This window comes from Phaeobacter sp. JH20_02 (assembly GCF_048056915.1).
Lineage (GTDB): Bacteria > Pseudomonadota > Alphaproteobacteria > Rhodobacterales > Rhodobacteraceae > Phaeobacter > Phaeobacter bryozoorum.
In genome coordinates, this window is record NZ_JAYMVP010000021.1 from 56313 (window position 1) to 111886 (window position 55574).

Genomic DNA, 55574 nt, shown 5'->3' on the forward strand with positions numbered 1-55574 from the left:
GCGCGGCCAGCTTTCGGCGCCTGCATCGGAGATCAGGATCACCGCGTTCTCACGGCCGCCCATGATACCGGTTGCCGGGGAGACGTCATTGGCGACAATCCAGTCGCAGCCCTTGCGCAGGCGTTTGGCGGTGGCATTGTCAACCACATCATTGGTCTCCGCCGCAAAGCCGACGACAAGTCCCGGTCGCCCCTGCTCCAGCCGCGACACGGTCTTGAGAATGTCGGGGTTCTCGGCAAATTCCATCACCGGCAGCCCATCCTTGGATTTCTTCAGCTTGCGATCCGATGCGCTGGTCACACGCCAGTCGGCGACCGCCGCGGCAAAGACACCGGCATCTGCGGGCAGCGCCGCTGACACCGCCTCGGCCATCTCCCGCGCGGTCTCAACGGCCACCACTTCGACGCCATCGGGCGGCGCAACGCTGGCCGGGCCCGTGATGAAGACCACTTCAGCACCCAGATCGCGCAGAGCACGGGCCAGCGCTGTCCCCTGCGCGCCCGACGATCGGTTGGCGATGTAGCGCACCGGGTCGATCGGCTCATGCGTCGGGCCGGAGGTCACGACGATGCGCCGCCCCTTGAGCGGTCCATCGGACAGTTTCGCGGCAATGGCGGCAACAATGGCGTCCGGTTCCGCCAGACGGCCGGGACCAAATTCGCCGCAGGCCATGCCGCCCTCATCCGGGCCGACGCAGGACACTCCATCCGCCATCAGGCTTGCCAGATTGCGCTGGGTCGCGGGGTGCTGCCACATGCGCACATTCATCGCAGGAGCCAGCAGCACCGGAGTATCTGTGGCCAGCAGCAGGGTTGAGGCCAGGTCATTGGCGTGACCATGGGCCATCTTCGCCATCAGATCCGCCGTGGCCGGGGCCACCACCAGTAGATCCGCACTGCGCGACAGCTGGATATGACCCATCTCCGCCTCGGCGGTGAGGTCAAAGAGATCGCGGTGCACCGCCTGCCCGGCCAGCGCCGAAACGGACAGCGGAGTTACAAATTCCTCGCCCGCCCTGGTCAGGACCGGCACCACCTCGGCGCCCTGATCCTGCAGGCGGCGGATCAGCTCCAGCGATTTATAGGCGGCAATCCCGCCACCGATGATCAGGAGAATACGTTTGTTCGCCAGCATTTGCCTATCCTTGCCGCAGATCCCGGCAAACTCTACTGCGCCCTGTCGCCAGTGTGAAACGGTTTTCCGCAGGGCGTCTGCCGCAGCGCGCGCGTGCCCCTCACTGGAACGCCAGACAGGGATCGGCGCGCGGGACTGGATCTGCCTCCATCACCACATCAAACGTCCCCTCGATCTGCCCGCCTTCGGACTGGCCCAGAGCGGTGATCTTCAGCGCCGGGCGCGCCTGCCGCAAGGCCAGCGGCGCGCCACGATCCAGCCGAGCATGGCCATTGCCGGTCACCACCACGACCGGCCCCGGATTCTGGCCGCCAGATTGCCTGACCGGGTCTGCGGCGGCGTGATCCAGCGCCGCAACAACAGCGCGTGCCAGCACCGCATCGCGCAGCCGCTGAAGCTCAACCAGAACCGGCAGCATCTCGCCCGGCATCGCATTGCAATGGCTAGCCAGCTGATCGGCTTCACGCGCCGCCTGCTCTGCCTCATCCAGCGGGGTGGAGAGCCCAAAGGCCACCGCATCAGGACCAAAGACCCCCGCCACGCCCTGTTCCATCGCGCGGCGGGTTTCCGTTCGCGGGACCAGCGCGCCGAACTGCGCCGCCCCGTGACTGGCGGCAAAGACCGGTTGATAAAGCGCGAACTCAGGCCAGCCGGACTGCGTCCAGTCGAGCGTCTCTGCCAGTGCCGGACCGTCCTGCAACAGATCCGGTGTCAGCGCTGCTGCCTGCGTCGCCGTGATCATCTCCCAGACCACGGCGGCGGGCTGGAGCGCGGTGATGATCTCTGCCTGCACCGCGTGATGGGCGGGGTTGTCGTGGATCTCGCCCAGAAACACCACGTCAGCCCCGGCCAGAACCGGCAGCACCTCCGCCACCGAGCTGGCCAGCACCGCAGGCGGGCGGGCCTGTCCACTGTGTTCGTCCGCGCGGGCCGTGCCGGTCATGACGGCAGCCGCGACAAGAACGCCGACGGCGATCGGTCGCCATGCCGCCGCGCAGATGCAAAAGGCGCGCCCGAAGTCGGACACGCCTTTGATCATGATAGGTATGTGAGATGTCATAGGAGGAAGTTCTGAACTTCCCGTGAGCAGGTTTCAAGCGATTTGCGCATCTTCTGAAAGGCGCCCGCCTCCAGCTGGCGGACACGCTCCTTGGACAGGCCCAGCTCCGTGCCGAGGCTCTCCAACGTGCGCGGCTTGTCCCGCAGCTTGCGTTCGGTGATGATGAAGCGTTCGCGGTCGTTCAGCGCCTGCATCGCCTCCACCAGCCAGATCCTGAGCTGCCTGGTGTCATGGCTCTCCTCGACCAGCTCGGCGGCCTGGGCGCTGTCGTCCTCCAGCGCTTCGATCCATTCGCGGCCCTCTTCCTCGGCCGATTGCACCGCATTCAGCGAGAAATCCGCCCCGGCCAGCCGCCCGTCCATCATCTGCACATCGCGCAGCGGCACACCGATTTCGGTGGCGATCTTCTGATGCAGCTGGTGCTGATCCAGCTGGATGCCCTCGGACTGGGCCTGACGCTCCAGCTGGGCCTGCACCCGACGCATATTGAAAAACAGCGACTTCTGCGCCGAGGTCGACCCGGTCCGCACCATCGACCAGTTGCGCATCACATAGTCCTGAATCGACGCCTTGATCCACCAGACCGCATAGGTCGAAAAGCGCACCCCACGGTCAGGGTCGAACTTATCGGCCGCCTTCATCAGGCCCAGCCCGGCCTCCTGAATGAGATCATTCATCGGCGCGCCGTAGCGGCGGAATTTGGAGGCCATGGAGATCGCCAGTCGCATATAGGCATTGATCAGCCGATGCAGCGCCTGCACGTCCCGCTCATCCCGCCAGGCGTAGGCCAGTCGCAATTCGGTCTCTGCGTCCAGCAATTCCGCCTTCATTGCCCGCTTGGGCAACGGGTTTTCGATCATGGTATCAAGAGCCATTTTTCTTCCCCGTAGATGAATTTTGGTCTGAATACGGGCGATGCGCCCTCTTGGATCACTTCAGTCTTGGTAAATTCCCGAAAATCAGGCTCGGGACTGTCGTCTCGGCCCCCAGCGTGGTTGGACAGGCGCGAAATGCGCCGCCACAGCGGGCCGGTCCGGGTGCAATCAACCTCTGAAATCAGCGTCATCTCTGCGGGCCTGACGCGCGCCCGTGGTCAACACATCTTGTGTTGCGCCGCACCCGTGGCTACCCAGTCACACAACACTCGATAGCTTCAGGGTAATAAAAGTGCCGACTAAAGTCACATTCATTCTGGGCGGTGCGGCATCGGGCAAATCGGCCTATGCCGAGGAAATCTGCCTAAACTCAGGGAAAGACAGGGTTTATCTGGCCACTTCACAAGTGTTTGACGAGGAGATGCGGGCCAAGGTGGACCGCCATCTGCATCAGCGCGGCGCCGGCTGGACCACCCATGAGGCGCCACGGGACCTCGCGCCGGTGCTCGACTCGCTGCGCGCCGACCAGATCTGCCTGCTGGACTGCGCCACCATGTGGCTCAGCAATCAGATGCTGGCGGAGGCGGATCTGATTGCTGAGCAGGCAGCGCTGACGGCCGCCTTGCAGCGCTGCGCCGCCGAGGTGGTGGTGGTGTCAAACGAGGTGGGCCATGGCATCGTCCCCGACAATGCGCTGGCCCGGCAGTTCCGCGAGGCGCAGGGCCGGCTGAATATCGCATTGGCCGGGGTGGCCGACCGGGCTGTGCTGGTCACCGCCGGGCTGCCGCAGGTGCTGAAAGGAACGCTATGAGCAACGATGCGATCACGAGACTGTTTCTGGTCCGTCACGGCCCGACCCATGCCAAATCCATGGTTGGCTGGTCCGATCTGCCCGCCGATCTGTCCGATACCGCCGCGCTGGACCGGCTGCACGGGTATCTGCCCCCCGAGGCGCTGGTGGTGTCCTCCGACCTCAGCCGGGCGCGCGATACGGCGACGGCCATCGGGCGCGACCGGCAGCGGCTGGCGGACCAGCCGGCGCTGCGCGAAATCCATTTCGGCGCCTGGGAGCTGCGCAGCTGGCGCGAGATTGATGCCGAAGACCCCGAGCGTATCCGCGCCTATTGGGAAACCCCCGGCGATGTGACCCCGCCCGGCGGCGAGAGCTGGAATCAGGTCTGCGCGCGGGTAAACGCAGCCATCGATGGTCTGATCGAGGCGCATCGCGGCCGGGATCTGGTGGTGGTTGGCCATTTCGGCCAGATCCTGACGCAGATCCAGCGCGCCGAGCAGCTGACCGCCGAGGAGGCCTTTTCGCATCGGATCGACAACCTGTCGGTCACCGAGATCACCCATCAGGGCAGCAGCCGGGATCGCGGCTGGGGGCGTGGTAGAATAAATCACATTCCGTGATGGGTTAGCGCACAAATATTCCGTTTGAGAATGACTTGAGGCGCGCTAACCTCGCGACATGACATATCAACTCTATATCGGTGATCGCAAGTATTCCAGCTGGTCGTTGCGCGGCTGGCTGATGCTGGAAAAATTCAACCTGCCTCATGAGGTCTCGCTGGTCGAGATGTTCTCGGGCACCATGGCGGAGAAGATGGCGGCACTGGCCCCGGCACGGCTGCTGCCGACGCTGCAATTGCCGGATGGCACGGTGATTGGTGAAACCGTCGCCATCGCCGAAACGCTGGCGGAACGGCACCCGGAGGCTGGCATGTGGCCGCAGGATCCGCGCCAGCGGGCAACGGCACGCTGGCTGGTGGCCGAGATGGCCTCGGGCTTTGGTGCGCTGCGCAGCGCCTGCCCGATGCAATTGGCACATATCTATCAGGGGTTTGAACCCTCTGACGCGGTGCTGGCAGATCTCAAGCGGATTGAAACACTGTTCGCCCATGCACGCGATGTGTCCGGCAGCAAGGATGGTTGGCTGTTTGGCAGCTATTCCATCGTGGATGCGTTCTATGCGCCGGTGGCGGCTCGCATCGTCGGCTTTGATCTGCCTGTTTCGGACGAGATGCGTGCCTATTGCCGCGTCACCCTGTCCGATCCAGTGCTGCGCCGCTGGCAGGACCGCATTGACGAGGTGAGCTATGCAACCGATCCCTACCCGATTGATCTGCCGCGCAAACCCTGGCAGCTGAGCTGACCTCACTGTCCCCGGCATCGCCCCGGCGCCCCCTGGCATCAGGGTGAATAAAACGTAAAACCGCAGCGGCATCGCCGGTGCGTTAACGACTCCGAAACCACGTTGGCCAAGCATCTCTCCCCACCCAAAGCGGAAAGGGGAGAGATGATTTCGCGCGCCTATACCGTTGCGTTTCAAGGCGTCGAGGCCCGCCCGGTAGAGGTGCAATGTGCGGTCGCACCCGGCTTGCCTGCCTTCTCCATCGTCGGCCTGCCGGACAAGGCAGTCAGCGAGGCCCGCGAGCGGGTCCGATCGGCGCTGGCGACGATGTCGATTGCCCTGCCCTCGCGCCGGATCACAGTAAACCTGTCGCCTGCCGATCTGCCCAAGGAGGGCAGCCATTTTGATCTGCCGATCGCGCTGGCGCTGCTGGCGGCGATTGGGATCATCCCGCCCGAGGCGGCCTCTGAGACCATTGCCCTGGGCGAGCTGTCGCTGGATGGCAATCTGGTGCCGGTGGTGGGTGCCCTGCCTGCCGCCATGGCCGCCGCCAGCGAAGGACGGCGGCTGCTCTGCCCGAAAGCCTCGGGTGCGGAGGCGGCCTGGGTCAGCGATGCGACGGTGATCGCGGCGGGCGGTCTGGCGGATGTGGTGGCGCATTTCACCGGGCAGATGGTGATCCCCCCCGCCGCCCCCGGCGAGGTGATTGATCCCCCTGCGGGGAAGGATCTGCGCGATGTGAAGGGGCAGGAACGGGCCAAGCGCGCGCTGGAGATTGCCGCGGCCGGTCGACATCATCTCTATATGGTCGGCGCGCCGGGATCGGGGAAATCCATGCTGGCGGCGCGGCTGCCCTCGATCCTGCCGCCGCTAAGCGCGGCCGAAGCACTGGAGACCTCAATGATCCAGTCGCTTTGCGGGTTGATCGACGAAGGCGGCATTCGGCGCAGCCGCCCCTACCGCGAGCCGCATCACACCGCCTCGATGGCGGCCATTGTCGGGGGCGGGCGCAGGGCGCAGCCGGGCGAGATCAGCCTGGCGCATAATGGTGTGCTGTTTCTTGATGAGCTGCCGGAATTCAGCCGGGCAGTGCTGGAGACGCTGCGCCAGCCGTTGGAAACCGGCCATGTGAATGTGGCACGTGCAAATGCCCATGTCAGCTACCCGAGTCGGTTCATGCTGGTGGCGGCGGCCAACCCCTGCAAATGTGGCGCGCTCAGCGATGCCAATCGCGCCTGTGCAAGGGCGCCGCAGTGTTCGGCGGATTATCTCGGCCGTATCTCCGGGCCGCTGATGGACCGGTTCGATCTGCGGGTGGATGTGCCGCCGGTCGGCTTTGCCGATCTGGACCTGCCGGGTGATGGCGAGACCTCGGCGGAGGTGGCCGTGCGGGTTGCCATCGCGCGGGAGGTCCAGGCCAGCCGCTACCGCCAACATCCCCAGCTGCGGCAGAATGCCGATGCCGAGGGCCAGCTGCTGGAGGAGGTGGCGACGCCCGACAGCGAAGGTCGGGCCCTGCTGTTGCAGGCGGCGGACCGGTTCGGGCTGACCGCGCGTGGCTATCACCGGGTGCTGCGCATCGCCCGCACCATCGCCGATCTGGATGGGGCGCCGGATGTCCGCCGCCCCCATATCGCCGAAGCGATCAGTTTTCGGATTGCCGCCTGAGGCGTGTTCTCACGCGAGAGCTCAGAGCTTGGCTTCGATCGCCTGCCAGATCTTCTCGGCGATATTGACGCCGTCGAAGCGTTCCAGCTCCTGAATGCCGGTCGGCGAGGTCACGTTGATCTCGGTCAGGTAGTCGCCGATCACGTCGATGCCGACAAAGACCTGCCCTTTTTCGCGCAGCAATGGCCCGATGGCGGCGCAGATTTCGCGGTCGCGGTCGGTCAGGCCGATTTTCTCCGGCCGGCCGCCGACATGCATGTTGGAACGGGTTTCCCCCGCCGCAGGCACCCGGTTGATTGCGCCGACGGCTTCGCCATCGACCAGGATCACCCGTTTGTCGCCATTGCTCACATCCGGCAGGAATTTCTGCACGATCAGCGGCTCGCGGCTGAAGCCGGTGAACAGCTCATGCAGCGAGGTCAGGTTGCGGTCGTCGCGGTCCAGCCGGAACACGCCGGCACCGCCGTTGCCGTAGAGCGGCTTCAGAATGATATCGCCATGTTTTTCCTTGAACGCCTTGATCGTCTCAAGATCGCGGGCAATGGCGGTGGGCGGCGTCAGCTCCGGGAAATCCAGAACCAGCAGTTTCTCCGGGTAGTTACGCACCCAGAAGGGATCATTGACCACCAGCGTCTGACCCTTCAGCCGGTCCAACAGATGGGTCGAGGTGATATAGTGCATGTCAAAGGGCGGATCCTGCCGCAGCCAGACCACGTCGAAGTCGCTCAGGTCGACTTCGCGACGCGGACCCAGCTCCGCCGGGTGTCCGGCCACGCGCTGAACGGTCATATCATGACCGCGCGCGGTGATGCGGCCCTCCTGATAGGCCAGCTGGTCGGGGCCATAGAAAAACAGGCTATGCCCGCGCGCCTGCGCTTCCTCAGCTAGGCGAAAACTGCTGTCGGCATTGATATCAACGTCGGTGATCGGGTCCATTTGAAAGGCGATTTTCATAATGTCAGTCCCTCATGACATGGGCAAAATGACATGGGCAAACCGCCCACGCCGAATACATGACCCAGCTTGGCGACAGGTTCAATGGCAGAGACGCTCAACCCTGACCGTAGGCGTTTTCCATCACCTCAACCCTGCCGGTGCCATCAACCACCGCCACATCCAGCCGCGACTCGGTCAGCTGCCCGGCGGGCTCGCCGGCCAGAAACCCGGCGGCGCTGGTCATCATGCGCTGCATCTGGGTGCTGTTGATGCGGGCGATCGCCTCATCGCGGCTGACGCTGTGCTTGACCTCGACAAAGACCACCATCGCCCCAAGCCGCAGGATCAGGTCGATTTCGGCGCCACCGCCGCGCCAGCGGCGCGCCGCGACCGTGTATCCCCCGCGTTCATAAAACCGGGCGACCAGCTCTTCCGCGGCGTATCCGGCGTGATGGGATCTAGATCCACGCAGCCCGCGCGCAGAGGGCCGTCCGGGCGGGGTATCTGCCCGCCCAGCCATGCTCAGCCTGCGTCCTTGGCCATGTCGAGCGCCAATTGATAGATCTTGCGGCGCGGCAGATTGTGCATTTCGGCAACGATGGAGGCGGCGTCTTTCACGGAGTTGTCCTTTAGGGCGGCGCGCAGATCGCTGTCGAGATCGCCATCGCTGACACTGGCGCCGCGCGCACGGTCCACCAGAACCACAATTTCGCCTTTCACCGGGGATTGTTCCAGCCCTTCGGCGAGGGTCAGCAGGGTATCGCGGCGCACCTCCTCGAATTTCTTGGTGATTTCACGGCAGAGCGCCGCCGGCCGATCGCCCAATACGCCCGCCATGTCGCGCAGCGAGGCTGCAATCCGCTTGGGCGATTCGTAAAACACCAGCGTGCCGGGGACGGCGGCCAGCTCCTCCAGCCGTTTGCATCTTGCGCCACTGGCGTTGGGCAGAAAGCCTGCAAAGAAAAACGCATCCGTTGGCAGTCCGGCCAATGTCAGCGCCGCCAGCGCCGCAGAGGCGCCGGGCGCAACCGTGACCATATGCCCGGCCTCGGCGGCGGCGCGGCTGAGATCATAGCCCGGATCGGCAATAAGCGGCATACCCGCCTCGGAGGCATAGGCCACGGACTGCCCCGCCTCCAGCGCCGCCAGAAGCCGTCCTCGCGCGCCAGCGCCGCTGTGATCGTGATAGGCCACGATCTGCCGCCCATTGAGCGGAACACCGTGGATTTCCATCAGCTTACGCAGAGAACGGGTGTCCTCGGCGGCGATCATGTCGGCGGAGGCCAGCACGTCAAGCGCCCGCAAAGTGATGTCGCGCGCGGTGCCGATGGGCGTCGCGACGAAGTAGAGCCCGCATGGCAAATGGACGATCTTGTGATTCACGCTGGACCCGCCTTGTTGGTCGTTTATGATCCCTCAGGTACCAACACGGCGTACGCCGCCGGACAAGGGAGTTTCAAGTCCATTATGTTTGCTGTTTTTCAACACGCCCGCAAGGCGGCACTGGCCGCTGCAACCGTTGTTTCGACGCTGGCACTGGCCGCCTGTGACACCTTGCCGACTGGCAGCGGGCCGTCGATCAACACGACCAAACCCGTTCCGGTCGCCCTGTTGGTTCCGCGTGGCTCGGCGCAGCCCGGTGACGCGCTGCTGGCCAAGAGCCTTGAAAACGCTGCCCGCATGGCGATCGCCGATCTCAACGGGGCGCAGATCGACCTGCGGATCTATGACACCGCCGGCGTACCGCAGCAGGCCGCAACCGCAGCAACCACCGCGATCAACGATGGCGCGCGGATCATCCTGGGGCCGGTCTATGCCGAGGCCGCAAATGCCGCAGGTCTGGTCGCCGCACAACGCAACGTCAATGTGCTGGCGTTTTCCAACAACACCGCCATTGCCGGCGGCAATGTCTTCATCCTCGGGCCGACCTTTGACAATACCGCGCGACGCCTGACCAGCTATGCCAGCCGTCAGGGCAAGGGCAATATGGTGATCGTCAGCGGCAGTGACCCCGCAGGTCAGGCCGGCCGCGTGGCCATCGAACGTGCCGCCGCCGGGACCGGAGCAAATATCAACGGCTCCGTCAGCTATGAACTGTCGCAGCAGGGCGTGATCAACGCGATCCCGACGATCCGGTCAACCGTCGCCAGCAGCGGCGCGCAGTCGGTGTTCCTGACGGCAAATACCGCAGGCGCCCTGCCCCTGCTGACGCAGCTGATGCCCGAAGCCGGTGTCGATCCTGCGGTAACGCAGTATATCGGCCTCACCCGCTGGGATATCCCGGCGCAGACGCTGGCCCTGCCGGGTGTGCAGGGTGGCTGGTTCGCAATGCCCGACACCAACCGGTCGCAGCAGTTCCGCAGCCGCTATCAGGCCAGCTATGGCGCCGCGCCGCATCCGATCGGTGGTCTGGCCTATGATGGGATTGCCGCAATCGGTGCGCTGGTGAGTGCCGGCAAATCCGACGCGCTGACCGGCGCGGCACTGACCCGTGGCAATGGGTTCCAGGGCACCGGCGGCATCTTCCGCCTGCGCCCCGATGGCACCAATGAACGCGGCCTTGCGGTTGCGACAATCCAAGAACAGAAGGTTGTGGTTATTGACCCAGCTCCCAGCAGCTTCGCCGGTGCCGGATTCTGATCCAGCGCTGCCGGACACCGTCCATCTGCCACCCTTGCTGGGGCCGCTGATCTGCGACCCCGGCAAAATTTTTGACGCCGTTGCCGTGCGCGCCGCCATCACCGCCCTGTCGCGGGATTGCTCAGCGGCGGAGCTGCGCGCTGGCGTTGTGAAAATCCTGCGCGAGGCCAATCTGGCCGGGCGCGCCGCCATCGCCGAGGCCTTTGCCGAGGAGCCCTTTGCGGCGCGGGCGCTGACCCGGTCTTATGTCTATCTGACCGATGGGCTGGTTACTGCCGCCTATTTCACCGCCACCAGCCTGCTGCATCCGCTGGCCAACCCGACCCAGGGCGAGCGGATCGCGGTGATTGCCGTTGGCGGCTATGGCCGTGGTGAAATGGCACCGCAGTCCGATGTGGATCTGCTGTTCCTCACCCCCTACAAGATCACCGCCTGGGCCGAGAGCGCGATTGAATCGATGCTCTATATCCTGTGGGATCTGCGCCTGAAGGTGGGCCATTCGAGCCGCACCATCCGTGACTGCATCCGTCTGGGGGGCGAGGATTTCACCATTCGCACCGCCATGCTGGAACAGCGGTTTCTGGATGGCGATGCCGGGCTTGCGGCTGATCTGGATCGGCGGCTCAATGCGGAGCTGTTTTCCAAGGACGCCCGCGATTTCGTCGAGGCCAAGCTGGCCGAGCGCGATGCGCGCCACCTGAAACAGGGCGAACGCTATGTGGTGGAACCCAACGTCAAGGAAGGCAAAGGTGGGCTGCGCGACCTGCAATCGCTCTATTGGATCGCCAAATACCTGTACCAGGTGCAGGATGTCGCCGAACTGGTGCCGATGGGGCTGTTCAGCCCGGAAGAGCTGGATTCCTTTGCCAAGGCGGAAAATTTCCTCTGGGCAGTGCGGGCGCATCTGCATCTGCTGACCAAACGCGCCACCGAGCAGCTGAGTTTCGACCTACAGGTCGAGGTCGCCGCCCGTATGGGCTATGAGGATCGGGCTGGTCGCCGCGCCGTCGAGGTCTTCATGCAGGAGTATTTCCGCCACGCCACCAAGGTGGGTGACGTGACCCGGATCTTTCTCACCAAACTGGAAGCCACCCATCAGAAGAGCGAGCCGCTGCTGGAGCGGATTTTCCGCCGTCGCCCGAGGGTCAAACCCGGCTATGTGGTGGTGCACAACCGGCTGGATGTCTCTGATCCCGAAGCCTTCTGCGCGGATAAGCTGAACCTGTTGCGGATCTTTGAGGAGGCGCTGCGGACGGGGATGCTGATCCACCCGGATGCCATGCGGCTGGTCACTGCCAGCCTGCATCTGGTCGACGACGAGATGCGCAACGACAAGGAAGCGCGGCGGATTTTTCTGGATCTGCTGCTGAAACACGGCAACCCGGAACGCGCGCTGCGGCGGATGAACGAACTGGGGGTGCTCAGCGCCTTTGTGCCCGAATTCGAGCCGATCGTGGCTATGATGCAGTTCAATATGTATCACTCCTACACAGTGGATGAGCACACCATTCAGGTGATCTCCAACTTTGCCGCCATCGAGCGGGGCGAGCTGGAGGACGAGCTGCCGCTGTCCTCAACCGTGATCCGCAAGGGGGTCAATCGCAAGGTGCTGATGGTCGCCATGCTGCTGCATGATATCGGCAAGGGGCGCGAGCAGGATCATTCGATCCTGGGGGCACAGATTGCCCGGCGTGTGGCGCCCCGACTTGGTCTCAACAAAAGCGAAAGCGAAACCGTTGAATGGCTGGTGCGCTATCACCTGCTGATGTCGGATATGGCGCAGAAACGCGATATTGCCGATCCGCGCACGGTGCGCGGCTTTGCCAAAGCGGTAAAGACGATCAAGCGGCTGGACCTGCTGCTGCTGCTGACGGTCTGCGACATTCGCGGCGTCGGGCCGGATACATGGAACAACTGGAAGGCCGCGCTGCTGCGGGCGCTTTATAACCAGACCCGCGAGGCGCTGGAGAATGGCGTGGAGGCGCTGAACCGCGCCCATCGCGGCACCGAGGCCAAGAAGGCCCTGCGCGCCGCCCTGCCCGACTGGCCCAAGGCCGATCTGAAGATCGAGACCGCCCGCCACTATGACCCCTACTGGCAGGGGCTGCATGTGACGGCCCATATTGATTTTGCCGAGATGCTGCGCGAACTGACCGATCTGGACGACCCGGGAGGGGTGATCATCCGCCTGCACCCCGATGAGGATCGCGACGCCACCCGCGCCTGTTTCTCGATGGCCGATCACCCCGGCATCTTTGCCCGGATTGCCGGCGCGCTGGCACTGGTGGGCGCGAATGTGGTGGATGCGCGGTCCTATACCACCAAGGACGGCTATGTGACGGATGCCTTCTGGATCCAGGATTCCGAAGGTCACCCCTATGAGGCCGCCCGGCTGCCGCGTCTGCGCGAGATGATCCACAAGACCCTGAAGGGCGAGGTGATCACCGGCGAGGCGCTGAAATCGCGCGACAAGATCAAGAAGCGCGAGCGGGCGTTTAACGTGCCGACGCATATCACCTTTGATAATGATGGCTCGGAGATCTACACGATCATCGAGGTCGACACCCGCGACCGCCCCGGTCTGCTCTATGATCTGGCGCGCACACTGGCGGGGGCCAATATCTATATCGCCAATGCGATCATCGCGACCTATGGTGAGCAGGTAGTCGATGCGTTTTATGTGAAGGATATGTTCGGGTTGAAATACTACTCCGAATCCAAACAGAAATCGCTGGAGGCCAAGCTGCGCAACGCCATCGCCGAAGGGGCAAAGCGGGCCGGATCATGAAGCCGATCAAACTGCTGTCGGGCTTTCTCACCGTCGGATTCTGGACGCTGGCAAGCCGCATCCTGGGGTTTCTGCGTGAAATCCTGATCACCGCCTATATCGGGCCGGGTCCGTTGATGGATGCCTTTGTGGCCGCTTTCCGGCTGCCGAACATGTTCCGCCGCTTCTTTGCCGAGGGCGCGTTCAACGCGGCTTTTGTGCCGATGTTTGCCAAGCGACTGGAGAGCGGCGAGGATCCGCAGGGGTTTGCGCAGGAGGCGTTTAACCTGCTGGCGGTGACCGTGCTGCTGCTGGTGGGGATTGGCATGGTGTTCATGCCGGCCCTGGTCTGGGCCACCGCGGGCGGTTTTGTTGGCGATGCGCGGTTTGATCTGGCGGTGGGCTACGGGCAGATCGTCTTTCCCTATATTCTGTTCATGTCGCTGGCGGCGCTGTTTTCCGGCGTACTGAATGCCACCGGTCGGTTTGCGGCGGCGGCGGCGGCGCCTGTCTTGCTCAATATCTTTGCCTGCGCGGCCATGGTGGCGGGCGCGGTGCTGGGGGGCGAGGTGATCACCTGGCTGGTCTGGACCATTCCGGTTGCAGGGGGTGCACAGCTGGCGCTGGTGTGGATCGCCGCCAGCCGGACCGGTATCCGCCTGCGCCCCGGCCTGCCGCGCTGGACCCCGCGCATGAAGAAGCTCGTCCGTGTGGCGCTGCCGGCAGCACTGGCGATGGGGGTCACGCAGATCAATCTGGTGGTCGGCCAGCAGGTGGCCTCTGACATTGAAAACGCGGTGAGCTGGCTGTTTGTCGCCGATCGCCTCTATCAGCTGCCGCTGGGGGTGGTGGGGATTGCGATTGGCATCGTGCTGCTGCCGGATCTGTCGCGCCGTCTGCGGGCGGGGGACGATGCGGGCGGGCGCGATGCGTTTTCCCGTGCCGGGGAATTTTCGCTATTGCTGACCCTGCCCTCGACTGCGGCGTTTCTGGCGGTGCCTGTTGTGCTGGTGTCGGTCCTTTATGAGCGTGGCGCCACCGGGGCCGAGGATGTGGCCGCCATTGCGCTGGCGGTGGCGATCTACGGCGCGGGCCTGCCGGCATTTGTGCTGCAAAAGGTGCTACAACCGCTGTTCTTTGCCCGCGAGGACACCCGTTCGCCATTTCGCTATGCGCTGGTGGCGATGGTCATCAATGCCGCTCTTGCCTTTGGTCTGAAACCCTATCTGGGCTGGATCGCCCCCGCCATCGCGGCGACGGTGGCGGGCTGGGCGATGGTCGCCTGCCTGTGGCTGGGGGCCCGCCGTATGGGAGAGGTCGCGCGGTTCGATCAGCGCTTCTACGACCGGAGCCTGCGCATCCTGGCGGCCTCCGCCATCATGGGGCTGGCGCTATTCGGCGTGGTACAGAGCTTTGGCTGGCTGTTCTACCTGCCCAGCTGGCGCTACCTCGCACTGCTGGGCCTGATCGTGCTGGGCGCGGTGGTCTATTTCGGCGTCGGCCAGATCATCGGGGCGGTGCGCCTCGGCGACCTGAAACGCTCCGTCCGCCGGGGCGGCGACACGGGGTGACGGGGGTGCGGCCGGTGCGTCGGTAGCCCCCGCCAAGTTGGGTTCTGGCAGAGGTTCGTGTTGCTGCGCATCGCGCTGGTTGGTGAGATGCGCGGCAAGAGAGCTGGGCAGAGAGCCCATCGCAACCGGCGCTGCACTCATCCGGATCAGATCTGCTCCGGGATAACCCCACCGCTCCTGAGGGTAATTTCGGCGGCGGCCTTGGAGACCGCTGCGCCGAACTGTGCAACATGCGCGTCATCAAACCTGATGCTTGGGCCTGAAATTGACACACCGGCACAGGGTTTGCCGAATTCATCAAAGATCGCGCTGCCTATGCACGACATGCCTTCGTAGCGCTCTTCGCTGTCAAAGGACCAGCCACGCGCGCGGATCTGCGCAAGATCCTCGAACAGGGATTTCGGGCCGGTATGGGTATTGGCCGTGAATTGCTGCAGGCCCGCTTTTGTCAGCAACTGGGTGACTTTCTCTTCTGACAGCTGTGACAGAATGGCCTTACCGGTGCCGGAGGCATGCATGGCCGTGCGCGTGCTCGGCGGGAAGAACGCGCGGATCGGATTATGTGTTTCTACCTGCCCGATAAAGACAACCTCCGCGGCGGCGGGCACCGCCAGATTCGCAGTCTCGCCGGTCTGCTCCATAAGCAGCTGCATGACGGGGCGCCCGATCTCGGCAAGGTTTCTGCGTTTCAGAAAGGACGAGCCGGTGCGAAAGGCCTCGATCCCTATGAGCCAGTCCTGGCGGTCTTCATCGAAGGTGACGAAGTTGTGCTTTTGCAGGGTCATCAGAATGCGATGGGTCGTGGCTGTGGGAACGCCGACGGTCAACGACAAATCCGTCAGCGTCAGACGATCCGCGCGTGCAATGGCTGTCAGCACACCAAGGGCACGATCCAAAGACTGAAGCGTGCCTGCACTGCTTTCGGTGAATTGTGACTTCGGTCTGCCACGGGACCGTTTCTGTTTTTGCATCGTCATTCCTGGCTCATACCTCGCGATGTCTCAAAGGTATCGAAGTGAAAAATATTTTCAAGACGAACAGGGGTCGGGATATGAAAAATGTAAAATTCATCAATATCAGTGGTTAAGTGAATATTCTCCAATACTGGAAATCTTTTTCAAGAAAATTGCAGCAAGTCTTCGAACTGGTAATATTAACTTACCAAAGCGGAGAATCGAGTGATGTCAGATCAAAATCCAGTCTTTATTCCAGGCCCCACCAACATTCCCGGGAGGCTCTTGTCGGCGATGCATGTTCAGACGCGGGACCACCGCGCTCCGGATTTTGTCAGCACGTTTGCACCGGTTCTGGAGGGCACAAAGAAAGTGTTTGGTTCGACGAATGGCAAGATCATCACCTTTCCCGCAAGCGGGACCGGTGGCTGGGAGGCCTCTGTCACAAATACCCTCAGCCCCGGCGATACGGTTCTCGTGGCGCGCTACGGCATGTTCAGCCACCGCTGGATCGACCTGTGCCAGCGTCATGGCCTGGATGTTCAGATCATCGAATGCGCCTGGGGTACCGGTGCGCCCGCCGAGAAATTCGAAGCCGTGCTGAGCGCAGACAAGGACCATAAGATCAAGGCCGTTCTGGTCACCCACAACGAGACAGCGACCGGCGTGCGGTCGGACATCGCGCGCGTTCGCAAGGCGATGGACGCCGCCAGCCACCCGGCGATGCTGTTTGTGGATTGCGTCAGCTCGCTGGCGTCGATGGAGTTCCGCTTTGACGATTGGGGCGTGGATATCGCGGTATCCGGGTCGCAGAAGGGCTTCATGCTGGCCACCGGCATGGCCATCCTGTGTGTCAGCCCAAAAGCGCTGGCTGCAATGGCAACCGCCACATTGCCCCGTACCTTCTTTGATTTCCGCGACATGATGGCGGCCAACGCCTCAGGCGGATTTCCCTATACGCCGCCGTTGCAGCTGATTTACGGCATGGGCGAAAGCCTGAAGATGCTTTTTGAAGAAGGGCTGGAGAATGTTTACGCCCGCCACTTCCGGCTGGCGGAAGGCGTGCGCCGCGCGGTTCAGGCATGGGGGCTGAAGCTGGTCGCCCAATCGCCCGAGCTCTACTCGGACACGGTGAGCGCGATCTATGTGCCAGAGGGGTTCGACAGCAATGCGCTGACCGAGCACGCCTTTGACGCCTACGGCGTGTCCTTCGGGATTGGGCTGGGCGAGATGAACGGCAAGGCCTTTCGCATCGGCCATCTGGGCAGCCTGACCGACGTCATGGTTCTGTCCGGTCTTGCCACCATAGAGATGGCGATGGCCGATCTCGATTATCCGGTCCAACTCGGCAGCGGGGTGACTGCCGCACAGGAGTATTTCCGCAGCACCCATGCAACCGCAGCCAAAGCGGCCGCGTGATGAAGGATATCCAACCCATGTATATCCCCACCTACGAGGACATGCTGGCCGCGCATGAGCGGATCAAGCCACATATCCGCCGTACACCGGTTCGGACGTCGGATTACCTGAACGAGATCGCCGGGTGCGACCTGTTTTTCAAGTGCGAGAACTTTCAGGAGCCGGGTGCTTTCAAAGTGCGCGGTGCCTCGAACGCCGTATTCGGCCTTGATGATGACCAGGCGGCAAAGGGTGTTGCGACGCATTCCTCGGGCAACCATGCTTCCTGCCTGAGCTATGCGGCGATGTTGCGGGGCATCCCGTGCAATGTGGTCATGCCGCACACCGCGCCACAGGCCAAGAAAGACACGGTGCGCCGCTACGGCGGCAAGATCACCGAATGTGAGCCCTCTACCACCTCGCGCGAGGAGACCTTTGCCAAAGTGCAAAGCGAAACTGGCGGTGACTTCGTGCACCCCTATAACGACCCGCGCGTCATCGCTGGCCAGGGGACCTGCTCGAAAGAATTCATGGAACAGACCGGTGGTCTCGATATGGTTGTGGCCCCGATCGGTGGCGGCGGCATGATTTCGGGAACCTGCCTGACCCTGTCGACACTTGCGCCGGAAACCAAGGTGATCGCGGCCGAACCCGAACAGGCCGACGATGCGTTTCGCAGCTTCAAGGCCGGATATATCATTGCCGATGACGCACCCAAGACCATTGCGGACGGGCTGCTGGTGCCGCTCAAGGACCTGACCTGGCACTTCGTTTCGACCCATGTGTCCGAGATTTACACAGCCTCCGAGCACGACATCATTGATGCGATGAAGCTGGCCTGGAAGCACCTGCGGGTGGTCATGGAGCCATCATCGGCGGTTTCGCTCGCAACGGTTCTCAAGAACCCGGAGGCCTTCAGGGGCAAGCGCGTCGGCCTGATCATAACCGGTGGCAATGTCGACCTCGACAAGCTGCCCTGGCTGACCGCCGCCTGATCTCAATCATCTTACTGAAATCCCGACAGAGGAGCACGGACATGAAGGACATGACCAATCTCGACGCATTCGAAGTGGGCTACGACATCCCGGCCAAACCGGGCATGGATGAGGCTGACATACAGACCCCATGCCTTGTGCTGGATCTGGACGCGCTGGAGCGCAACATCAAGAAGATGGGCGACTATGCCAAGGATCACGGTATGCGTCACCGCACCCACGGCAAGATGCACAAGTCGGTCGACGTGCAGAAGCTTCAGGAAGAGCTCGGCGGCGCCTGCGGTGTCTGCTGTCAGAAGGTCTCTGAAGCTGAGGTCTTCGCCCGGGGTGGTATCAAGGATATTCTGGTATCGAACCAGGTGCGCGACGCCGCCAAGATCGACCGTCTTGCGCGTCTGCCGAAGCTGGGCGCCCGCGCGATCTGTTGTGTCGATGATATCGACAATGTGGCTGACCTTTCGGCTGCGGCCAGGACGCATGGCACCCAGATCGAATGCCTCGTCGAAATTGACTGTGGCGCAGGACGCTGTGGCGTGTCGAGCACGCGCGATGTCGTGGAAATCGCCAAGGCCATCGACGCCGCAGAAGGTCTGAAATTTGCCGGCATCCAGGCCTATCAGGGCGCGATGCAGCATCTTGACGACTATAACGAGCGCAAGGCGAAGATCGACGTTGCGGTGGCCATGGTCAGGGATGCGGTCGACACGCTGAAAACCGAAGGCCTGGAGTGTGACATCGTCGGTGGCGGCGGCACCGGATCTTATTACTTCGAGTCGAACTCGGGTGTTTACAACGAATTGCAATGTGGCTCCTACGCCTTCATGGATGCCGACTATGGCCGCATCCTCGGCAAGGACGGCAAGCGCATCGACGCTGGGGAATGGGAGAACGCCTTGTTCATCCTGACCACGGTCATGAGCCACTCCAAGGCCGACAAGGCCATCGTGGATGCAGGCCTTAAGACCCAGTCCGTGGACAGTGGGTTGCCCTTTATCTACGGCCGCGACGATGTCGAATATCTCAAATGTTCGGATGAGCATGGCGTTGTCGCAGATCCCGGTGGAGCCCTGAAGGTCAACGACAAGCTCCGGCTCGTGCCAGGTCATTGTGACCCGACCTGCAACGTCCATGATTGGTATGTCGGCGTGCGGGGCGGCAAGGTCGAAACCCTCTGGCCCGTCTCAGCCCGCGGCAAAGCCTATTAACGCCAGCCCTCCTCCCACTGGCGCGCGGGGTGCGGCGTGGTGCTAGACGCCGCCCCCGCAAAATGAACTCACAAAGGAACAAGACGATGACCAACCCGACTGACACCGATGGATTGCTGATTGTCAGCGAGGAGATCTGCGCAAAAACCGTCAGCCGTGCTGATGCTTTTGACGCGGTAGAGGCTGTTTTTGGCGCCATGGCGCGCGGAGACGCTTACAATTTCCCGGTGATCCGCGAGGCGATCGGATACGCCGATGCGCTCTATGGGTTCAAATCGGGTTTTGACCGGGCGGGGAAATCTCTGGGTGTGAAATCCGGTGGCTTCTGGCCCGGCAACATGGACAAGGGGCTGACCAACCACCAGTCCACCATCTTTCTGTTTGATCCAGATACCGGTCGTCTTCAGGCGCTGGTCGGTGGCAACTACCTGACAGCAGTCCGTACCGCGGCCTCGTCATCCGTCTCAATTGCTCATCTGGCGCGACAGGACGCCAGAGTCCTTGGCATGGTGGGCGCAGGTCATCAATCCACCTTTCAGCTTCGTGCCGCTGCCGAACAGCGCGATTTCGAGAAGGTCGTTGCCTGGAACCCGCATCCCGACATGCTGCCGCGTCTGGGCGCCGTGGCTGAAGAGCTGGGTCTGGAGTTCGAAGCCGTAACGCAAGAAGAGCTGGGCGCGCAGGCGGATGTGATCATCACCATTACATCGGCGTTTGAACCGCTGTTGATGGCCGACTGGATCAAGCCCGGCACCCATATTGCCTGCATGGGCACAGACACCAAGGGCAAGATGGAAGTGGACGCGGCGCTCTTTGGCAAGGCCACCGTCTTTGCGGATGAGATCGCCCAGTCGATCACCATTGGCGAGGCGCAACATGCAATCGCATCCGGGCTGATCGACGAAGCTGAGATCACACCCATCGGTGCCGTGATCAACGGCGACCATCCGGGCCGCAGCAGTGACAGTGAAATCACTGTGTTTGATGGCACCGGTGTGGGCCTTCAGGATCTGGCCGTCGCCTCGGTCGCGGCGCGGATCGCTGATGAAAGAAATCTGGCGACACGCGTCGCTTTGTAAAAGCGGCCCTCCGGTGAAGAGATCGGAGGCTCGGACGCGGAGGGTGCGGCCCAACCGGACCACGCTGTCGAAATCGCCGGGGATGTCGGGGCCGGCAGACCGCTGGATCCGGGAAAGTCAGATGCGGGTCAAAAATATGTTTGATCGCCGTTGCCTGCTGACCCTGACCAGAGTGTTCCCTTTGGAAGCACCCGCAAAACCACGCGCACCCGGTCGGGTGCGCGCCCAATCTCGACAGGTTTCAAGATGCCTTGCGAGGCGCACATGGCCGGGACGTGATCCCCGGCTTACCCAACCGGGTCTGCAAAAAGATCCGGACACATGTCATCAAGGAGGAAAACGACATGAAGAAAGTAGCAACAGCTCTCGCCGCAGCGGCTCTGGCCGCGGCACCGGCCTTTGCCTCAGACAAAATTCTGCTGAAAACGCCGGTCGCCTTTTCAACTGAACTGCCTGGGCTTGGCACACCGATCGTTCGCGTGTCGGAGGATCTTGCGGCTATCTCAGGTGGAGCCATCAAGATGAAGGTCTACGAGCCCGGCAAGCTGGTTCCGGCGTTTGAGATTCTTGATGCGGTGTCATCCGGCAAGATCAACTCGGGCTTTGCCACCGCTGGCTACTGGGCCGGCAAGATTCCGGCAGCGCCGTTGTTCTCGGCTGTCCCATTCGGCCCCGAAGCAGGCGAATACATGGCCTGGCTCTACTACGGCAATGGCATGGATCTGTATCAGGAGATGTACGATCAGGCCGGTTTCAACGTCAAAGTTCTTCCCTGCACCATTATTGCACCGGAAACCTCGGGGTGGTTCGCTGAAGAAATCACATCGGTTGAACAGCTGAACGGCCTGAAGATGCGCTTCTTCGGTCTGGGCGGCAAAGTCATGCAGAAACTGGGCGTTGCCACATCCCTGCTGCCCGGCGGTGAGATCTTCCCGGCCCTGGAAAAAGGGGCAATCGACGCCACCGAGTTCTCGATGCCCGCCATCGACCAGCGTCTCGGTTTCCACAAACTGGCGAAGTACAATTACTTCCCCGGCTGGCATCAGCAGGCCACCATCTTTGAACTGATCATCAACAAGGATGAATGGAACGAGCTGAACCCGACCTTGCAGGCCCAGATTGAGCTGACCTGCCGTGCGCAGATGACCGAGAGCTTTGCCGAAGGTGAGGCGATCCAGTTTGCAGCGATGCAGAAGAACGTCGATGAAAACGGCGTGACCATTGTCGACTGGACACCCGAGATGCTGGACGTCTTCCGCGCGACCTGGACCGAGGTGGCCGAGGAAGAAGCCGCAAACGATGAGTTCTTTGCAAAGGTATACGCCGACCTGAATGAGTTCAGCGAAGGCTACGCCCTGTGGAAAGCCCACGCATTCCTGCCACGCCAGTAACACATCTAACCCGGACCGGCTTTGCGGTCCGGGTTTTTGATCTGATCGGGGGAGGCCCGGTTCAGGGGAGGAAAAGAAATGACATCGACATCTCACGATCACCAAGACGCCCACTATGACCCGCTTTGGGAAGAAATCGAAAACGACGACCGGAAAGACCCGAAATTCGCAGCCACGCTGCACCGGCTGGTCAAGGGCGTCGGACACGTCGTTATGTGGGCAAATGTGCTCCTGATCCTTGCTATCATAGTGCAGGTTGGGATGCGCTATACGCTGGATCTGAATTTTCCAAAGCTGGATGAATTGCAGTGGCATCTCTATGCGCTGACAACCATGGTCGGCGTGTCCTATGCGCTGAGCACCGACGCCCATGTCCGCGTCGACGTTTTGCGTGCCGGCTTTTCCTTCCGCGCCCGGCGGGTGATCGAAATTGTCGGGATCGTGGTTCTGATCTTGCCGTTCTGCTACCTGATGATTGATCAGGGTCTCGATTATTTTCAGGACAGTTACCGGGTCAACGAACGGTCCGACAGCCCCACCGGCCTACCGGCGCGCTGGCTGCTGAAGGCTGTTATCCCGGCCAGCTTTGTTCTGATTGCCATGGCTGCTGTCGCACGCTTGATTCATGACCTCTACATGCTGGTGACCCGCGCCGATCCATCGTCGGATCGTGCTGGTCTGAAACCCCTCATGTGGATGATGGTTGGCTTCGCCATCGTGACGTTCACCCTGATGCAGCTGGTGGACGCGCCTGAGGAAAAGCTCGTCATCGCAATGTTCATGTCCTTCGTCGGTGTCCTGTTCACCGGCATTCCGGTCGCCTGGGTCCTGTCGGGCATCGGCGTTCTTTACTGTGGTATTGCTTACCTCGGTGACAATGACATGCTGCTCTGGACGGGCATGGAGGCCACGTTTACGGGGCTCGATTACCTGACACTTGGCGCGGTTGTGAACCGTGTTTACGCGACGATGTCCAACGCCGTTCTTGTTGCCCTTCCCATGTTTATCTTCATGGGGCTGATGCTGGACGAAAGCGGCGTGGCACAGCGGCTGATGACCTCGATGCAGAGATTGTTCGGCACCATGCGTGGGGGCCTGGCCATCACCGTGACTGCGATCGGGATCATCTTGGCCGCCTCGACCGGTATCGTCGGGGCGTCCGTCGTGCTGTTGGGTCTTTTGTCGATGCCCGTGATGATGGAACAGAAATATTCCAAGACTTTGGCAGCGGGCGTGATTGCCTCGTCCGGCACGCTTGGCATTCTGATCCCGCCGTCGATCATGCTGGTCATCATGGCCGACCAGATGGCGCTGTCAGTGGGTGATCTGTTTATGGCGGCGCTGTTTCCCGGCCTGATCATCGGGGGCCTTTACATCCTCTACATCGTGGTGATTTCAACCCTGCGCGCTGATGTGGCTCCATTGCCTGAGGGTGCCAAGAAGGTGGACTGGGCGGCGATCTGGGATGTGTTCAAGGCGGTTCTGCCGCCGGTAGCGCTGATCTTTGCCGTGTTGGGGTCGATCTTTGCCGGTCTGGCGACACCGACGGAAGCGTCAGGTGTTGGCGCCGCCGGGGCCACGCTGCTGGCAATAGGCTATCGCAAGCTGACAATCGCGAAACTGGTCGAAGTGACACGGAACACGTTCAAGACAACGGCCTATATCTTTGCGATCTTCGTTGGTGCCACCTGCTTTGCCTTTGTTCTGCGCGAATTGGGCGGCGATGAGCTGATCACCCACACCATCGAAGGCATGGGCCTGGGAGAAATGGGCACGATCCTGTTCATTCTGTTCATCGTATTTCTGCTTGGTTTTGTGTTGGACTGGATCGAGATCACGCTCATCATCCTGCCGCTTGTCGCTCCGATCATTGCGGCAATGAGTTTGTCGGTACCTGGCTATGGGCTGGATAACCCGGAGCTTGTCTGGTTCGTGATCCTCGTCGCTGTAACGCTGCAAACGAGCTTCCTGACACCGCCGGTGGGGTTTTCGCTGTTCTACCTGAAGGGCGTCTGCCCGCCCGAGGTCACGCTGACGGATATCTACAAGGGCGTCGTTCCCTTCATCCTGCTGCAATTGACCGGACTCGCCCTGGTGATCTGGTTCCCGTCGATCGCGACCTGGCTGCCATCGGTGGCCTATTGAGGCCAGGCTGGTGGCGTCCAGAGTGGCGCCGCCAGCCCGTTCCGCTGCCAGTATCGAACTGAGAACGCCCTGTCCGATCCTGCGGCCTTCGCGCCCTTACTCCCGGCGGATGCGGTTGCGGATACGGGCCCAGCCACCGGGGGCGAGGAAGAAGGAGAGACCAAAGCCGGTGGCAAAGCCGCAGAGATCGGCGACCCAGTCAAGCGTGCCGCCAAACAGCAGGCCAAACAGCAGCTGGATCCCCATCAGAAAGGCAATCAGTGTGAAGGCGCGGCTTTGCTGGGCGCCGACAAGCGACAATTGCCGCCACAGGATATAGGTAAAGGCCCCGATCAGCCCGTAGACGGCGGGGAAACCGCCGATCAGCGGCACCGGCGATTGAGTGAGCAGCGCATAGCCAAAGGCGCCGCCAATGCCGGATATCAGAAACACCAGAACCATGGCCAGATCGCCAAATATCTCGCCCACCATCTTGCCCATGGCGAGCACGAAAACGCAGACAAACAGCGTCTGGGTAAAGGCCACATGCACAAAGGGATAGGAGACAAAGCGGATCAGATGCTCCACCTGCCATTGCCCGGTCTCCCACATCCACCAGAAGATGTCGGACGAGAACGAATAGGTCTGGATCGCCTGCAGCCGCCAGCCAATCGCCTCGGGGCCGCCGATGATGCCGCGCGCGCCGAGGGAAAATCCGACCTCGATGGCAAAGAGGATCAGCACCAGCGCCACCACCACGGGCGGCAGCGGGTTCACCGGCGACGGCTCTTTTTGATATTCCATCGTGTTCTTGCTCCTGCTTGCCTGCTCTGCTGTTCTGCCCGGCCGCCCGGTTGATCCGCGCGCGGTTGACGAGGGTTGCCGCCATGGTTAAGCCAGCGAGGATCCTAATTCCAGACGGGAGTTTCTTGATGACCGAGACCACATTCACGCCCCGCGTGTTTTCCGGCATCCAGCCATCGGGCAATCTGCACCTTGGCAACTATCTTGGCGCGCTGAAGCGGTTCGTGGACTGGCAGGCCAAGGACGTGGAGAGCATCTACTGCATGGTGGATCTGCACGCGATCACCGTCTGGCAGGATCCGGCGGATCTGAAGAAATCCACGCGTGAGCTTTGCGCGGGCTTCATTGCTGCGGGTCTGGACCCCGAGCAGTCGATCCTGATCAACCAGAGCCAGGTGCCTGAACATGCGCAGCTGGCCTGGATCTTCAACTGCGTCGCCCGCATGGGCTGGATGCAGCGGATGACCCAGTGGAAGGACAAGGCCGGCAAAAATGCGCAGAACGCCTCGCTTGGGCTCTTTGCCTATCCGGCGCTGATGGCGGCGGACATTCTGGTCTATCACGCCACCCATGTGCCGGTGGGCGAGGACCAGAAGCAGCATCTGGAGCTGACCCGCGACATCGCGATGAAGTTCAATCACGACTACGGTGTCAACTTCTTCCCGGAGACCGAGCCGGTGATCGAAGGGGCGGCCACCCGCGTCATGTCCCTGCGCGACGGATCGAAAAAGATGTCGAAGTCCGACCCCTCGGATGCCAGCCGCATCAATCTGACGGATGATGCCGACACCATCGCCAAGAAGATCCGCAAGGCCAAGACCGACCCTGACGCCCTGCCCTCCGAGGTTGAGGGGCTTGAGGGGCGGCCCGAGGCGCGCAACCTGGTCAATATCTATGCCGCCATGGCCGAACTGTCGGTGGAACAGGTGCTGGCCGAAGTCGGCGGCAAGCCGTTTTCCGAGTTCAAGCCGATGCTGGCCGACCTGTCGGTTTCGAAAATGGCGCCGATCACCACGGAAATGGCCCGGCTGATGCAGCATCAGGACGAAATCGACAAGATCCTTGCCCGGGGATCAGAGCGTGCCCGAGAAATCACAGCCCCCATTCTTCGCAAAACTTATGACATTGTGGGCATGGTCGCGCCGGTTACTCTGTGATATCAGGCCTTACGATCCCGCACCCTGCGGGGAGATAGATACTGGAGAATTCGGATGGCCAATGGCACCGTGAAATGGTTCAACGCAACAAAAGGCTACGGCTTTATCGAGCCTGAGTCTGGCGGCAAGGACGTGTTTGTACACATCTCTGCGGTTGAACGCTCGGGCCTTAATGGTTTGAACGACAACCAAAAAGTTTCCTACGAGCTGGAAACTGGTCGTGACGGCAAGCAGTCCGCAGGTTCGCTGGAACTGCTGTAAGGATCGCGGCGCGGAGTTTCCGCGCCCATCCATCTAAAGACATTCTGACCACAGTGACCTGTGGATAGAATCACCTAAGGCCGCCCGTTTCAGGCGGCCTTTTGCGTATTCGGGTCTTTTGCCTGTTCCGGGGCCTATTCAGGGCCTGTTCTGGTCGTGGCGCTGGATGACAAGCGGCGGCGATGGTCGCCTGCTAGAGCGCGCGAATGCCGTTCATCGTCAGATCCGCCACCATCTGCGCGTAATCCTCGCGTGCCTCCGGGCCTGCGCCGGAATTCCACATATAGTACCAGTTCAACATGCCAAAGACGGACATGGTCACGGCGCGCAGCCTGGCCGGATCCCTGGCAATTGTTGGCGCGGCCACCCCGGCAAGGGCATCGCTGACCAGCTGCACCAGCTCGCGCTGGTAGGCGCGCAGGAGTTTCTGCTGCGCTTCTGGCAGGGCGCCCATGGCGCTGATCTGAACCTGATGCTCATGATCGGCGCCCTGATAGGCCAGCAGGATTTCCGACACGATGCGCCGCAGACGCTGCTCGGGCGACAAGCCCGTCACATCGACCGTGCAGACCCGGTCGCGCAGCGCGCTGAGATAGGTATCAAGGAGGCCGAACAACACGGCATCCTTGCTGTCGTAGTAATGGTAGATATTCGCCTTGGAGATTCCGCATTCGCGCGCGAGCTGGGTCATCGACGCACGGTCGAACCCCTCCTCGGCAAAGACTTTCGCCGCGGATTTCAGGATCTGGGCGCGCTTGTGGTCGTGGTCTTTTGCGATGGTGCGGGCCAAGCCGGGTTACTCCTTGCTGCGGTTGTCGACAACGCGCTTGGCCTTGCCCTGGCTGCGCTCGACGGATCCGGGCTCGCCTACAATGATCTCGGTGGAAACGCCAACCATATCCTTGATCCGCTTGGTCAGCATCCGCGCCGCGGCGGTTTTGCTCAGCTCATCCGTGGCATCCGGGTTGGCCTCCACGTAGACCCGCATCGCGTCCATGCGGCCGGATTTATAGAGCTCGATCTGGTAATGCGGCGCCAGCCCGCCGGTTGCCATCAGCTGCTCCTCCACCTGGCTGGGGAAGACGTTGACGCCGCGCAGGATAATCATGTCGTCGCTGCGCCCGGTGATCTTCTCCATCCGCCGCATCGTGCGCGCGGTGCCCGGCAGCAGCCGGGTCAGATCGCGCGTGCGGTAGCGGATCATCGGCAGGCCTTCCTTGGTCAGCGTGGTGAACACCAGCTCACCCATCTCGCCATCCGGCAGCACCTCGCCGGTCTTCGGGTCGATGATCTCCGGCAGGAAGTGGTCCTCCCAGATGACCGGGCCGTCCTTGGTCTCGACGCATTCATTGGCGACACCCGGCCCCATGATTTCGCTGAGGCCGTAGATATCGACCGCGTGCATATCAAACGCTTCCTCAACCTCCCTGCGCATCGCGTCGGTCCAGGGTTCGGCTCCGAACACGCCCACCTTGAGCGAGCACTCGCGCGGGTCCATGCCGACCTTGTGATACTGCTCCAGAATGTTGAGCATGTAAGAGGGCGTCACCATGATGCCGTCGGGTTTGAAATCGGTGATCAGCCCGACCTGCTTTTCGGTCTGCCCGCCCGACATCGGAACGACAGTGGCGCCCAGCCGTTCGATCCCGTAATGCGCGCCCAGGCCGCCGGTGAACAGGCCGTAGCCATAGGCGTTATGCACCATGTCGCCCTTGCGCAGGCCGGAGGCACGCAAGCTGCGTGCCACCAGATCCGCCCAGTTGCTGATATCATTGGCGGTATAGCCGACCACGGTCGGCTTGCCTGTGGTGCCGGAGGACGCATGCAGGCGCATGATCTCACTGCGCGGCACCGCAAACAGGCCGAACGGGTAATTGTCGCGCAGGTCGTTCTTGTAGGTGAAGGGGAACTTGGCCAGATCCTTCAGCTCCTGCAGGTCGTCCGGATGCACGCCCGCCTCGTCGAAGCGCTGCTTGTACATCGCCACGTTGTCATAGGCATGGCGCACCGACCATTTCAGCCGCTCCAGCTGCAGGTTGCGGATTTCGTCGATCGAGGCGATCTCGATCGGGTCAAGATCGCTCTTGTTCGGGGTCAGGTCTTCCATGGCGTCCTCCACACCTATTCGTCAAACAACTGGCCTTTGACCGCCCGGGAAAAGCCCCGGAACTCGGCGATCTGCTGGCCGTCCTGGTTGGTCACTGTCACGTCATAGATGCCGCTGCGTCCGGTCAGGGAAATCTCGCGCGCGGTGGCGATCAGCGTGTCGCCCAGCCGTCCCGGCGCGGTGAAGCTGATCACGTTATGCTGCGCCACCGTGGACTGGTTGCGGCTGTTGCAGGCAAAGGCAAAGGCGCTGTCAGCCAGCATGAAGGTCACGCCGCCGTGGCAGATGCCATGGCCGTTGCAGTGATGCCGGGCGATGGTCAGCTCCAGCGTCGCCTCGCCCTCGTCCACATGGGTGATCTCCATCCCCGCCCATTTGGACGCATGGTCTTCGGCCCACATGGCAGCGGCGGATTTCTCGGCACGTTCTTTCGGGGTCATGGTCATTTGCCCTTGAACACGGGCGCGCGTTTTTCCAGGAAGCTGGCGACGCCTTCCGCATAATCGGCGCTTTCGCCGCAGGTCTTCATCGCGTCCGCCTCGATCTCCAGCTGGTCAGACAGCGTGTTGACCGCCGCCGCCTGAATGCACTGTTTGGTCAGGCCCAGGCCCAGCGTCGGGCCATTTGCGAATTTCTCTGCCATCGCGCGGGCCTCTGCCATCAGCGCGTCATCCGGCAGCGCCTTCCAGATCAGGCCCCAGTCCTCGGCCTTTTTCGCGGGCAGCGGTTCGGCGGTCAGTGCCAGCCCCTTGGCGCGGGCCTCGCCCAGCAGCCGCGGCAGATGCCAGCTGCCGCCGGTATCCGGGATCAGGCCAACCTTGGAGAACGACTGGATGAACTTGGCGCTTTCCGCCGCCAGCACCACGTCGCAGGCCAGCGCCAGATTGGCCCCTGCCCCGGCCGCCACGCCATTGACGGCACAGATCACCGGGACGTCCAGCGAGCGGATGAGGTTCACAAGTGGCGCGTAAAAGGTCCGCACCGTGTGCCCGAGATCGGGGGGACCATCCATCTTGCGCGGGTCGCGGTCGCCAAGATCCTGACCTGCACAAAAGCCACGGCCAGCGCCGGTCAGCAGCACTGCACGGGCGCCGCTGTCACGCGCGGCTTCAAGGGTGGCGCGCAAGGCGTGGTGCATCTCTTCGTTGAAAGAGTTCAGCCGGTCCGGGCGGTTCAGGGTGATTTCCACCCAGTTTTCGTGGTCCTTCACCAGCAGCGTCTCAGACATCACAGCGCCTCCCTCGTACATGTGTTAACAAAGACCTTGCATAAACCGACCGGTTGGTCAATATATTTGGAGCTTCTCACCTCAGACCGAACCACATTGGTTCAGATGCAAAGGATCGCGCTCATGAGCCTTCTTGATGTTTCCAGCTTTGTTGCGGGCCAATGGGTTGCACCGGGGGCTGGCGCGCGCAACATCGCCAGCGCCATTACCGGCGCACCTCTCGCCCAGGCCGGCAATGATGCGCTGGATGTGCAGGCAATGCTCGACCATGCCCGCACGGTGGGCGGTCCCTCTTTACGCAAGCTGACATTCCACGACCGCGCCCGGATGCTGAAGGCGCTGGCAGGCCACCTGAACCAGCACAAGCAGGCGCTCTATGATCTCAGCTTTGACACCGGTGCCACCCAGTCCGACCACATGATCGACATCGACGGCGGCATCGGCACCATGTTCGTCTTCGCCTCCAAGGGGCGCCGCGAAATGCCGGACGGGCATGTTTATCTGGACGGCGATGTGGAGCAGCTCTCCCGCAACGGCACCTTCCTCGGTCAGCATATCTGCACGCCATTGCAAGGGGTTGCAGTGCATATCAACGCCTTCAACTTCCCGGTCTGGGGGATGCTGGAGAAGCTGGCGCCGACCCTGCTCGCGGGGGTTCCGGCCATCGTGAAACCGGCGACCGCCACCTGCTATGTCACCGAGCTGGCGGTGCGGCTGATGCTGGACTCGGGCCTCCTGCCCGACGGGGCACTACAGCTGGTGTCCGGCGGCCTCGGCGACATGCTGGACCATCTGACCATGCAGGATGTGGTCAGTTTCACCGGCTCGGCGCAGACCGCGCTGAAGCTGCGGGCGAACCCGGTGATCCTGGAAAACTCGGTCCGTTTTGTGGCCGAACAGGACAGCCTCAACGCGTCGATCCTGGGCCCGGACGCGCAGCCCGGAACGCCGGAGTTTGACCTGTTCGTCAAGGAGGTCAGCCGTGAGATGACCACCAAGGCAGGTCAGAAATGCACCGCCATCCGCCGCATCATCGCGCCGCAGGCGCAGGTGGACGCGGTGATCGAGGCGCTCTCTGCCCGCCTGGCCAAAACCCAGATCGGCGACCCGCGTCTGGAAACCACCCGCATGGGCGCGCTGGTCTCCAACAGCCAGAAGCGTGACGTGCTGGAAAAGGCGGAAATCATCGGCCAGGAAGCTGAGCGCGTCTTTGGCGATCCCGAGAACTTCACCGTCGATGGTGCAGACGCCGAGAAAGGCGCCTTTGTGCCGCCGATGCTGTTCCACTGCGCCGACCCGGACCATGCCCAGCGGATCCATGACACCGAGGCCTTCGGCCCCGTCTCCACCATCATGGGCTACCGCGATCTGAGCCATGCGATTGCTCTCGCCAATCGCGGTGAAGGCTCGCTGGTCGCCTCGGTCATCACCCATGATACTGAGGTGGCCCGAGAGGTCGCGCTGGGGGCTGGCGCCTACCACGGGCGGCTTTATTTCAACAACCGCGACTCGATGAAGGAATCGACCGGCCATGGTTCCCCCCTGCCCCACATGGTGCATGGCGGCCCGGGCCGTGCCGGCGGTGGCGAGGAGCTGGGCGGCGTGCGCGGCGTCAAGCATTACATGCAGCGCACCGCCATTCAGGGCTCACCCGATATCCTGTCTGCGATTGGCAAGACATGGGTCCCCGGCGGCACCGAGATCAAGGGCCCGGCACATCCGTTCACCCGCAAATTCGGCGAGCTGGCGATTGGCGAGACCCTGCACACCGCGCCGCGCACCGTGACGCTGGAGGATATCGAGACCTTCGCCCATTTCACCGGCGACACCTTCTATGCGCACATGGACGACGCCGCCGCCAAGCGGAACCCGTTCTTCCCGGGCCGCGTGGCGCATGGCTACCTGCTGTTGTCGTTTGCGGCGGGCATGTTCGTGCAGCCGGACGAAGGCCCAGTTCTGGCCAACACCGGCCTCGACTCCCTGCGCTTCATGAAGCCGGTTTCGGCAGGTGACAGCATCAGGGTGCGCCTGACGGTGAAGAAAAAAACTCCCCGCAACGAGGACTACGGCGAAGTGCGCTGGCATGTCACCCTGACCAATCAGGACGACGAGATTGCCGCCGAATATGAGCTGCTGACGATGAATGCCTTCTGACAGGTGTTTGCAGTGAAACACTCGCCCGGTCTGGCCTAACCGGCCCGGGCGATTTATCTATTCTATATGACCGACACGCAGACCCTCTGGTTTGACACCGCCGTAACCGCCCTCAGCGATCCGCAGAACCAGCGGGTGTGGTCGATTATTGTCTCGCTGTTTGGCGATCTGGCGCAGCGCGAGGGGGATCAGATCGGCGGCAGCGCCCTCACCCGGATCATCACACCGATGGGTATCAAGCCCGAGGCGATCCGCGTGGCGCTGCACCGGCTGCGCAAGGATGGCTGGATCGACAGCACACGCTCGGGCCGGGCGTCGGTCCATTTCCTGACGCCGATGGGGCGCAGCCAGTCCGCCGCCGTCACCCCGCGCATCTATGCGCCAACCACCGTGCCCCCCGCCGACTGGCACCTGCTGGTGGCTGCGGATGGACAGAACAGCGCGCTGGATGCGCTGGTGCAGCAGCCCAATTATGTCGCGATCAACCGTTCGACCCTGCTGGGTCACGGTCCGCTGCCGCAGGGTCGGGACAATTTCCTTGTGGTGGAACAGCCGGAATTGACGGTGCCCGATTGGCTGCGGGACCGGCTGTTTCCCGATGACCTGAGACAGGCCTGCGCCCGGCTCGACACCACGTTGAGCGGTCTGACACCGCCAAAGATGACCGAGCCAGGCGCGCTTGATCCGGCGCAGATTGCCACGCTGCGGACCCTGATCGTGCACCGCTGGCGGCGTGTGGTGCTGCGCCACCCCGACCTGCCGCCACGGTTTCACCCCGCGGACTGGACCGGGGAGCATTGCCGCCAGCGCGTGGCAACCCTGTTGCAGCACCTGCCGCGCCCCCGGCTTGGCGCCGGTGGTGAACTGCTTCAGCCCGAAGAGCCCTGAGGCGCGCATTTGCGCCACCGCCGCCCTGGCGGCACACGCATTGGCAGACGGTTTCCCCTTTACAAACCCCGGCGAGAAATCTACCCAAAACCGGAGATGGTTCCCAAGACCCAAAAGCGGTCACGGGATGAAAAGGGAACGCGGTGTGGTGTAGCCATCAGGCGCCGAATCCGCGACTGCCCCCGCAACTGTGAGCGGTGAGCGACCTCGATTGACCACTGGCGCTGGCGCCGGGAAGGCCGAGGCCCGCAGCAACCCGCAAGTCAGGAGACCTGCCATCGACTGGAAACCTATTGACCGGGCGGGGTGTTCCGGCGGGCAGGACGATTTTGCGTGGCGCTGAGGCATTGCTGATCCCCTTCCCCCTCTTCACCTGACCGGATTGCGCGGAGGGCGCTATGGACGGGACAGCACGGCACCGTATTCTGGTGTGCACATCCTGCAAGGGCGCGACCCCGGGCAGCCGTCCGGGGCCGGAGCTGATTGCGGCCCTGCGCCGTGAACTCGACCGGCGTGGCAGCGCGGCGATCGAGGTTGCCGGCGTGGCCTGTATGGCCGGATGCAGCCATCCCTGTACCGTCGGATTTCAGGCGGATGGCAAGGCAAGCTATGTCTTTGGCGATCTCAGCCCCGAGGAGGATCTCGCCGATCTCCTGAGTTTCACCGATCTCTACCAGATGCTGGCTGACGGCTGGTGCAGTTCGGTTGACCGCCCCGGAAAACTGCGCCGTTGCACATTGTCGCGCATCCCGGCCCTGGTACCGGCCGCTGCGATCCCGGCGCCCGCCATCGCCCCCCCTGCGGCGCTGCAACAGGTGGAGCCTGCCGAATGACTGCTGCTGCCGTAACCGTGACCGATGTCAGCTGGGGGCCGGGCCGCATGGCTCCGCTGATCCTGCATCCGACCAGTTTTCATCTGGACGCGGGCCGGGTGCTGGGCGTGGTGGGGCCGAATGGGGCCGGCAAATCCAGCCTGCTGCGGGTGATCTACCGGTTCAACCAGCCGCGCAGCGGCAGGGTTGAGGTCGGCGACAGCGACATCTGGGCCCTTCCGCCCAAGGCCGCAGCGCAGCGCGTTGCCGCTGTCTTGCAGGAACAACCCACCGATTTTGCCCTGACCGTGGCCGAGATTGTCGCGCTGGGGCGCGCGCCCTACCGGTCCGGTTTTGCCACGCCGGGCGCCCGCGATGCGGCGATTGTCGACCGGATGCTCCATCGTCTGGAACTGGGCGAGATGGCCGATCGTGCCTTTGGCACCCTGTCGGGCGGCGAACGTCAGCGGGTCATGGTGGCGCGTGCGCTGGCGCAGGAGCCGGCCCTGCTGGTGCTGGACGAACCTACCAACCATCTGGACATTCGCCATCAGCTTGATGTGCTGGAGCTGATCCGGGATCTCGACGTGACCATCATCACCAGCCTGCATGATCTGAACATAGCAGCCGGGGTCTGCGACGACATCCTGCTGATGGCGCAGGGCCGCACGCTGGCCTTTGGCGCACCGCGCGACGTTCTGAGCGAAGATACCGTTAGCGAGGTCTTCAACGTCGCTGCGAGGCGCGAGACACTTGCCCCCTCCGGGCAGGATCACCTTACCTTTCATCTCCCTGTTTCATAAGGACACCACCTGATCATGTTTGCCCGCCTTTCCACTGTGATGCCGCTGCTTGCCGCCACCCTACTTGGTGCCTCCCTGGCCCCGGCGGCGCAGGCCGAGACCACCGTGCAGAGCTGCAACCGCAGTGTCAGTTTTGCGACACCGCCAAAACGCGCGGTCTCCAACGACGTCAATCTCACCGAAATGATGCTGGCACTGGGTCTGGCTGACCGCATGGTCGGCTACACCGGTATTTCCGGCTGGAAAACGCTGGATCCGGTCATGCGCGCAGGCGTGGCGGAGCTGCCGGAACTATCGGCCAAATACCCCTCCAAGGAAGTGCTGATCGGCGCCGGTGCGGATTTCTACTTTGCCGGCTGGAACTACGGCATGAAAGTGGGCGGAGAGGTCACACCCGAGACACTCGCGCCGTTTGACATCAAGGTCTATGAGCTGACCGAGAGCTGCATTCACATCGGCGAAAAAGCCAAGGTCAGCATGGATGACATGTATAATGACCTGCTGAATCTGGGCCGGATCTTTGCGGTCGAGGACACCGCCGAGGCGCTGGTGGCCGGCTATAAGGACGAGCTTGCCGCCTTTGCCAAGGACCGCCCCGAGACGGGTGAGCCGCTGCGGGTCTTTGTCTATGACAGCGGCGAGGATTCGCCCTTTACCGCCGGGAAATACGCCATGCCCACCGCGCTGATCGAGGCCGCGGGCGGCAGCAATGTGATGGATGATCTGGAGAAAAGCTGGGCCACCGTCACCTGGGAAGCCGTGGTCGAGCGCAACCCCGAAGTGATTGTCATCGTCAACTACGGCTCGGTCACCGCCGAGGAAAAACGCGCCTTCATGCGGGGCAACCCGGCCTTTGCCGAGATCGACGCGGTGAAGAACGACCGTTTCGTGACGCTGGAATATGTCGAAGCCACACCGGGTCCGCGCAATATCCGCGCGATCAAGACACTGGCCACCGGTTTTGACGCCGCCCGCGCGGATGCGGTAAGCAACTGATATGTCCACAGCCGACGCACATCACGCATCTGAGCCGCGCCTGAGCGCGCGTGCCCGGCGGCGCCTGCGCGGGCGGCTGGCCTGGATCCTGGGCGGGGCCGTGCTGACGGCCCTGACCCTGTCGATTGCGGTCTCCGTGGGCGCGGTCGGCATCCCGCTGACCTCCGTCTGGGGGATCATCGCCGACAAGCTGGGCGGCGGATCGGGCGCCGATTTCGCCGCAGGCTGGACCAAGGGTCAGGCGGCCATCGTCTGGGATATCCGGTTTCCCCGCGCGCTGCTTGCGATGATGGTCGGGGCCGGTCTGGCCATGGTGGGTGCCAGCCTTCAGGCGGTGACCCGCAACCCGCTGGCAGATCCGCATCTGCTGGGCATTTCGGCCGGCGGTGCCTTTGGTGCCATTCTGGCGCTGCTGCACACCGGGTTGTTTCTCGGGCTTCTCACAGTGCCCTTGCTGGCCTTTGTCGGCGCATTGGGCGCAACCGCGCTGGTCCTTGCGGTCTCCCGCTTTGCCGAGGCGACAACCGCTGACCGGCTGGTTCTGGTTGGCGTGGCGGTCTCCTTTGTCATCATGGCAGGCGCCAATATTCTGATTTTCCTTGGAGATCCGAGAGCGACCCATACCGTGGTGTTCTGGATGCTGGGCGGGCTTGGCCTCGCGCAGTGGAGCCACCTGGCCTATCCGCTGGTGGTGCTGCTGCTCTGCGGGGGGTGGCTCTGGTCCCGCTCTGGCGATCTCAATGCGATGACCGTCGGTGACGAAACGGCAACAACCCTGGGCATACCGGTGGCGCGGTTCCGGCTGATGACCTTTTGCGTCGGCGCGCTGGTCACCGGGGTGATGGTGGCCTTTTCCGGAATGATCGGCTTTGTCGGGCTGATCGTCCCGCATGTGGCACGGCTGATCGTTGGCGGTGATCACCGCCGGGTGCTGCCGGTCTCGGCACTATTCGGCGGGCTGTTTCTGGTCTCTGCCGATATCGCCGCCCGCACCCTGATGGCGCCAGAGGACATGCCGATCGGGCTGGTCACCGGGCTGGTCGGCGGCGTCTTCTTTATCTGGCTGCTGCGGCGGCGCTAAGGTCGCCCGATCCCAAAGAAGGCCCCCATCGCTGACGGGGGCCTTTTGCAATTATCAGCCTCAGGCCGCGGCAACGACGATCATCTCCACCAGAAACTCGGGGCGCGCCAGCTTTGCCTCGCCGCAGGCCCGGGCCGGGGTATGCCCCTCGGGCACCCAGGCGTCCCACACCTCGTTCATCGCAGCAAAATCGGCCATGTCAGACAGCCAGATGGTGCATTGCAGGATACGTGATTTGTCGCTGCCCGCCTCTGCCAGCAGCCGGTCGATATTGTCGAGGCAATCCTGCGTCTGCTGCGCGACGCTGGCCCCGGCGGTGCCGACCTGACCGGCCAGATAGATGGTATCGCCATGTTTGACGATCTGGCTCATGCGGGGGCCGGTGTGGCTGCGTTCAATCTGTGTCATGTGATCCTCGTTCGGTGTCGGCCGCGCCGACAGGGCGGGTCCGCACCATGGATACCGCCCCATCGAAAGCAAGGCAATGCGCAGGGCAAGCGGTTCAAATACCGCACAAATTTCGATATCTGAATTCATCCTTGCCCAAAAGAGAAGCGCGCCCCTATAGTTTCCCCTGCGGAACACAGGGCGCGTATTGCCGGGGTCACGACCAGCCCCCTAGCGTCGACACCACGCGGGCATGACCGGCGACGTTCCAAAGAACCTGCACCAACGCAGGGCCATCGACAGGGGGAAATGACATGACACAGACCAAGACCAGCGCGCGGATGTCGCGCCGCCACTTTCTGCTCAGCTGTGCCGCCGGGGCGCTGACCGTCGGGCTTGCCGCCTCGCTGCCGCTTCGGGCCACAGCGGCCGAGCCGATCAAGGTTGCAGGCATCTACACCGTGCCCGTCGAACAGCAATGGGTCAGCCGGATCCATGTTGCCGCCCTCGCCGCAGAGAACCGTGGCGACATCACCTATACGTTTTCCGAAAACACCTCGAACACCGATTATCCGCGCGTGATGCGCGAATATGCCGAACAGGGGCACAAGCTGATCATCGGTGAGATCTTCGGCGTTGAGGCAGAGGCCCGCGAGGTGGCGGCAGATTATCCCGATGTGGCCTTCCTGATGGGCTCTTCCTTCAAGGAGGATCCGGCGCTGCCCAATCTGGCGGTCTTCGACAACTACATTCAGGATGCCTCCTACCTGTCGGGGATTGTGGCCGGGGCCATGTCGGAGAGCGGCAATATCGGCATGGTCGGCGGGTTTCCCATTCCTGAGGTGAACCGCCTGATGCACGCCTTTATGGCGGGTGCGCGGGAGATGAACCCCGATATCAAATTCCAGGTCTCGTTCATCGGCAGCTGGTTCGATCCGCCCAAGGCCAAGGAAACCGCATTCGCCATGATCGAGAACGGTGCCGATATGCTCTATGCGGAACGCTTTGGCGTCTCCGACGCGGCCAAGGAGAAGGGCGTGCTGGCCATTGGCAATGTGATCGACACCCAGAGCGACTATCCTGACACGGTGGCGGCATCGGCGCTGTGGCATTTTGAGCCGACGCTGGATGCGGCCATCGCCAAGGTGCGCGACGGCAGTTTCACCGCTGCCGACTATGGCATCTATTCCTTCATGAAGGAGGGCGGAGCCTCGCTGGCGCCTTTTGGCACCTTTGAGGGCAAGATCCCGCAGGAGGCACTGGATCTGATCGCCAGCCGCAGCGCAGCGATCAAGGATGGCTCTTTTGTGGTGGAGATCAACGACACCGAGCCCGGCTCCTCCTGAGCAGCTGCGCATGACGCCGGACCAGACGGCGCAGGCATCGGGCAGTGGCCCGGTGCTGCGCCTGCAACACATCACCAAGCATTTTGGCAGCGTCACCGCAAATGATGACGTGAGCTTTGACCTTTTTGCAGGCGAGGTGATCGCCCTGCTGGGAGAGAACGGCGCGGGCAAGACCACGCTGATGAATATTCTGTTCGGACAATACACGGCGGACGCTGGCGGCGTGGAACTGTTCGGCACGGCCCTGCCCCCCGGTGCACCGCGCGCCGCGCTGGATGGCGGCGTCGGCATGGTGCATCAGCATTTCACGCTGGCGGATAATCTGACGGTCTGGGAGAATATCACCCTTGGCGTCGAGCCGCTGCTGGGTCTGGGCCTGCGGGCAGGACCGGCAAAGGCCCGTATCCGCGCGCTGGCGGAGCAGTTTCATCTGAAAGTCGATCCCAACGCCAAGGTCTCGCGGCTCACCGTCGGCGAACGCCAGCGGGTGGAAATACTGAAGGCGCTGTACCGCGATGCCCGGATCCTAATTCTGGACGAGCCCACAGCGGTTCTGACACCGCAGGAGACCGATGCGCTGTTTGCCACGCTGCGCGAAGCCATCGCCCGTGGTCTGTCGGTGATCTTCATCTCGCATAAGCTGCATGAGGTGATGGCAATCTCCGACCGCGTGCTGGTGCTGCGCCATGGCCGGCTGGTGGCCGAGCGGCGTACCGCCGAGACCAGCCGTGACGAACTGGCGGCGCTGATGGTGGGGGCAGAAGTGACGCCGGCGGATTTCACCGCCAACGCCCCCGGCCCTGCCTTGTTGCAGCTGCATGAGGTCTCCACCCCCAGCATCGGGGCAACACCCGGATTGCAGCGCGTGTCACTGGAACTGGCGGCGGGTCAGATCACCGGATTGGCCGGGGTGTCCGGCAATGGTCAGGCCGCGCTTTCTGATCTGGTCTCGGGGCTGATCACGCCGCAGTCCGGCAGGCTGACCCTGAACGGCGCCGCCCCGGCAGGCTGGTCCCCGCGTGAGGCGATCAACAGCGGGATCGCCCGCATCCCCGAAGACCGGCACAAGACCGGCACGATTGCCGATTTTGACCTGACCGAAAACGCGATCCTTGAAACCTATGCGACCCGCTTCAGCCGCCGTGGCTGGCTCGACTGGCGGGCCGCGCGTGACTTCGCCAGGACGGTGATCGCAGGCTATGACGTGCGCTGTCCCGGCCCCGACACGCGGATCCGGCTGCTGTCGGGCGGCAATATGCAAAAGCTGATCCTTGGCCGTGTGCTGGAACAGGCCCCGCAGATCATTCTGGCCAACCAGCCGGTGCGCGGGCTGGATATCGGCGCGGTCACCTATGTGCATGAACAATTGGCCAAAGCCTGCGCGCGCGGGGCGGCGGTTCTGCTGATTTCCGAGGATCTGGACGAAATCATGCAGCTTTCCGATGTGATCCATGTGATCAGCGAAGGGCGTCTGAGCCCCGGTTTTGCCCGTGGCAGCAAACAGCCCGAGGAACTGGGCGCCTGGATGGCCGGCCATGGGTTTGACGATCGGTCGGATGCCCCACAGACGGAGGATGGCCATGCGGCTTGAACCGATTGCCGCGCCAAGCTGGCAGCGGCGGCTGCTGCCGCCTGCCCTTGCACTGCTGGCGACATTTGTCATTGCTGCCGCGCTTGCACAGGTCGCCGGGGGGGAACCGCTGTCGATCTTTGGCCTGATCCTGAGCGGGGCATTCGGGTCGAAATTTGCGCTGCTTGAGACCTTGAACCGCGCAACCCCGCTGATTTTCACCGGTCTGGCGGTTGCGGTCGCCTTTCGTGCCAAGCTCTGGAATATCGGAGCCGAGGCGCAGCTCTATGCTGGGGCTGTGATCACCGTTGTTCTGGGCACCGGCGCGCTGAACCTGCCTGCACCGCTGTTGCTGCCCCTGCTTGGTGCGGCGGCTTTGATCGCGGGGGCGGTGCTGCTGCTGGGGCCTGCGCTGCTCAAAACGCGGCTGGGGGTGGATGAGGTGGTCACCACGCTGCTGTTCAACTTCATATTCCTGTTGTTCGTCTCCTACCTGCTGGAAGGGCCGCTAAAGGATCCGATGGGCATGGGCTGGCCAAAATCACCCCGGCTAAGCGCCGACGCGCGGCTGCCCCGGGTGGTGGACGGGCTGCGGCTGCACTGGGGGTTTGCGCTGGCGCTGATTTCAGCGCTGGTGATCTGGGTGATCAACACCCGCACCACGCTGGGCTATGAGATACGCGCAGTTGGCCAGAACGCCGAAGCCGCGCGATTTGCAGGCATTCCGGTCACAAAGGTGATCCTGAAAACCGCGCTGTTGTCCGGCGGGCTGGCCGGGCTGGCGGGCTATTCAGAGGTGGCCGGCCTCAAGGGGGCGCTGACGCTCGATCTCAGCCCCGGTTTTGGCTACACGGGCATCGTTGTGGCCATGCTGGCGCTGCTGCATCCGATTGGCGTGGTTTTTGCAGCGCTGTTTGTCGCCGCGATCTTTGTCGGAGCGGACAGTATGAGCCGCGCCGCAGGTGTTCCCAGCTATCTGGCCGATATCATGCTGGCCTCGGCTCTGCTGCTGATGGTGATGGCGATCCTGCTCAGCAAATTCCGGCTGCGGAGGGACTGAGATGGACATTCTCGAAATCCTGCTTTCCGCCAGCTTCTGGGCCGCTGCGATCCGCATCGCCTCGCCGCTGATCTTTGCCACGCTGGGGGAGCTGATCTGCGAACGGGCCGGCGTGCTCAATCTCGGGATCGAGGGGATCATGGTCGCGGGTGCCTTCTCCGGCTGGATCGCGGTCTGGGCCGGGCTGCCCCTTTGGGGCGGGGTTGGTGTGGCGCTGCTGACCGGCATGGCCTTTGGCCTGCTGCATGCGACGCTCAGCGTGCCTTTCGGGCTGTCGCAGCATGTGGTGGGCATCGGGCTGACACTGCTGGCGACGTCGCTGACCTTCTACACCTACCGCGTGGTGCTGCCGGAGGTGTCCTCGCCCCCCAAGATCGAGGCGTTTCAGCCCTATGAAATCCCGCTGCTGTCGGATCTGCCGCTGATCGGCCCGGCCCTGTTTTCACAGACGCCGCTGACCTATGCCGCCTTCGTGCTGGCGGCGCTCTGTGCCTATGTGCTCTACCGAACGCCGCTGGGGCTGGCGGTGCGCGCGGCGGGTGAGAACCCATCGGCAGTGGCCGCACAGGGGCTGTCAGTGACCGCGATCCGCATGGGGGCGGTGGTGGTGGGCAGCGGCCTGATGGCGGTGGGAGGCGCGTTCCTGACGCTTTCGGCCTTTGACAGTTTCTTTTTCGATATGGTGAACGGGCGCGGCTGGATCTGCATTGCGCTGGTGGTCTTTGGCGCGTGGCGACCGGGCAAGGCAGTGTTGGGCGCCATCCTCTTTGCCGCCTTTGATGCCTTGCAGATCCGCCTGCAACAGACCGGGATCGGCGCGGTCGTGCCCTACCAGCTGTTCCTGATGATGCCCTATATTCTGTCGATACTGGCGTTGGTCGTGATGTCGCGCCGCGCCGAGGTGCCTGCCGCATTGATGGTGCCATTCAACAAGGGAGAAAGATGATGTTGGATCTGTTGATCAAGGGCGGCACGCTGCCCGATGGCTCGGTCGCGGATATCGGCATCACCGGTGACATCATCACCGAGGTGGCGCCGTCCATTGACGCGGCGGCCAGAGAAACCATCGAGGCCAGCGGCGATCTGGTCACGCCCCCCTTTGTCGATCCGCATTTCCACATGGATGCGACGCTCTCCTACGGGCTGCCGCGGGTCAATTCCTCTGGCACACTCCTGGAGGGGATCAGCCTTTGGGGAGAGCTGCGCGAGGAGGCCAGTGTCGAGGATATGGTCAGCCGCGCCCTGACCTATTGCGACTGGGCGGCCAGCATGGGGCTGCTGGCGATCCGCACCCATGTCGATACCACGCCCGACCACCTGCGGGGCGTGACCGCGATGCTGGAGGTCCGCGAGGCGGTCAAGGAGTACATCGACCTGCAATTGGTCGCCTTTCCGCAGGATGGGTTGTACCGGGCGCCAAATGGTCGCGATAACCTGATCCGCGCGCTGGATATGGGCGTCGATGTGGTGGGCGGCATTCCGCATTTCGAACGCAGTATGCAGGATGGTGCGGAGTCTCTGGGCGATCTATGCAAGATCGCTGCGGATCGTGGGTTGCAGGTCGACATCCATTGTGACGAAACCGATGATCCGCTGTCGCGACACATCGAGACACTGGCGCAGGAGACGCTGCGCCACGGCTTGCAGGGGCGCGTGGTCGGCAGCCATCTCACCTCCATGCACTCGATGGACAACTACTACGTCTCCAAGCTGTTGCCGCTGATTGCCGAAGCCGGGATTGCCGCCATCCCCAATCCACTGATCAACATCGTCTTGCAAGGTCGCCACGACAGCTTTCCCAAGCGGCGCGGCCTGACCCGCGTGAAGGAATTGCTGGCCCATGGCGTAACGGTGGGCTGGGGGCAGGATTGCGTACTGGATCCCTGGTATAGCCTTGGCACCGGCGACATGCTGGACGTGGCTTTCATGGGGATGCATGTGGCGCAGATGACCCACCCGGACGAGATGGCGCAGTGTTTCACCATGGTGACCGAGAACAATGCCGCGATCATGGGGCTGGACGGCTATGGGCTGAAGAAAGGCGATCGCGCCTCGTTGGTGGTGCTGGATGCGGCGACCCCGACCGAGGCACTGCGCCTGCGGCCTGCCCGTCTGGCAGTGGTGGCAAAGGGCAAGGTGATCAGCCGCAGCGCGCGCGGCGATGCTGCGCTGTCGCTGCCCGGTCGCCCTGCACAGGTCCGGCGCCGCCACACCCTGCCGGGCTGATCCCCGTCATAGCAGCAGGTAAGGCAGGCCGGCGCCGGCCACCGCCAGCAGCGCCAGCGCCACCAGCATTACCAGCCCGTCGCGGGTCAGCATCGCGACGGCAAGGCTGCTGACCACCGCCCCCAGAGTGGAAGAGCTGAAGGGCACCAGTTCAAGAAACGGCATCGCCAGCCCAGAGAGGGCGCACAGGATACGCGGCACTGTGACAAAGGGCTGGCGCAGCAGGATCTTCACCCGCGCCTCGGTATGGCGATCGAGAAATCGGGCCATCCGGCGCATAGGCCCCAGCACCCTGCGCGCCCGCTCCGAGGAGATCCGCTGTCGGCGGAGCCAATCCGGCAGCCACAGGTGATCCCGGCCAAGCGCCATTTGCCCGGCGATGAGAAAGATCAGCAGCCCGCAGACAGTCGAGAACAGCGGCACGCCACTGAGCGGCGACACCACCGCCATCGCGGGCAGCAACAGGGTCGCCGCCATCGAGGAATGGCCAAGATCCTCGACAACCTCGGCAACGCTGATGCTGTCCTCTTCCAGCAATTCGGTCGTCGCCTCGATTATCTCGCCGACGGGATGGTCCTGCGCTGTCATTGTGATCTGCCTCCTGTCTGGCCTGCGGTGCGCGCTTCGGCGCTCTGTCCGACCTGTCACGCCTCGGGTTCCGTGTCTGTTCTGTGTCTCTGGAGAGCAAACGTTTCGACGCGCCTGCGGTTCCAGCGAGCGCCGGACAATGCGCACGACAACACCGCTCGCTCCCGAGGCAGGTCAGGTGTTTTTCTTTGACTGCCAGCAGCTTCGGCGGGAACCGATCCGGCAGCAGAGGCGTTAGCCCAGCGCAACCCCGTGACGAGACGGGGCAGGCCCCGCCAGATCGGGGCCACCCGGGGCCGCGACTGGGCTTTGCCCGCGCCCCATACTCCGCCGGTGCGACACCGGCCCCGACTTTCGGGACTGATACTTGGATCTGACACCGGCGTTCGCGCCGCGAAACAAAAGGAATTTGACATGCGACTGATTATTGCCGCTCTTGCCCTGGCCGGTCTGGCTGCCTGCGAAACAACCGAGGGCTTTGGCCGTGACGTCTCCGACCTTGGCGACGCGATCACCGAGGAATCTCAGGAAGCACAGTAAAGCGCCGCCCGATTCATGCCCCGTCAGACCAGTTCTGGCGGGGTTTTTCTGTCCGATCCCGCGCGCATCCGGATATTGCGGTGCTGATGGCGGTCGGCGGTTGACGTTCCCCGTAACTCGAAGAACCATTGCAGCGCGATCAATGGCCTGACGGGTATTACAACCAGCGGGCCACGCGCCCCTTTCCGATGCGTTCCAGACCGAGGATGCCAATGCCCCACCGCCCTGCCCGCCGCTCCCCCCATCCCGTCGGCACCGCCGCCCGGCCCCTGGCCCGGGCATTCCGTCAATCCCGGCTTGCGCTGCTTCTGAGTGTCATGGCGCTGACATTCTGCCTGTTGCTGCCGCATCCCGGCGCCGCTCAGGCGACCAGCGATCCGGTGCAGACCGACAGCGCAATCCAGCTCGATAGCAAAGCTGCCCCGGACGCCCAGATCCGCCGCAGGATTGTCCAGCTGCTGGGAGAAATCGACGGCTTCGACAAGGTGAGGGTCTCTGTGTCAAGTGGCGTTGTGACCCTGTCGGGCGAGGTTCTGGACAATCCGCGCCAGACCCAGCTGACCACGATGGTCGAACGCATTGACGGTGTCGTGGCGATCGAAAACCGGACCGCGATCAATGGGCGGCTTGATGAGCGGCTCGACTCGGCCTTTTCCCGGCTGAAGGAGCGGACCCGAAATATCATTGCCAATGCACCGATTTTCTTTGTCGCGATGCTGGTTTTCGTGATGATTTCCGCCTTCGGCTGGCTGCTGACGACGCGGCTGCGGATCTGGAAGCGTCTGGCGCCAAACTCCTTTATCGCGGAGGTCTATAGCGGTGTGGCGCGCATTGCCTTTATCGTCCTGGGGCTGGTGGTGGCGCTGGATATCCTCAACGCAACAGCGCTGCTGGGGGCCGTATTGGGGGCCGCGGGTGTTGCTGGTCTGGCGGTTGGTTTTGCGGTGCGCGACACGGTGGAGAATTTCATCGCCTCTATCCTGCTCAGCCTGCGGCAACCGTTTCGACCGAATGATTTTGTCGAGATTGCAGGCGATATGGGGACCGTTGCCCGGCTGACCTCACGCGCAACCATCCTGATCTCACCCGAAGGCAACCATATCCGCATCCCCAATGCGACCGTCTTCAAGGGCCGGATCGTCAACTACACCCGCGATGCCAACCGGCGGTTCGAGTTTGAACTGGGTGTTGATGCCGACGCCGATCTGGCCGCGGCCCTGTCGACGGCGGTTGATGCCCTGCAATCGCTGCCCTTTGTCCTGCGGGATCCATCGGTTGGTGCCTGGGTCAAGGAGGTTGGCGATTCAAATGTGATCCTGACCTTCACCGGCTGGGTCGATCAGACCCAGAGTAGTTTTCAAAAAGCCCGTGGCGAGGCCATTCGGATTGCCAAGACCGCGCTGGAAAGCAATGGGTTTGGCCTGCCGGAGCCGATCTACCGCCTGCGTGTTGATGCTCGGGACGCCGCGAGCCTGCTACCCGTGGCCCAGCAGCAATCGCAGAAGGCCCCGGCACCTAAACCTGCCGCCGCCCCGGCCGAGACCCCCCTGCCGGCAGCGTCGGATCCAGCCCGTGTCGAGGACGCCAATGAGGAGGCCGCCGCCCGCGAACGCAACGCCCCCGATGGTGGCGGCGACCTGCTGAGCGACGGGCCGAACGCGGAGTGATAACGCCAATCGCCACGGCCAGATGGCAATGCGGCAATATGGGAGGGCGGAACAAATTATTCAGGTTCTGCGTTGCGCTTGGAAAAGAGGAGCACCCCATGGCCGACGACCACAGCGCATCCATCAAGAAGGAAGACACCTATGAGGCCCTGCGCGACAAGGGCTATGGCAAGTCGAAGGCTGCCGCCATAGCCAACGCGCAGGCAAATGATGACATGTCCCCATCTGAAAAGGGCGGTAAGGCGCCCCCATATGAGGACTGGACCAAAGACGAGCTGATGGACCGCGCCCGCGAGCTGGATATCGACGGACGCTCGACTATGAACAAGGACGCGCTGATCGAGGCGCTGCGCAGCGCCTGACCGCGCCCATACGCCAACAAGGAGAGATTATATATGGTAGAATATGCTGGCATCGGCGGGCTGATCGTCCTGCTGCTATCCATCTGGGCAATCGTGTCGATTGTCGGGTCCAACGCAGGCACCGGCAAGAAAGTCATCTGGGTTGTTTTCGTGCTGATCCTGCCGATCCTTGGCTTCATCTGCTGGCTGCTCTTCGGCCCCCGCGCGCGAAGGGCATAAACACATCTGACCGAAGCCTGAAACGTTAAAAAATGGCGCTGCCCCAACACGGGACAGCGCCATTTTTCGTGATCGCGCGACGTGCTGACGATCAGGTATTGATCTGAAGCACGTGGTGCACGCCGACATCCGGATGGCCCTCGGTCTCGCTCAGGCTGGCGCGCAGCAGCTTCAGGCCGACCAGAACGGCGTTGCCCTGCGAGGCCCAGACCGCTGCTTCACGCGGGGTCATCTTGAGCAATGTCACCTTTGGGTCGTCACGGCCCTTTTCAAACCAGGCGCCGACGGCAAAGCTCCACAACTCGTCGAGCTTATCGGGGTCATTGGTGACCTCCAGCGGTCCGCGCACGCTTGCGTGATAATCCTGACCGTCGGAGACAAGGGTCAACTGGGCGTCGGCACCAAGGCCGATTGCCCGGACCAGATCGCTGTCGGAGGAGCTGATGAACCAGATCGCGCCATTCTCTGCATCCGCGAAATGCGTCATCGGCTGCGGATGCTGGTCGCTGTCACGCACAGCCAGCATCGAAGTGCGGCGTTTCTCCAGCTGGTGCCACAGTTGAGAGATCGCCTCCTGCTGGGTTTCGGTCTGTCGTGCCATGTCAAAACTCCTTTCGTCTCAATTCGATAGGCGGGGTCAGAGTGTCACCCCGCGCAGTTTGCGGCCGCCTGTCCGGCAGCCAAACCACCGGACATCAGATGGAGGGGTCAGACTGAGGCGAAGAACTTATCCAGTTCGCGCTCAGCTTCTTCGCGGGCCTTGCCATATTTCGTTTGCAACAGGCCAAGCAGCTGTTCGCGGTCGCCCTTGGCCTTCTCGACATCATCATCTGTCAAATCGCCATAGGCCTCATGGAATTTGCCCTTCAGGGTTGCCCAGTTCCCTTTGATCTGTTGCTCGTTCATGTCTTGGCTCCTGTCATTTGGGTATCGTCGCCTAGTCAACGTGCCGGTATCGGCTTGGTTCCCCGAAATCTCAGCGGGTGCGCTATCGCCGATCGCGAGGACTGCTCTGGAGTCCGCGTCCCAGAGGGCGCTGCCATATCGGCGTTCATGATCGCGCGTTGGGCACCGCGAGGTGGAACAGACAGAAGTCCAGAGAGATCGGGAACCAACCGTCGCAGGCCGCGTTGGGACCACAAGCCATCCAAACAGAACGGGAGAGGCACATGACCGATCAACACACGACTTCACGCCACATCGAGCGCGCCAAGACACATGCGACGGAACTCGCGGAACAGGCGCAGGAGACGCTGCGCAGCGAGGCCAGAGCACGCGCGGAGCAAGCCCAGAGCAAAGCCGCAGGTGAGGCCGCCGCCGTTGCGCGTGCTGCTGATGCCGCTGCCTCCGAGCTGCCGCAAGGCTCGCTTCAGGCTCAGGCCGCCCAGCAGCTGGCTCAGGGGCTGGAGCAGGTTGCGGATACCATCCGGACAGCCGATCTGGAAAAAGTACTGCGCGATACCGGCGCTTTTGCCCGCAAGAACCCGATGCTGTTTCTGGGGGGGGCTGCGCTTCTCGGCTTTGCCGCAACCCGGTTCCTGAAGTCGACAGCGCCGGACGCCACGTCGGACCGCGCCGTCGCCGATGACGCGACAGGCGACCCATGGACCGCCTATGAGGCCGGTGACGGCTCCCCGGCCAGCGACAGTGACTACAGCCGTGGCGGCATGACGCAGAGCCCGACGCGGAGGGTTTCGTGATGGAAGATCAGAACACCTCTGCCAGCCCGTCACAGGCGCCGGGACTGCTGGTGACCGTGCTCAAACAGATGTCGCAGCTGGTTCAGGACGAGTTGCGACTGGCGCGGGCAGAACTGTCGCGCAACCTGTCGCGCGCCGGTGTTGCCATCGCGATGATCGCGGTGGGTGCCGTGCTGGCCATTGTGGGGCTGCATGTCCTTGCAGCCGCGCTTGTCGCCGCGATCACCGCTATGGGCCTTAGCGTCGGGACCGCCGCGCTGATCGTCGGCGGGCCGTTGATCGCCCTTGCCGTGGGGCTGGTTATGCTGGGCGTCAACCGCCTGTCACCCTCAGCCCTTATGCCGGATCGCAGCCTGCGGAACGTGCAACGCGACCTCAAGACCTTGAAGGAGACCACACGCCATGTCTGATGATACCGATCTGACCGAGCTTGAGACCGAAATCGCCCGTGACCGGGTGGCGCTGTCCAAATCCCTCGACACATTGGCGGCGAGCCTGTCGCCGGAGCGCATCGCGACGGAAGTTTCTGCAACCGCATCGCAATATGGCGGTGAGATTTCGCAGCAGCTGTGGTCGACCGCGCGTGCCAACCCGGCCGCGCTGGCGCTCGTCGGCACCGGCATCGCGCTGCTGATGTCGGGAGCCGGCAAGCGACGTGATCCGGAAGGACAGGCGCAACCGGCGGGACCGGTGACCGCTTCGACCAGCGCTGAGATGGCTCACGTGCCCAGCCCCGATGCGGGCCAGCGCAAAAGCCCCAGCGCCAGGCGTCTGCGTGCGGCGCTGGACCACGGGCTGGACAAACTGCCTCCCAAAGCGCGCAAGCAGGTGCGAAAGGCACGTCTTTCCGCGATCCAAATCCAGGAAGAACTGGAACGCAGAGCCGCAAAGCTCAGCCGCGCGTCGCAGGATGGCATCGCGGCGCAGCCACTGGTCGCCGGCGGTCTCGCCTTTGGTCTTGGCGCGATTGTCGCGGCCCTTCTGCCGCAAACCCGGCAGGAAGATGAACTGCTGGGCGACAAACGCGACGCCCTGATGGCTGAGGCGCGCGACACCCTGCAACAGGAGTTACGCAAGCTGGCCAACAAAGGCGAGGCCGCGCTGCACGACCAGCTCAGCCAAGGCCGCGAGGCGCTGGAAGCCTCTCTGAACTGACGCTAACCTCCCCTCTGGCCCGACCGGGCCGGAGGGTTTTCTCTCAGACAAGGCCATTCGCCATGCTCAATTCGATGCTGTCCGACCGTGCGGCGCGCATGATGCTGCTCATTCTGACGGCACTTGCCCTCGGCCTTGCACTCTATGTATCCAAACCGATCCTTGCGCCCATCATATTTGCCGTGGTGGTGGGGATTGTCGTCTCACCCATTGCCGACCGGCTACAGGGCATTGGCGTGGCCCGCGTGATCGTCGCGAGCAGCCTTCTGCTGTTCTCCTGCGCCATCATCGTGCTGCTGTTCCTGTCGCTGGAGCCCCTGATCTCGGGCGTTGTTGAAGATCTCCCCAAAATCAAACGTGAAATCAAAAGCTGGGTCTACATGATGTCCGGCCTCCTGCGCGGCATCGAAGCCATCAGCCAGGAGATTGAACAAACCGTCGGAACACGCGGCGCCGAGGCGGATGTGGCCAGCGGGTTTCCGACGCTGATGGATGCGCTCTGGGTGGCGCCCAACTTTGGTGCGCAGGTGTTTATCTTCATCGGCACGCTGTTCTTCTTCGTGCTGACACGTACGGATATCTATGCTGCTGCGGGGGCATTGGGCAAACGGCTCTACCGCGCGGAACATGAGGTGGCGCGCTACTTCGCTGCTGTGACGATCGTCAACGCAGGGCTTGGTGTCGCCACCGCAATCGGCCTTGCCGTGATCGGCATCGACAGCGCGCTGATCTGGGGGCTGGCAGCCATGCTGCTGAACTTCATCCTGTATCTCGGCCCGTTGATGATGATCACCGGCCTGACATTCGTCGGGATGACCCAGCTTGGCGGTGCGGCGGCGCTGCTGCCGCCGGCATTGTTCCTTGGGCTGAACCTTATCGAGGCGCAGTTTGTCACCCCGGCTTTTGTCGGTCATCAGCTGCATCTGAGCCCGCTGGTGGTGTTTCTCGCGATTGTCTTTGGCCTGTGGATCTGGGGTCCGGTGGGCGCGATCGTGGCGCTGCCGACGTTGCTGTGGGCCGGTCAGTTGCTGCGCGCCTCCTCAGAGGCACGCCGGTCACAAGGCCCCGATACCCAGCCAAGTTGAGCCAGACCACCTGGCCGCCGCCTGCGCGCCCCAGTCGCGCCATCAGGCCCTGTCATCCCGTCGGGTCAGACCACATCCTCGGTCGCGCCCGGAAGGGGCTGCTGAAGATCGGCCATTTTGTCCGGATCATGGGGCACCAGAAAGCCGTTGCGCGACTCCGGCAGGCGCAGGCCATTGCGTGCGACCTCTGCGCGCCACCAGTCCGACGCTGTCTCCAGCCTGCGCGCCTCATCCGGCATCTGGCCCTGATCCCACCAGTGGTTGCACATCGCGCGCCAGGTTTCGGCCACGCGGTCCTTGCGGGTGATGCGCAGCGCCACCTCAGTGTCCCAGCGCATCGACCGCCCGTTCATGTTCGCAGACCCGACCATCGCAAAACTATCGTCAACAATCAGCACCTTGCTGTGCACATAGATCACCGGTGAGCCTGCCAGCACCGAGGGCGCTTCGCGATCGGCCAGGATCGGCTGTACCGGGCTGGCGATGGTCGCGCGGCTGCCAAAAGCTGCTTGCAATGTGTCCAGCGCCTGCCCCTGTAAGGCCATACCATAGCGCGCATCCAGATCCCGGTTGCCCTCAAAAGCCACATCATCGGGCAGCGCGGGCAGCACCAGAATAAGAGAGAGGTCCGGGTTGCGTCTGGCGGCAGCGGCGAGCCCGTCGGCCAGTACGCTGGAGCGCAGAAACTGGGTTTCGAGATAGATCAGATGTTCAGCGCGTTCGAAGGCGGCGAGATAATCCTCTTCGATCTCGCGCAATACCGTGCGGGGGGACAGCGCCCAGAATCCGAAACGACGCGGCGCGGAAATCGTCCGGCGGATCAATTTGCCTTCGGGCGGGTGTTCCTTGCCCGCGACATAGCGTTGAAAATGCCGCAAATGCTGCGCGGCCTCGCGGGCCTCGGGGCCGCTGACCAGCACCTGGACATCCGCCCAGGTCTGCTGTGACGGCTCATCATGCTCCAGCGTATCGCGGCGGCGCTCGTTGAGATCCAGCCCGCCGACATAGAGTAGGGTTTCGTCGATCACCGCCAGTTTCTGATGGTGGGTGACCGGGCGCACTTCGGGAAGAAGACCATCGTCGGGGGTATCGGACAGGCCACGACTGGGGAACCCGGTGGCGCCTGCTGGTCCGGTTGGCCTGCGGTCCGAGATCTTGTTCTTCTTCATCTTGATGAACGGGCCAAAGGCCAACCGTGGCAACAGACCTGCCCGCGCCGGATGCAGCGCGCCCTCGACATGAAGGTCACCGACCGGATCATCGGTCGCGCGGCGCGCGAGGCGCACGGCGATTTCCTGCGCCTGCGCAACGGTGCGTTTGGTTTTCTGATGCAGTTCCTGGCCCATCACCGGGTCGAAATCGCTGACAACCAGATGAAAATGGACACCTCGGGCAACCACATGTTCGACCAAATCCGCCCATGTCTCGCCGATGGCGCGCGCCTCGTCGCTCAGCAATGCGGTAGAGAAGTCGAAGATACGGAAACTGGCACGCACCTCTGTTTTGGCGCTGAGCACCGCCCGCTCAAACGCAGGCCATGCCTCGGCAGCGGTCACCAGAACCTCAAAGACCTCTGGATCCGTCGCCGCGTCATCCTGTGTTTCGCAGGTCGGCATTGTCGTTCGCACCCCTTTTTTCCGCAAGCCCCTGTGCCGCCGTGTCGTCGCTATGCGGAAAGACGACCTCATAGGTAAATTCTGTTTCTGTTTCCGTCGTCTTGGCCTCACCCTCGAGCTGTGCGACGAAGGCCTTGATGAGCCGGGCGCCGAGCCCGCTGGTGAACTGGCGCTCTTCGCTTTCGGCCCCGTTCTGCGGGCCGAGCGCGTTGCGGATGGTAAGACGACAGTAGCCGCCCTGCTGTTCGGCAAAGGAGACACCAACAACGCGTCGCCCGTCGCCGTCTACACCCGCAAATCTGACAGCATTGGTGAGCGTTTCGGCCACCAGCATCGACAGATTCACCGCATCGTCCTGATTAAGCTGGACCGAGGCCAGATCGGTTTCGATGGCGACAGCGCCGTCGCGCCCATGCGACAGGGAGGCAATCTCCTTGGCCAGAGCCGTAATAAGCTCGGCCGCATCCACGGTGGTGACATCTGGATTGGTGTTCAGGGACCGGTGAATCGCCGCCAGCCCACGCACCCGGCGCTGAAGCTGGGCAAGCACGTTGCGCGCCTCGTCAGAGCGCGCCGATCTTGCCTGCATGTTCATGATCGAGGCGATGAGCTGGAGGTTGTTCTTTACCCGGTGATGCACCTCGCGCAGGAGCACGGTTTTCTCGCGCAGGTCGATCTCCCGGCGTTCTTCGGCCTTGCTGAGGATCATCACCATGCGGTTAAAGGACTGCTGGGCCTCGGCAAATTCGCGCGGCGGGTTCAGCAGATCCAGCTGGGCCTGTTTCCGCTCGCCTAGCGCATAGCGCCGCATGGCTGCGCGCAGGTCACTGAGATGGCGGATAACAAGACGATGCAGGCCAAATACGCCGACGACCATGCCTGCGAGCCACATCAACACCGGAAAGGCCAGGGTGAAGGCCCAGCCGCCCATGCCTGTTGCCATCTGCGCCTGTGCAGCTGGCCAGCTTCCCACAACGGCGACCTGGCCCGGAACGATGTCGCTCACCGCGAAGAACCGTTCTTCCTGGGATTTTGACGTTGCAAAGAACGTGTCGCCAGACCGCCTGATCAGATCCGACTGCGCGGGTGTCTGGGGCAGCATCAACCCGGCCTGAGGCAGCGGCTCCGAAGAGGACAGGATATCGCCGTCCCGATCAATTGTGGCAAAACGGATGCCTTCCAGTTGCCAGCTCTCGGTGAAAAACGCGCTGGTCAATCTTTTCGGAATGGCGAGGGTCAGATAGCCGACGATTTCGCCACCTTCGCGAACCGGCGTTGTCAATGAGAGTTCGAAATCCCCATTTCCATCAAGGCTGCGCCCCACCCCATAGGTCAGCGCGCCGCGCGCGACCGCTTTTGCAAAAAAAGCTGTTTCGGCGATCGCGGCGCCCACATCCTTGGAACTGCAGACCGGCTGCCCCTCGGGCGTGACAAGGCCTGCAAAGGAATAGGTCGGCTGCGCTTTTACAAAGGTGGCCAGGGCGAGATTGCAGGCTGCGGGCTGATTGCGCAGCGGCAGGGTGGTCGCCGCCAGGGCGTCAGCGGCGCCGCTGGTGCGTTGCAACAGCTCCCGCTCTCCCATGGCGGCCCGTTCGGTGCGGGCAAGAATGGCCATCCGGGACAGGCGCGCGGCCTCATCTATCACCGTATAGGTCTGATAGATGGCAATCATGCCCAATGGCAGCAATGCCAAGGTCATGAGAGCGGCGAGCCGAAAAAACAGCCCGCCAGCCAGTGCCCGCCCCAGTTTCATATCAGGCCACGCTTTGCTGCGACACGATGCCTGCAGTTACCGTGTCGGTCAGCTCCAGCGGCTCGTTTTCGCTCAGATTCATCAGCTCGGCCAACCGCGCCCGGCCTCTGTTCACCCGGCTCTTGATCGTGCCGACCTTGACGCCGCAGGTTTCTGCGGCCTCCTCATAAGAGAACCCGCCGGCGCCAACCAGGATCAGCGCCTCGCGCTGTTCATCGTTCAGCTGTTCGAAAGCTTTGTTGAAATCGCGCATGTTCAGGCGCCCGTCATGATCAGGTTTCTGCGAAAGCTGCTCGGACAGGACGCCATCGCCGTCCTCCACCTCGCGGCGGCGTTTACGGCGTAGAGAGTAATACGTGTTGCGCAGGATCGTAAAGAGCCAGGCCCGCATATTGGAGCCTTCCTCGAATTTGTCGATATTGGTCCAGGCTTTCACCAAGGTATCCTGCACCAGATCATCGGCCATGGCCGTATTCCGGGTCAGACTGATGGCGAACGCACGCATGGCACCAAGGTGGTCCACCAGCTCGTCTCTGGGATCGCCCATCAGGAGTCATCCTCATCACGATTTGCGCTTTTGATCGGCGCTGCGCCCTTGGCTTTCAGCTGGTCGAGAAGATTTGCGAACCGGTCGGGGATGGGCTCCGACGCAAGCGTATCAAACGCCTTTTTCAGGTTGCTGTCGATCTCTCGCTCGATCGCGTCGCCGCGTTTTTCTGTTGCCTTGTGCTTTTCCATACGATCCAACTATATTTTTTTACGCACACTCTGGAACCAAACGCAGTGACCAGACGTATGGTTCCATATGTATTCAGAAAAAAAGGGACATATCAAATGACCGCCCCGACAGGAGAAATTCTTGCTAATCAGATCGGGTCTAACCTGCCGTTCCTGCGCCGTTATGCGCGGGCGCTGACAGGTAGCCAGACCAGCGGTGACACCTATGCCCTTGCAACTCTGGAGGCGATCCTGGCCGAGCCGGACCGCTATGAGGCTGAGCTGAAAGCAAAGGTGGCTTTGTTCCGCGCTTTCCATGTTATCTGGAGTTCCAGCGGTGCCCCGGTTGAGCTGGATATGCCCGACAGCGGGCTGGAGACCCAGGCGCAGAAGCATCTGCGTGCGCTTACCCCAAATACCCGCGAGGCGCTTCTGCTTCACACGATTGAGGATTTCAGCACCGCAGAGGTGGCGCAGATCATGGAAATCGGCGCCGATGAAGCAAGTGAACTGGTGAAGATCGCCTATCAGGAGATGTCGAAATCCACATCGGGTCGCATCATGATCATCGAGGATGAGGCGATCATTTCGATGGATCTTGAAGGGATCGTCAGCGAAATGGGACATCGGGTGACCGGCATTGCCCGGACTGAAGATGCCGCGCTGAAACTCGCAAGGGAAGAGACACCGGATCTGATCCTGTCGGATATCCAGCTTGCGGATAACTCCAGCGGCATTGATGCGGTGAACAAGATCCTTGAAAATCATTTTGACTGCCCCGTGATCTTTATCACTGCCTTCCCCGAAAGGCTGCTGACCGGCGAAGGGCCGGAACCTGCCTTCCTGATTTCGAAGCCCTATACCGAGGATCAGGTTCGCTCGGCGGTCAGCCAGGCGATGTTCTTCTCCTCGACCGAGACGTTGAAGGCCTAAACCAGGCGCAAACCTGTTTTGATCAAATAGCCGCCTGTGATCAGGCGGCTATTTTTGTGTCTGGACGGCAGTTGCGGATGTTTTCCACTCTTTCGCTTGAGATCGCCGCCGCGCCGGGATCACCGCCGCGCGCGTCTCTCGTGCCGGATCACCCTGTCAGGCGGCGCCCAAGCTTTCGTCAGGCCTCAGCCCTTGGCGATGGCGCGCAGCATCCAGGCGGCCTGCTCGTGAAAGGCGGAGCGCGCCGTCGCCAGATCCTCGGTAACGATATCCTTGCGATCGCCCGCCAACTCGGCCAGCGCATGAAGGCGGTGCGCGACGCGTTCATGACAATGAGCGAGATCCTCAACCATATCCGCAGCCGTCAGCGAGCCGGTTTTGTCTTCAAGCTTCGAACGGCTGACGATATCGGCAAGGCTCGACGGCGCC

56 protein-coding genes and 1 riboswitch (2 of these 57 cut by a window edge) are annotated in these 55574 nt (G+C 62.7%); of the genes, 35 read left to right on the forward strand and 21 right to left on the reverse strand.

The genetic code is table 11. The features are described from left to right. The 3 genes from coaBC to VWY34_RS05890 all read right to left on the reverse strand — a co-directional run. Positions 1 to 1134, reverse strand: the 5' portion of a protein-coding gene (gene coaBC / locus VWY34_RS05880) for a bifunctional phosphopantothenoylcysteine decarboxylase/phosphopantothenate--cysteine ligase CoaBC (protein ID WP_416544612.1). 69 nt of this gene lie to the left of the window's left edge; only the first 1134 of its 1203 coding nucleotides appear in the window; the start codon lies at positions 1132 to 1134; its stop codon lies beyond the left edge, outside the window. 100 nt (positions 1135 to 1234) lie between these two features. Beyond that, positions 1235 to 2194 carry a ChaN family lipoprotein gene (locus VWY34_RS05885; RefSeq protein WP_416548914.1) on the reverse strand — a complete coding sequence of 320 codons (960 nt, stop codon included), beginning with the start codon at positions 2192 to 2194 and terminating at the stop codon, positions 1235 to 1237. Further along, a complete protein-coding gene (locus VWY34_RS05890) occupies positions 2191 to 3069 on the reverse strand; it encodes an RNA polymerase factor sigma-32 (RefSeq protein ID WP_416548916.1) in 879 nt (292 codons plus the stop codon). The genes VWY34_RS05885 and VWY34_RS05890 overlap by 4 nt, the downstream gene beginning before the upstream one ends. 292 nt (positions 3070 to 3361) lie before the next feature. Between VWY34_RS05890 and cobU the strand changes: the two genes are divergently transcribed. From cobU to VWY34_RS05910, 4 genes are all read left to right on the forward strand, one after another. Further along, positions 3362 to 3880, forward strand: coding sequence for a bifunctional adenosylcobinamide kinase/adenosylcobinamide-phosphate guanylyltransferase (cobU, locus tag VWY34_RS05895; protein ID WP_416544614.1), 519 nt, complete (start codon positions 3362 to 3364; stop codon positions 3878 to 3880). Beyond that, entirely contained in the window at positions 3877 to 4482 is a 606-nt protein-coding gene (locus tag VWY34_RS05900) for a histidine phosphatase family protein (RefSeq protein ID WP_416536680.1), read from the forward strand. The genes cobU and VWY34_RS05900 overlap by 4 nt, the downstream gene beginning before the upstream one ends. A gap of 58 nt (positions 4483 to 4540) precedes the next feature. Continuing rightward, positions 4541 to 5224: a glutathione S-transferase gene (locus tag VWY34_RS05905; protein WP_416544615.1), complete on the forward strand. Its 684-nt coding sequence runs from the start codon at positions 4541 to 4543 to the stop codon at positions 5222 to 5224. A gap of 144 nt (positions 5225 to 5368) precedes the next feature. Continuing rightward, entirely contained in the window at positions 5369 to 6871 is a 1503-nt protein-coding gene (locus VWY34_RS05910; RefSeq protein WP_416539958.1) for a YifB family Mg chelatase-like AAA ATPase, read from the forward strand. 21 nt (positions 6872 to 6892) lie between these two features. Here VWY34_RS05910 and gshB read toward each other — a convergent pair whose 3' ends face one another. The 3 genes from gshB to rsmI all read right to left on the reverse strand — a co-directional run bounded on the left by gshB (position 6893) and on the right by rsmI (position 9190). Then, entirely contained in the window at positions 6893 to 7825 is a 933-nt protein-coding gene (gene gshB, locus VWY34_RS05915) for a glutathione synthase (protein ID WP_340547332.1), read from the reverse strand. A 97-nt stretch (positions 7826 to 7922) separates the two neighbouring features. Then, the gene (locus VWY34_RS05920) at positions 7923 to 8279 is read right to left on the reverse strand and encodes a YraN family protein (RefSeq protein WP_340547531.1); all 357 of its coding nucleotides are present in this window, start codon (positions 8277 to 8279) and stop codon (positions 7923 to 7925) included. Positions 8280 to 8329: 50 nt separating this feature from the next. Next, positions 8330 to 9190 carry a 16S rRNA (cytidine(1402)-2'-O)-methyltransferase gene (gene rsmI / locus VWY34_RS05925; protein ID WP_416536677.1) on the reverse strand — a complete coding sequence of 287 codons (861 nt, stop codon included), beginning with the start codon at positions 9188 to 9190 and terminating at the stop codon, positions 8330 to 8332. A gap of 84 nt (positions 9191 to 9274) precedes the next feature. Here rsmI and VWY34_RS05930 point away from each other — a divergent pair, with 84 nt between their 5' ends. The 3 genes from VWY34_RS05930 to murJ are packed head-to-tail and all read left to right on the forward strand — an operon-like array spanning position 9275 to position 14785. After that, positions 9275 to 10447 carry a penicillin-binding protein activator gene (locus VWY34_RS05930; protein WP_340547334.1) on the forward strand — a complete coding sequence of 391 codons (1173 nt, stop codon included), beginning with the start codon at positions 9275 to 9277 and terminating at the stop codon, positions 10445 to 10447. Next, positions 10407 to 13235 (forward strand): [protein-PII] uridylyltransferase, encoded by a 2829-nt coding sequence (locus VWY34_RS05935; RefSeq protein ID WP_340547335.1) that lies wholly within the window; start codon positions 10407 to 10409, stop codon positions 13233 to 13235. The genes VWY34_RS05930 and VWY34_RS05935 overlap by 41 nt, the downstream gene beginning before the upstream one ends. Then, the gene (gene murJ, locus VWY34_RS05940; protein WP_416544616.1) at positions 13232 to 14785 is read left to right on the forward strand and encodes a murein biosynthesis integral membrane protein MurJ; all 1554 of its coding nucleotides are present in this window, start codon (positions 13232 to 13234) and stop codon (positions 14783 to 14785) included. Before VWY34_RS05935 ends, murJ begins: the two co-directional genes overlap by 4 nt. Before the next feature lie 146 nt (positions 14786 to 14931). On the opposite strand, the gene bhcR is transcribed toward murJ, so the two are convergent. Further along, on the reverse strand, positions 14932 to 15756 hold the full coding sequence (bhcR, locus tag VWY34_RS05945; protein ID WP_416544617.1) for an HTH-type transcriptional regulator BhcR: 825 nt from the start codon (positions 15754 to 15756) through the stop codon (positions 14932 to 14934). A 210-nt stretch (positions 15757 to 15966) separates the two neighbouring features. Between bhcR and bhcA the strand changes: the two genes are divergently transcribed. From bhcA to VWY34_RS05975, 6 genes are all read left to right on the forward strand, one after another. Next, positions 15967 to 17157, forward strand: a complete 1191-nt coding sequence (bhcA, locus tag VWY34_RS05950; protein ID WP_416544618.1) for an L-aspartate--glyoxylate aminotransferase BhcA — start codon at positions 15967 to 15969, stop codon at positions 17155 to 17157. Beyond that, positions 17157 to 18131 carry a beta-hydroxyaspartate dehydratase BhcB gene (gene bhcB / locus VWY34_RS05955; RefSeq protein WP_416539961.1) on the forward strand — a complete coding sequence of 325 codons (975 nt, stop codon included), beginning with the start codon at positions 17157 to 17159 and terminating at the stop codon, positions 18129 to 18131. The genes bhcA and bhcB overlap by 1 nt, the downstream gene beginning before the upstream one ends. A gap of 41 nt (positions 18132 to 18172) precedes the next feature. Next, on the forward strand, positions 18173 to 19336 hold the full coding sequence (gene bhcC, locus VWY34_RS05960; protein WP_416544619.1) for a 3-hydroxy-D-aspartate aldolase BhcC: 1164 nt from the start codon (positions 18173 to 18175) through the stop codon (positions 19334 to 19336). An 86-nt stretch (positions 19337 to 19422) separates the two neighbouring features. After that, a complete protein-coding gene (bhcD, locus tag VWY34_RS05965) occupies positions 19423 to 20415 on the forward strand; it encodes an iminosuccinate reductase BhcD (protein ID WP_416544620.1) in 993 nt (330 codons plus the stop codon). A 344-nt stretch (positions 20416 to 20759) separates the two neighbouring features. Next, entirely contained in the window at positions 20760 to 21806 is a 1047-nt protein-coding gene (locus VWY34_RS05970; protein ID WP_340547342.1) for a TRAP transporter substrate-binding protein, read from the forward strand. Positions 21807 to 21884: 78 nt separating this feature from the next. Next, complete coding sequence (locus VWY34_RS05975) at positions 21885 to 23951, forward strand: TRAP transporter large permease subunit (RefSeq protein WP_416544621.1); 2067 nt, start codon at positions 21885 to 21887, stop codon at positions 23949 to 23951. 96 nt (positions 23952 to 24047) lie between these two features. Here VWY34_RS05975 and VWY34_RS05980 read toward each other — a convergent pair whose 3' ends face one another. Then, on the reverse strand, positions 24048 to 24734 hold the full coding sequence (locus VWY34_RS05980) for a rhomboid family intramembrane serine protease (protein WP_416544622.1): 687 nt from the start codon (positions 24732 to 24734) through the stop codon (positions 24048 to 24050). Between the two features lie 128 nt (positions 24735 to 24862). On the opposite strand from VWY34_RS05980, the gene trpS reads away from it, so the two are divergent. Both trpS and VWY34_RS05990 read left to right on the forward strand, forming a co-directional pair. Then, positions 24863 to 25891: a tryptophan--tRNA ligase gene (gene trpS, locus VWY34_RS05985; protein WP_416536669.1), complete on the forward strand. Its 1029-nt coding sequence runs from the start codon at positions 24863 to 24865 to the stop codon at positions 25889 to 25891. A 54-nt stretch (positions 25892 to 25945) separates the two neighbouring features. Continuing rightward, positions 25946 to 26152, forward strand: a complete 207-nt coding sequence (locus tag VWY34_RS05990) for a cold-shock protein (protein ID WP_014875579.1) — start codon at positions 25946 to 25948, stop codon at positions 26150 to 26152. Between the two features lie 193 nt (positions 26153 to 26345). Here VWY34_RS05990 and VWY34_RS05995 read toward each other — a convergent pair whose 3' ends face one another. Genes VWY34_RS05995 through paaG form a run of 4 tightly spaced genes read right to left on the reverse strand, consistent with a single transcriptional unit; the run spans position 26346 to position 29487 of the window. Next, on the reverse strand, positions 26346 to 26942 hold the full coding sequence (locus VWY34_RS05995) for a TetR/AcrR family transcriptional regulator (protein ID WP_340547346.1): 597 nt from the start codon (positions 26940 to 26942) through the stop codon (positions 26346 to 26348). Positions 26943 to 26948: 6 nt separating this feature from the next. Further along, the gene (gene paaK, locus VWY34_RS06000; protein WP_416544623.1) at positions 26949 to 28259 is read right to left on the reverse strand and encodes a phenylacetate--CoA ligase PaaK; all 1311 of its coding nucleotides are present in this window, start codon (positions 28257 to 28259) and stop codon (positions 26949 to 26951) included. Between the two features lie 14 nt (positions 28260 to 28273). Next, positions 28274 to 28699, reverse strand: a complete 426-nt coding sequence (gene paaI, locus VWY34_RS06005) for a hydroxyphenylacetyl-CoA thioesterase PaaI (protein WP_141889455.1) — start codon at positions 28697 to 28699, stop codon at positions 28274 to 28276. A 2-nt stretch (positions 28700 to 28701) separates the two neighbouring features. Continuing rightward, positions 28702 to 29487 carry a 2-(1,2-epoxy-1,2-dihydrophenyl)acetyl-CoA isomerase PaaG gene (paaG, locus tag VWY34_RS06010; protein ID WP_416544624.1) on the reverse strand — a complete coding sequence of 262 codons (786 nt, stop codon included), beginning with the start codon at positions 29485 to 29487 and terminating at the stop codon, positions 28702 to 28704. A 123-nt stretch (positions 29488 to 29610) separates the two neighbouring features. On the opposite strand from paaG, the gene paaZ reads away from it, so the two are divergent. The 6 genes from paaZ (at position 29611) to VWY34_RS06040 (ending at position 36221) form a co-directional block, all read left to right on the forward strand. Then, on the forward strand, positions 29611 to 31641 hold the full coding sequence (paaZ, locus tag VWY34_RS06015; RefSeq protein WP_416544625.1) for a phenylacetic acid degradation bifunctional protein PaaZ: 2031 nt from the start codon (positions 29611 to 29613) through the stop codon (positions 31639 to 31641). A 66-nt stretch (positions 31642 to 31707) separates the two neighbouring features. Further along, complete coding sequence (locus VWY34_RS06020; RefSeq protein ID WP_416544626.1) at positions 31708 to 32529, forward strand: PaaX family transcriptional regulator C-terminal domain-containing protein; 822 nt, start codon at positions 31708 to 31710, stop codon at positions 32527 to 32529. 80 nt (positions 32530 to 32609) lie between these two features. After that, positions 32610 to 32824, forward strand: a riboswitch (cobalamin riboswitch). A gap of 103 nt (positions 32825 to 32927) precedes the next feature. Then, on the forward strand, positions 32928 to 33362 hold the full coding sequence (locus tag VWY34_RS06025; RefSeq protein WP_416544627.1) for a DUF1636 family protein: 435 nt from the start codon (positions 32928 to 32930) through the stop codon (positions 33360 to 33362). Continuing rightward, positions 33359 to 34144 (forward strand): ABC transporter ATP-binding protein, encoded by a 786-nt coding sequence (locus VWY34_RS06030; RefSeq protein ID WP_340547353.1) that lies wholly within the window; start codon positions 33359 to 33361, stop codon positions 34142 to 34144. The genes VWY34_RS06025 and VWY34_RS06030 overlap by 4 nt, the downstream gene beginning before the upstream one ends. A 15-nt stretch (positions 34145 to 34159) precedes the next feature. Then, entirely contained in the window at positions 34160 to 35140 is a 981-nt protein-coding gene (locus VWY34_RS06035; protein ID WP_416544628.1) for an ABC transporter substrate-binding protein, read from the forward strand. 1 nt (position 35141) lies between these two features. Then, on the forward strand, positions 35142 to 36221 hold the full coding sequence (locus VWY34_RS06040; RefSeq protein ID WP_416536660.1) for a FecCD family ABC transporter permease: 1080 nt from the start codon (positions 35142 to 35144) through the stop codon (positions 36219 to 36221). 60 nt (positions 36222 to 36281) lie between these two features. Here VWY34_RS06040 and VWY34_RS06045 read toward each other — a convergent pair whose 3' ends face one another. After that, a complete protein-coding gene (locus VWY34_RS06045) occupies positions 36282 to 36629 on the reverse strand; it encodes a RidA family protein (RefSeq protein WP_416544629.1) in 348 nt (115 codons plus the stop codon). Positions 36630 to 36922: 293 nt separating this feature from the next. Here VWY34_RS06045 and VWY34_RS06050 point away from each other — a divergent pair, with 293 nt between their 5' ends. The 5 genes from VWY34_RS06050 to VWY34_RS06070 are packed head-to-tail and all read left to right on the forward strand — an operon-like array spanning position 36923 to position 42810. Next, positions 36923 to 37954 (forward strand): BMP family protein, encoded by a 1032-nt coding sequence (locus VWY34_RS06050; protein ID WP_340547357.1) that lies wholly within the window; start codon positions 36923 to 36925, stop codon positions 37952 to 37954. Between the two features lie 10 nt (positions 37955 to 37964). Further along, entirely contained in the window at positions 37965 to 39545 is a 1581-nt protein-coding gene (locus VWY34_RS06055; protein WP_416544630.1) for an ABC transporter ATP-binding protein, read from the forward strand. After that, a complete protein-coding gene (locus tag VWY34_RS06060; protein ID WP_416544631.1) occupies positions 39535 to 40584 on the forward strand; it encodes an ABC transporter permease in 1050 nt (349 codons plus the stop codon). Before VWY34_RS06055 ends, VWY34_RS06060 begins: the two co-directional genes overlap by 11 nt. 1 nt (position 40585) lies before the next feature. Beyond that, on the forward strand, positions 40586 to 41530 hold the full coding sequence (locus VWY34_RS06065) for an ABC transporter permease (RefSeq protein ID WP_416544632.1): 945 nt from the start codon (positions 40586 to 40588) through the stop codon (positions 41528 to 41530). After that, positions 41530 to 42810, forward strand: coding sequence for an amidohydrolase family protein (locus VWY34_RS06070; RefSeq protein WP_416544633.1), 1281 nt, complete (start codon positions 41530 to 41532; stop codon positions 42808 to 42810). The genes VWY34_RS06065 and VWY34_RS06070 overlap by 1 nt, the downstream gene beginning before the upstream one ends. 6 nt (positions 42811 to 42816) lie before the next feature. Here the strand turns inward: VWY34_RS06070 and VWY34_RS06075 are convergent, their stop codons facing one another. After that, positions 42817 to 43398, reverse strand: coding sequence for an exopolysaccharide biosynthesis protein (locus VWY34_RS06075; protein WP_340547362.1), 582 nt, complete (start codon positions 43396 to 43398; stop codon positions 42817 to 42819). Positions 43399 to 43812: 414 nt separating this feature from the next. Here VWY34_RS06075 and VWY34_RS06080 point away from each other — a divergent pair, with 414 nt between their 5' ends. The 4 genes from VWY34_RS06080 to VWY34_RS06095 all read left to right on the forward strand — a co-directional run bounded on the left by VWY34_RS06080 (position 43813) and on the right by VWY34_RS06095 (position 46186). After that, the gene (locus VWY34_RS06080) at positions 43813 to 43938 is read left to right on the forward strand and encodes an entericidin A/B family lipoprotein (RefSeq protein WP_072505423.1); all 126 of its coding nucleotides are present in this window, start codon (positions 43813 to 43815) and stop codon (positions 43936 to 43938) included. Positions 43939 to 44150: 212 nt separating this feature from the next. Continuing rightward, positions 44151 to 45605 carry a mechanosensitive ion channel family protein gene (locus VWY34_RS06085; protein WP_416544634.1) on the forward strand — a complete coding sequence of 485 codons (1455 nt, stop codon included), beginning with the start codon at positions 44151 to 44153 and terminating at the stop codon, positions 45603 to 45605. 98 nt (positions 45606 to 45703) lie between these two features. Then, complete coding sequence (locus VWY34_RS06090; RefSeq protein WP_340547364.1) at positions 45704 to 45967, forward strand: DUF7218 family protein; 264 nt, start codon at positions 45704 to 45706, stop codon at positions 45965 to 45967. 33 nt (positions 45968 to 46000) lie between these two features. After that, a complete protein-coding gene (locus VWY34_RS06095; RefSeq protein WP_416536651.1) occupies positions 46001 to 46186 on the forward strand; it encodes a PLDc N-terminal domain-containing protein in 186 nt (61 codons plus the stop codon). A gap of 91 nt (positions 46187 to 46277) precedes the next feature. Here the strand turns inward: VWY34_RS06095 and VWY34_RS06100 are convergent, their stop codons facing one another. Both VWY34_RS06100 and VWY34_RS06105 read right to left on the reverse strand, forming a co-directional pair. Next, complete coding sequence (locus VWY34_RS06100; RefSeq protein ID WP_416544635.1) at positions 46278 to 46787, reverse strand: pyridoxamine 5'-phosphate oxidase family protein; 510 nt, start codon at positions 46785 to 46787, stop codon at positions 46278 to 46280. A 107-nt stretch (positions 46788 to 46894) separates the two neighbouring features. After that, positions 46895 to 47092, reverse strand: coding sequence for a CsbD family protein (locus VWY34_RS06105; protein ID WP_340547367.1), 198 nt, complete (start codon positions 47090 to 47092; stop codon positions 46895 to 46897). A gap of 263 nt (positions 47093 to 47355) precedes the next feature. On the opposite strand from VWY34_RS06105, the gene VWY34_RS06110 reads away from it, so the two are divergent. The 4 genes from VWY34_RS06110 (at position 47356) to VWY34_RS06125 (ending at position 50126) form a co-directional block, all read left to right on the forward strand. Further along, positions 47356 to 47886, forward strand: coding sequence for a hypothetical protein (locus tag VWY34_RS06110; RefSeq protein WP_416544636.1), 531 nt, complete (start codon positions 47356 to 47358; stop codon positions 47884 to 47886). Beyond that, a complete protein-coding gene (locus VWY34_RS06115; protein WP_340547369.1) occupies positions 47886 to 48296 on the forward strand; it encodes a phage holin family protein in 411 nt (136 codons plus the stop codon). The genes VWY34_RS06110 and VWY34_RS06115 overlap by 1 nt, the downstream gene beginning before the upstream one ends. Then, positions 48289 to 49041, forward strand: coding sequence for a hypothetical protein (locus VWY34_RS06120; protein WP_416544637.1), 753 nt, complete (start codon positions 48289 to 48291; stop codon positions 49039 to 49041). The genes VWY34_RS06115 and VWY34_RS06120 overlap by 8 nt, the downstream gene beginning before the upstream one ends. A gap of 62 nt (positions 49042 to 49103) precedes the next feature. Continuing rightward, a complete protein-coding gene (locus VWY34_RS06125; protein ID WP_340547371.1) occupies positions 49104 to 50126 on the forward strand; it encodes an AI-2E family transporter in 1023 nt (340 codons plus the stop codon). A gap of 65 nt (positions 50127 to 50191) precedes the next feature. Here the strand turns inward: VWY34_RS06125 and VWY34_RS06130 are convergent, their stop codons facing one another. Genes VWY34_RS06130 through VWY34_RS06145 form a run of 4 tightly spaced genes read right to left on the reverse strand, consistent with a single transcriptional unit; the run spans position 50192 to position 54233 of the window. After that, the gene (locus VWY34_RS06130) at positions 50192 to 51742 is read right to left on the reverse strand and encodes a phospholipase D family protein (RefSeq protein WP_416544638.1); all 1551 of its coding nucleotides are present in this window, start codon (positions 51740 to 51742) and stop codon (positions 50192 to 50194) included. Beyond that, the gene (locus tag VWY34_RS06135) at positions 51717 to 53441 is read right to left on the reverse strand and encodes a sensor histidine kinase (protein ID WP_416544639.1); all 1725 of its coding nucleotides are present in this window, start codon (positions 53439 to 53441) and stop codon (positions 51717 to 51719) included. The genes VWY34_RS06130 and VWY34_RS06135 overlap by 26 nt, the downstream gene beginning before the upstream one ends. Positions 53442 to 53496: 55 nt before the next feature. After that, the gene (locus VWY34_RS06140; RefSeq protein ID WP_340547374.1) at positions 53497 to 54042 is read right to left on the reverse strand and encodes an RNA polymerase sigma factor; all 546 of its coding nucleotides are present in this window, start codon (positions 54040 to 54042) and stop codon (positions 53497 to 53499) included. Beyond that, complete coding sequence (locus VWY34_RS06145; RefSeq protein ID WP_416536718.1) at positions 54042 to 54233, reverse strand: NepR family anti-sigma factor; 192 nt, start codon at positions 54231 to 54233, stop codon at positions 54042 to 54044. The genes VWY34_RS06140 and VWY34_RS06145 overlap by 1 nt, the downstream gene beginning before the upstream one ends. A 96-nt stretch (positions 54234 to 54329) precedes the next feature. Here VWY34_RS06145 and VWY34_RS06150 point away from each other — a divergent pair, with 96 nt between their 5' ends. After that, the gene (locus tag VWY34_RS06150; protein WP_340547376.1) at positions 54330 to 55145 is read left to right on the forward strand and encodes a response regulator; all 816 of its coding nucleotides are present in this window, start codon (positions 54330 to 54332) and stop codon (positions 55143 to 55145) included. 185 nt (positions 55146 to 55330) lie between these two features. Here the strand turns inward: VWY34_RS06150 and VWY34_RS06155 are convergent, their stop codons facing one another. Beyond that, positions 55331 to 55574 carry the end of a Dps family protein gene (locus VWY34_RS06155; RefSeq protein WP_340547377.1) on the reverse strand. The gene runs 254 nt beyond the window's last position, so the window shows 244 of its 498 coding nt (coding positions 255-498); its start codon lies off the right edge, out of view; the stop codon is at positions 55331 to 55333.

Coding starts and splice junctions, on each gene's coding strand:
- VWY34_RS06035 (WP_416544628.1), top strand. CDS start 34,160: ATGTTTGCCCGCCTTTCCACTGTGATGCCGCTGCTTGCCGCCACCCTA.
- VWY34_RS06025 (WP_416544627.1), top strand. CDS start 32,928: ATGGACGGGACAGCACGGCACCGTATTCTGGTGTGCACATCCTGCAAG.
- VWY34_RS06090 (WP_340547364.1), top strand. CDS start 45,704: ATGGCCGACGACCACAGCGCATCCATCAAGAAGGAAGACACCTATGAG.
- VWY34_RS06110 (WP_416544636.1), top strand. CDS start 47,356: ATGACCGATCAACACACGACTTCACGCCACATCGAGCGCGCCAAGACA.
- VWY34_RS06140 (WP_340547374.1), bottom strand. CDS start 54,042: ATGGGCGATCCCAGAGACGAGCTGGTGGACCACCTTGGTGCCATGCGT.
- VWY34_RS05900 (WP_416536680.1), top strand. CDS start 3,877: ATGAGCAACGATGCGATCACGAGACTGTTTCTGGTCCGTCACGGCCCG.
- VWY34_RS06055 (WP_416544630.1), top strand. CDS start 37,965: ATGACGCCGGACCAGACGGCGCAGGCATCGGGCAGTGGCCCGGTGCTG.
- VWY34_RS06125 (WP_340547371.1), top strand. CDS start 49,104: ATGCTCAATTCGATGCTGTCCGACCGTGCGGCGCGCATGATGCTGCTC.
- VWY34_RS05905 (WP_416544615.1), top strand. CDS start 4,541: ATGACATATCAACTCTATATCGGTGATCGCAAGTATTCCAGCTGGTCG.
- VWY34_RS05970 (WP_340547342.1), top strand. CDS start 20,760: ATGAAGAAAGTAGCAACAGCTCTCGCCGCAGCGGCTCTGGCCGCGGCA.
- VWY34_RS06030 (WP_340547353.1), top strand. CDS start 33,359: ATGACTGCTGCTGCCGTAACCGTGACCGATGTCAGCTGGGGGCCGGGC.
- bhcC (WP_416544619.1), top strand. CDS start 18,173: ATGAAGGACATGACCAATCTCGACGCATTCGAAGTGGGCTACGACATC.
- murJ (WP_416544616.1), top strand. CDS start 13,232: ATGAAGCCGATCAAACTGCTGTCGGGCTTTCTCACCGTCGGATTCTGG.
- bhcB (WP_416539961.1), top strand. CDS start 17,157: ATGAAGGATATCCAACCCATGTATATCCCCACCTACGAGGACATGCTG.
- bhcA (WP_416544618.1), top strand. CDS start 15,967: ATGTCAGATCAAAATCCAGTCTTTATTCCAGGCCCCACCAACATTCCC.
- VWY34_RS05990 (WP_014875579.1), top strand. CDS start 25,946: ATGGCCAATGGCACCGTGAAATGGTTCAACGCAACAAAAGGCTACGGC.
- paaG (WP_416544624.1), bottom strand. CDS start 29,487: ATGTCTGAGACGCTGCTGGTGAAGGACCACGAAAACTGGGTGGAAATC.
- VWY34_RS06045 (WP_416544629.1), bottom strand. CDS start 36,629: ATGACACAGATTGAACGCAGCCACACCGGCCCCCGCATGAGCCAGATC.
- VWY34_RS06040 (WP_416536660.1), top strand. CDS start 35,142: ATGTCCACAGCCGACGCACATCACGCATCTGAGCCGCGCCTGAGCGCG.
- paaZ (WP_416544625.1), top strand. CDS start 29,611: ATGAGCCTTCTTGATGTTTCCAGCTTTGTTGCGGGCCAATGGGTTGCA.
- bhcR (WP_416544617.1), bottom strand. CDS start 15,756: ATGCAAAAACAGAAACGGTCCCGTGGCAGACCGAAGTCACAATTCACC.
- VWY34_RS06130 (WP_416544638.1), bottom strand. CDS start 51,742: ATGCCGACCTGCGAAACACAGGATGACGCGGCGACGGATCCAGAGGTC.
- VWY34_RS06115 (WP_340547369.1), top strand. CDS start 47,886: ATGGAAGATCAGAACACCTCTGCCAGCCCGTCACAGGCGCCGGGACTG.
- paaK (WP_416544623.1), bottom strand. CDS start 28,259: ATGGAAGACCTGACCCCGAACAAGAGCGATCTTGACCCGATCGAGATC.
- VWY34_RS06105 (WP_340547367.1), bottom strand. CDS start 47,092: ATGAACGAGCAACAGATCAAAGGGAACTGGGCAACCCTGAAGGGCAAA.
- VWY34_RS05975 (WP_416544621.1), top strand. CDS start 21,885: ATGACATCGACATCTCACGATCACCAAGACGCCCACTATGACCCGCTT.
- VWY34_RS06145 (WP_416536718.1), bottom strand. CDS start 54,233: ATGGAAAAGCACAAGGCAACAGAAAAACGCGGCGACGCGATCGAGCGA.
- VWY34_RS06020 (WP_416544626.1), top strand. CDS start 31,708: ATGACCGACACGCAGACCCTCTGGTTTGACACCGCCGTAACCGCCCTC.
- VWY34_RS06075 (WP_340547362.1), bottom strand. CDS start 43,398: ATGACAGCGCAGGACCATCCCGTCGGCGAGATAATCGAGGCGACGACC.
- bhcD (WP_416544620.1), top strand. CDS start 19,423: ATGACCAACCCGACTGACACCGATGGATTGCTGATTGTCAGCGAGGAG.
- VWY34_RS05980 (WP_416544622.1), bottom strand. CDS start 24,734: ATGGAATATCAAAAAGAGCCGTCGCCGGTGAACCCGCTGCCGCCCGTG.
- VWY34_RS06050 (WP_340547357.1), top strand. CDS start 36,923: ATGACACAGACCAAGACCAGCGCGCGGATGTCGCGCCGCCACTTTCTG.
- VWY34_RS05885 (WP_416548914.1), bottom strand. CDS start 2,194: ATGACATCTCACATACCTATCATGATCAAAGGCGTGTCCGACTTCGGG.
- VWY34_RS06100 (WP_416544635.1), bottom strand. CDS start 46,787: ATGGCACGACAGACCGAAACCCAGCAGGAGGCGATCTCTCAACTGTGG.
- VWY34_RS06060 (WP_416544631.1), top strand. CDS start 39,535: ATGCGGCTTGAACCGATTGCCGCGCCAAGCTGGCAGCGGCGGCTGCTG.
- VWY34_RS06095 (WP_416536651.1), top strand. CDS start 46,001: ATGGTAGAATATGCTGGCATCGGCGGGCTGATCGTCCTGCTGCTATCC.
- VWY34_RS06120 (WP_416544637.1), top strand. CDS start 48,289: ATGTCTGATGATACCGATCTGACCGAGCTTGAGACCGAAATCGCCCGT.
- VWY34_RS06150 (WP_340547376.1), top strand. CDS start 54,330: ATGACCGCCCCGACAGGAGAAATTCTTGCTAATCAGATCGGGTCTAAC.
- trpS (WP_416536669.1), top strand. CDS start 24,863: ATGACCGAGACCACATTCACGCCCCGCGTGTTTTCCGGCATCCAGCCA.
- VWY34_RS06080 (WP_072505423.1), top strand. CDS start 43,813: ATGCGACTGATTATTGCCGCTCTTGCCCTGGCCGGTCTGGCTGCCTGC.
- VWY34_RS06065 (WP_416544632.1), top strand. CDS start 40,586: ATGGACATTCTCGAAATCCTGCTTTCCGCCAGCTTCTGGGCCGCTGCG.
- VWY34_RS05890 (WP_416548916.1), bottom strand. CDS start 3,069: ATGGCTCTTGATACCATGATCGAAAACCCGTTGCCCAAGCGGGCAATG.
- VWY34_RS06085 (WP_416544634.1), top strand. CDS start 44,151: ATGCCCCACCGCCCTGCCCGCCGCTCCCCCCATCCCGTCGGCACCGCC.
- paaI (WP_141889455.1), bottom strand. CDS start 28,699: ATGACCCCGAAAGAACGTGCCGAGAAATCCGCCGCTGCCATGTGGGCC.
- gshB (WP_340547332.1), bottom strand. CDS start 7,825: ATGAAAATCGCCTTTCAAATGGACCCGATCACCGACGTTGATATCAAT.
- VWY34_RS06135 (WP_416544639.1), bottom strand. CDS start 53,441: ATGACCTTGGCATTGCTGCCATTGGGCATGATTGCCATCTATCAGACC.
- VWY34_RS05930 (WP_340547334.1), top strand. CDS start 9,275: ATGTTTGCTGTTTTTCAACACGCCCGCAAGGCGGCACTGGCCGCTGCA.
- VWY34_RS05910 (WP_416539958.1), top strand. CDS start 5,369: ATGATTTCGCGCGCCTATACCGTTGCGTTTCAAGGCGTCGAGGCCCGC.
- VWY34_RS06070 (WP_416544633.1), top strand. CDS start 41,530: ATGTTGGATCTGTTGATCAAGGGCGGCACGCTGCCCGATGGCTCGGTC.